This window comes from Streptomyces niveiscabiei, from assembly GCF_033794345.1.
Classification (GTDB): Bacteria; Actinomycetota; Actinomycetes; order Streptomycetales; family Streptomycetaceae; genus Streptomyces; species Streptomyces niveiscabiei.
In genome coordinates this window covers 54,877-112,547 of record NZ_JARAYJ010000019.1, presented here as the reverse complement: position 1 = coordinate 112,547, position 57,671 = coordinate 54,877, and the positions used below count along the sequence as shown (strand labels likewise).

47 protein-coding genes (2 of these 47 only partly in view) are annotated in these 57,671 nt (G+C 71.6%); 23 read left to right on the top strand and 24 right to left on the bottom strand.

Annotated features, from left to right (window positions below; translation table 11 throughout):
• Nucleotides 1-1,688, top strand: partial view of an alpha-galactosidase gene (locus PV682_RS25190; RefSeq protein ID WP_407705740.1) — the 3' portion only. The gene continues 418 nt to the left of window position 1, outside the view; the window shows 1,688 of its 2,106 coding nt (coding positions 419-2,106); its start codon lies beyond the left edge, outside the window; its stop codon occupies nucleotides 1,686-1,688.
• 45 nt (nucleotides 1,689-1,733) lie between these two features.
• Here PV682_RS25190 and PV682_RS25185 read toward each other — a convergent pair whose 3' ends face one another.
• The 4 genes from PV682_RS25185 to PV682_RS25170 form a co-directional block, all read right to left on the bottom strand.
• The gene (locus tag PV682_RS25185) at nucleotides 1,734-2,201 is read right to left on the bottom strand and encodes a peptidoglycan-binding domain-containing protein (RefSeq protein ID WP_319733607.1); all 468 of its coding nucleotides are present in this window, start codon (nucleotides 2,199-2,201) and stop codon (nucleotides 1,734-1,736) included.
• Nucleotides 2,202-2,344: 143 nt separating this feature from the next.
• Nucleotides 2,345-3,835 (bottom strand): family 43 glycosylhydrolase, encoded by a 1,491-nt coding sequence (locus PV682_RS25180; RefSeq protein WP_319733605.1) that lies wholly within the window; start codon nucleotides 3,833-3,835, stop codon nucleotides 2,345-2,347.
• Nucleotides 3,832-7,092: a discoidin domain-containing protein gene (locus PV682_RS25175; protein WP_319733603.1), complete on the bottom strand. Its 3,261-nt coding sequence runs from the start codon at nucleotides 7,090-7,092 to the stop codon at nucleotides 3,832-3,834. Before PV682_RS25175 ends, PV682_RS25180 begins: the two co-directional genes overlap by 4 nt.
• 149 nt (nucleotides 7,093-7,241) lie before the next feature.
• Nucleotides 7,242-8,270, bottom strand: coding sequence for a LacI family DNA-binding transcriptional regulator (locus PV682_RS25170; protein WP_319733601.1), 1,029 nt, complete (start codon nucleotides 8,268-8,270; stop codon nucleotides 7,242-7,244).
• 193 nt (nucleotides 8,271-8,463) lie between these two features.
• On the opposite strand from PV682_RS25170, the gene PV682_RS25165 reads away from it, so the two are divergent.
• The 4 genes from PV682_RS25165 to PV682_RS25150 are packed head-to-tail and all read left to right on the top strand — an operon-like array spanning nucleotide 8,464 to nucleotide 13,514.
• On the top strand, nucleotides 8,464-9,771 hold the full coding sequence (locus PV682_RS25165; protein ID WP_319733599.1) for an ABC transporter substrate-binding protein: 1,308 nt from the start codon (nucleotides 8,464-8,466) through the stop codon (nucleotides 9,769-9,771).
• 46 nt (nucleotides 9,772-9,817) lie between these two features.
• Nucleotides 9,818-10,765: a carbohydrate ABC transporter permease gene (locus PV682_RS25160; protein WP_319733597.1), complete on the top strand. Its 948-nt coding sequence runs from the start codon at nucleotides 9,818-9,820 to the stop codon at nucleotides 10,763-10,765.
• On the top strand, nucleotides 10,762-11,574 hold the full coding sequence (locus tag PV682_RS25155; protein ID WP_319733595.1) for a carbohydrate ABC transporter permease: 813 nt from the start codon (nucleotides 10,762-10,764) through the stop codon (nucleotides 11,572-11,574). The genes PV682_RS25160 and PV682_RS25155 overlap by 4 nt, the downstream gene beginning before the upstream one ends.
• A 56-nt stretch (nucleotides 11,575-11,630) precedes the next feature.
• Entirely contained in the window at nucleotides 11,631-13,514 is a 1,884-nt protein-coding gene (locus PV682_RS25150; protein WP_319733699.1) for a glycoside hydrolase family 127 protein, read from the top strand.
• Nucleotides 13,515-13,614: 100 nt separating this feature from the next.
• Here PV682_RS25150 and PV682_RS25145 read toward each other — a convergent pair whose 3' ends face one another.
• Both PV682_RS25145 and PV682_RS25140 read right to left on the bottom strand, forming a co-directional pair.
• Nucleotides 13,615-15,015 (bottom strand): four-carbon acid sugar kinase family protein, encoded by a 1,401-nt coding sequence (locus PV682_RS25145; RefSeq protein WP_319733593.1) that lies wholly within the window; start codon nucleotides 15,013-15,015, stop codon nucleotides 13,615-13,617.
• A 77-nt stretch (nucleotides 15,016-15,092) separates the two neighbouring features.
• Entirely contained in the window at nucleotides 15,093-15,785 is a 693-nt protein-coding gene (locus tag PV682_RS25140; protein WP_319733591.1) for a FadR/GntR family transcriptional regulator, read from the bottom strand.
• A gap of 214 nt (nucleotides 15,786-15,999) precedes the next feature.
• On the opposite strand from PV682_RS25140, the gene PV682_RS25135 reads away from it, so the two are divergent.
• Nucleotides 16,000-16,404: a hypothetical protein gene (locus PV682_RS25135; protein WP_319733589.1), complete on the top strand. Its 405-nt coding sequence runs from the start codon at nucleotides 16,000-16,002 to the stop codon at nucleotides 16,402-16,404.
• 39 nt (nucleotides 16,405-16,443) lie between these two features.
• Here the strand turns inward: PV682_RS25135 and PV682_RS25130 are convergent, their stop codons facing one another.
• The 4 genes from PV682_RS25130 to PV682_RS25115 form a co-directional block, all read right to left on the bottom strand.
• Entirely contained in the window at nucleotides 16,444-17,022 is a 579-nt protein-coding gene (locus PV682_RS25130) for a hypothetical protein (protein WP_319733587.1), read from the bottom strand.
• Between the two features lie 60 nt (nucleotides 17,023-17,082).
• Nucleotides 17,083-18,204 carry a PP2C family protein-serine/threonine phosphatase gene (locus PV682_RS25125; protein WP_319733585.1) on the bottom strand — a complete coding sequence of 374 codons (1,122 nt, stop codon included), beginning with the start codon at nucleotides 18,202-18,204 and terminating at the stop codon, nucleotides 17,083-17,085.
• Nucleotides 18,205-18,278: 74 nt separating this feature from the next.
• The gene (locus PV682_RS25120) at nucleotides 18,279-18,860 is read right to left on the bottom strand and encodes a hypothetical protein (protein ID WP_319733583.1); all 582 of its coding nucleotides are present in this window, start codon (nucleotides 18,858-18,860) and stop codon (nucleotides 18,279-18,281) included.
• A gap of 104 nt (nucleotides 18,861-18,964) precedes the next feature.
• Nucleotides 18,965-19,912: a methionyl-tRNA formyltransferase gene (locus PV682_RS25115; RefSeq protein WP_319733581.1), complete on the bottom strand. Its 948-nt coding sequence runs from the start codon at nucleotides 19,910-19,912 to the stop codon at nucleotides 18,965-18,967.
• Between the two features lie 232 nt (nucleotides 19,913-20,144).
• On the opposite strand from PV682_RS25115, the gene PV682_RS25110 reads away from it, so the two are divergent.
• The 8 genes from PV682_RS25110 (at nucleotide 20,145) to PV682_RS25075 (ending at nucleotide 40,170) form a co-directional block, all read left to right on the top strand.
• Complete coding sequence (locus PV682_RS25110; protein ID WP_319733579.1) at nucleotides 20,145-21,491, top strand: lysine N(6)-hydroxylase/L-ornithine N(5)-oxygenase family protein; 1,347 nt, start codon at nucleotides 20,145-20,147, stop codon at nucleotides 21,489-21,491.
• A gap of 79 nt (nucleotides 21,492-21,570) precedes the next feature.
• Nucleotides 21,571-22,629: a FecCD family ABC transporter permease gene (locus PV682_RS25105; RefSeq protein ID WP_319733577.1), complete on the top strand. Its 1,059-nt coding sequence runs from the start codon at nucleotides 21,571-21,573 to the stop codon at nucleotides 22,627-22,629.
• Nucleotides 22,626-23,687, top strand: coding sequence for a FecCD family ABC transporter permease (locus tag PV682_RS25100; RefSeq protein WP_319733576.1), 1,062 nt, complete (start codon nucleotides 22,626-22,628; stop codon nucleotides 23,685-23,687). The genes PV682_RS25105 and PV682_RS25100 overlap by 4 nt, the downstream gene beginning before the upstream one ends.
• Nucleotides 23,688-23,730: 43 nt before the next feature.
• Nucleotides 23,731-24,573 carry an ABC transporter ATP-binding protein gene (locus PV682_RS25095; RefSeq protein ID WP_319733575.1) on the top strand — a complete coding sequence of 281 codons (843 nt, stop codon included), beginning with the start codon at nucleotides 23,731-23,733 and terminating at the stop codon, nucleotides 24,571-24,573.
• Between the two features lie 134 nt (nucleotides 24,574-24,707).
• Entirely contained in the window at nucleotides 24,708-25,772 is a 1,065-nt protein-coding gene (locus PV682_RS25090) for an iron-siderophore ABC transporter substrate-binding protein (RefSeq protein WP_319733573.1), read from the top strand.
• Nucleotides 25,772-27,565 (top strand): ABC transporter ATP-binding protein, encoded by a 1,794-nt coding sequence (locus PV682_RS25085; protein WP_319733571.1) that lies wholly within the window; start codon nucleotides 25,772-25,774, stop codon nucleotides 27,563-27,565. Before PV682_RS25090 ends, PV682_RS25085 begins: the two co-directional genes overlap by 1 nt.
• Nucleotides 27,566-27,641: 76 nt before the next feature.
• Nucleotides 27,642-38,483, top strand: coding sequence for a non-ribosomal peptide synthetase (locus tag PV682_RS25080; RefSeq protein WP_319733569.1), 10,842 nt, complete (start codon nucleotides 27,642-27,644; stop codon nucleotides 38,481-38,483).
• Nucleotides 38,470-40,170: an ABC transporter ATP-binding protein gene (locus PV682_RS25075; RefSeq protein ID WP_319733567.1), complete on the top strand. Its 1,701-nt coding sequence runs from the start codon at nucleotides 38,470-38,472 to the stop codon at nucleotides 40,168-40,170. The genes PV682_RS25080 and PV682_RS25075 overlap by 14 nt, the downstream gene beginning before the upstream one ends.
• A gap of 54 nt (nucleotides 40,171-40,224) precedes the next feature.
• On the opposite strand, the gene PV682_RS25070 is transcribed toward PV682_RS25075, so the two are convergent.
• Entirely contained in the window at nucleotides 40,225-41,304 is a 1,080-nt protein-coding gene (locus PV682_RS25070) for an alpha/beta hydrolase-fold protein (RefSeq protein WP_319733565.1), read from the bottom strand.
• Nucleotides 41,305-41,405: 101 nt separating this feature from the next.
• On the opposite strand from PV682_RS25070, the gene PV682_RS25065 reads away from it, so the two are divergent.
• Together PV682_RS25065 and PV682_RS25060 are read left to right on the top strand one after the other, a co-directional pair.
• Nucleotides 41,406-41,606 (top strand): MbtH family protein, encoded by a 201-nt coding sequence (locus PV682_RS25065; protein ID WP_319733563.1) that lies wholly within the window; start codon nucleotides 41,406-41,408, stop codon nucleotides 41,604-41,606.
• Nucleotides 41,607-41,713: 107 nt separating this feature from the next.
• On the top strand, nucleotides 41,714-42,193 hold the full coding sequence (locus PV682_RS25060; protein WP_319733561.1) for a GNAT family N-acetyltransferase: 480 nt from the start codon (nucleotides 41,714-41,716) through the stop codon (nucleotides 42,191-42,193).
• 58 nt (nucleotides 42,194-42,251) lie between these two features.
• Here PV682_RS25060 and argB read toward each other — a convergent pair whose 3' ends face one another.
• Together argB and PV682_RS25050 are read right to left on the bottom strand one after the other, a co-directional pair.
• Nucleotides 42,252-43,127 (bottom strand): acetylglutamate kinase, encoded by an 876-nt coding sequence (gene argB / locus PV682_RS25055; RefSeq protein ID WP_407705739.1) that lies wholly within the window; start codon nucleotides 43,125-43,127, stop codon nucleotides 42,252-42,254.
• A gap of 107 nt (nucleotides 43,128-43,234) precedes the next feature.
• On the bottom strand, nucleotides 43,235-43,822 hold the full coding sequence (locus tag PV682_RS25050; protein ID WP_165854414.1) for an isochorismatase family protein: 588 nt from the start codon (nucleotides 43,820-43,822) through the stop codon (nucleotides 43,235-43,237).
• Between the two features lie 447 nt (nucleotides 43,823-44,269).
• Here PV682_RS25050 and PV682_RS25045 point away from each other — a divergent pair, with 447 nt between their 5' ends.
• Nucleotides 44,270-45,184 (top strand): XRE family transcriptional regulator, encoded by a 915-nt coding sequence (locus tag PV682_RS25045; protein ID WP_319733558.1) that lies wholly within the window; start codon nucleotides 44,270-44,272, stop codon nucleotides 45,182-45,184.
• Entirely contained in the window at nucleotides 45,181-45,969 is a 789-nt protein-coding gene (locus tag PV682_RS25040) for a hypothetical protein (protein ID WP_319733556.1), read from the top strand. The genes PV682_RS25045 and PV682_RS25040 overlap by 4 nt, the downstream gene beginning before the upstream one ends.
• Before the next feature lie 204 nt (nucleotides 45,970-46,173).
• Here PV682_RS25040 and PV682_RS25035 read toward each other — a convergent pair whose 3' ends face one another.
• The 7 genes from PV682_RS25035 to PV682_RS25005 form a co-directional block, all read right to left on the bottom strand.
• Nucleotides 46,174-47,184, bottom strand: coding sequence for a questin oxidase family protein (locus tag PV682_RS25035; protein ID WP_319733554.1), 1,011 nt, complete (start codon nucleotides 47,182-47,184; stop codon nucleotides 46,174-46,176).
• Nucleotides 47,185-47,306: 122 nt separating this feature from the next.
• Nucleotides 47,307-47,699, bottom strand: coding sequence for a hypothetical protein (locus tag PV682_RS25030; RefSeq protein WP_319733552.1), 393 nt, complete (start codon nucleotides 47,697-47,699; stop codon nucleotides 47,307-47,309).
• 117 nt (nucleotides 47,700-47,816) lie between these two features.
• Entirely contained in the window at nucleotides 47,817-47,942 is a 126-nt protein-coding gene (locus PV682_RS25025) for a hypothetical protein (protein ID WP_319733549.1), read from the bottom strand.
• Nucleotides 47,943-48,037: 95 nt separating this feature from the next.
• On the bottom strand, nucleotides 48,038-48,562 hold the full coding sequence (locus tag PV682_RS25020; RefSeq protein ID WP_319733548.1) for an RICIN domain-containing protein: 525 nt from the start codon (nucleotides 48,560-48,562) through the stop codon (nucleotides 48,038-48,040).
• 125 nt (nucleotides 48,563-48,687) lie between these two features.
• Nucleotides 48,688-49,338 (bottom strand): PaaI family thioesterase, encoded by a 651-nt coding sequence (locus tag PV682_RS25015; RefSeq protein WP_319733546.1) that lies wholly within the window; start codon nucleotides 49,336-49,338, stop codon nucleotides 48,688-48,690.
• A 54-nt stretch (nucleotides 49,339-49,392) separates the two neighbouring features.
• Nucleotides 49,393-50,403 (bottom strand): zinc-dependent alcohol dehydrogenase, encoded by a 1,011-nt coding sequence (locus PV682_RS25010; RefSeq protein ID WP_319733544.1) that lies wholly within the window; start codon nucleotides 50,401-50,403, stop codon nucleotides 49,393-49,395.
• Nucleotides 50,396-50,602 carry a hypothetical protein gene (locus tag PV682_RS25005; protein WP_407705738.1) on the bottom strand — a complete coding sequence of 69 codons (207 nt, stop codon included), beginning with the start codon at nucleotides 50,600-50,602 and terminating at the stop codon, nucleotides 50,396-50,398. The genes PV682_RS25010 and PV682_RS25005 overlap by 8 nt, the downstream gene beginning before the upstream one ends.
• A 108-nt stretch (nucleotides 50,603-50,710) precedes the next feature.
• Here PV682_RS25005 and PV682_RS25000 point away from each other — a divergent pair, with 108 nt between their 5' ends.
• Nucleotides 50,711-51,301: a TetR/AcrR family transcriptional regulator gene (locus PV682_RS25000; protein ID WP_319733542.1), complete on the top strand. Its 591-nt coding sequence runs from the start codon at nucleotides 50,711-50,713 to the stop codon at nucleotides 51,299-51,301.
• 35 nt (nucleotides 51,302-51,336) lie between these two features.
• On the opposite strand, the gene PV682_RS24995 is transcribed toward PV682_RS25000, so the two are convergent.
• A complete protein-coding gene (locus tag PV682_RS24995) occupies nucleotides 51,337-51,813 on the bottom strand; it encodes a tautomerase family protein (protein ID WP_319733540.1) in 477 nt (158 codons plus the stop codon).
• 176 nt (nucleotides 51,814-51,989) lie between these two features.
• Here PV682_RS24995 and PV682_RS24990 point away from each other — a divergent pair, with 176 nt between their 5' ends.
• Entirely contained in the window at nucleotides 51,990-52,346 is a 357-nt protein-coding gene (locus PV682_RS24990) for a hypothetical protein (RefSeq protein WP_319733538.1), read from the top strand.
• Nucleotides 52,347-52,361: 15 nt separating this feature from the next.
• Here the strand turns inward: PV682_RS24990 and PV682_RS24985 are convergent, their stop codons facing one another.
• Nucleotides 52,362-53,540 (bottom strand): acyl-CoA dehydrogenase family protein, encoded by a 1,179-nt coding sequence (locus PV682_RS24985; RefSeq protein ID WP_319733536.1) that lies wholly within the window; start codon nucleotides 53,538-53,540, stop codon nucleotides 52,362-52,364.
• A complete protein-coding gene (locus tag PV682_RS24980) occupies nucleotides 53,510-54,187 on the bottom strand; it encodes a peptidase inhibitor family I36 protein (RefSeq protein ID WP_319733534.1) in 678 nt (225 codons plus the stop codon). Before PV682_RS24980 ends, PV682_RS24985 begins: the two co-directional genes overlap by 31 nt.
• Before the next feature lie 109 nt (nucleotides 54,188-54,296).
• On the opposite strand from PV682_RS24980, the gene PV682_RS24975 reads away from it, so the two are divergent.
• A complete protein-coding gene (locus PV682_RS24975) occupies nucleotides 54,297-55,292 on the top strand; it encodes a helix-turn-helix domain-containing protein (protein ID WP_319733532.1) in 996 nt (331 codons plus the stop codon).
• A 27-nt stretch (nucleotides 55,293-55,319) separates the two neighbouring features.
• Here PV682_RS24975 and PV682_RS24970 read toward each other — a convergent pair whose 3' ends face one another.
• Complete coding sequence (locus tag PV682_RS24970) at nucleotides 55,320-56,114, bottom strand: IclR family transcriptional regulator (RefSeq protein WP_319733530.1); 795 nt, start codon at nucleotides 56,112-56,114, stop codon at nucleotides 55,320-55,322.
• 228 nt (nucleotides 56,115-56,342) lie between these two features.
• Between PV682_RS24970 and PV682_RS24965 the strand changes: the two genes are divergently transcribed.
• Both PV682_RS24965 and PV682_RS24960 read left to right on the top strand, forming a co-directional pair.
• Nucleotides 56,343-57,128: an ABC transporter substrate-binding protein gene (locus tag PV682_RS24965; protein ID WP_319733528.1), complete on the top strand. Its 786-nt coding sequence runs from the start codon at nucleotides 56,343-56,345 to the stop codon at nucleotides 57,126-57,128.
• Nucleotides 57,129-57,141: 13 nt separating this feature from the next.
• A protein-coding gene (locus PV682_RS24960) for an amino acid ABC transporter permease (protein ID WP_319733526.1) crosses the window boundary here: on the top strand, nucleotides 57,142-57,671 show its 5' portion. The gene runs 181 nt beyond the window's last position; 530 of the gene's 711 nt are visible here — the first part of the coding sequence; its start codon is at nucleotides 57,142-57,144; its stop codon lies beyond the right edge, outside the window.

The window sequence follows — 57,671 nt, the reverse complement described above, 5'->3', positions numbered from 1 at the left end:
TCCAGTCCGTCAGCAGTCTGCTCCTCGGGGCGCTGCCGCCTCCCCACCTGCTGGACGTGCACTGGGCCCGCAACGACTGGCTCGCGGAGTGCCGTTGGGAGAGCGCGCCGGTCCGGGACGTCGTCGCCGATATCGGGGCCGCCGTCCATCAGCACGACAGCCGTGCCGCGTTCCGCCTCACCGGGCGCGGGAGTTGGCCCACCGACGGGCACCTCGCCATGGGCGCGCTCACCGAAGCCGGCGGCGGGCGGGCCTGGTTGTGGCAGATCGAGTCGCCCGCCGGGTGGCGGTGGGACCTCGGGGAGCGCGACGGGCACACGTACCTCGCCCTCAACGGGCCCACCGACGCCGAGCATCAGTGGCGGGTGCGGCTCGGGGCGGGCGAGTCGTTCACGACCGTGCCCGTCGCGCTGGCGGTCGGTGCCGGGTTCGATGACGCGATGGGGGCGCTGACCTCGTACCGGCGTGCCGTCCGGCGGCCCCACGCCGACCATGTGACGCTGCCCGTCGTCTTCAACGACTACATGAACACCCTGATGGGGGACCCCACTTCGGAGAAGCTGTACCCGCTCGTCGACGCCGCCGCGCGGGCCGGGGCCGAGTACTTCTGCATCGACTCCGGGTGGTACGACGACGCGGACGGGTGGTGGGACAGCGTCGGCGCGTGGGAGCCGTCCGCCCGGCGGTTTCCCGACGGGGGCATCCAGCGGGTGCTGGAGCGCATCCGGGAGCGCGGGATGGTGCCGGGGCTGTGGCTGGAGCCGGAGGTGGTGGGGGTGCGCAGTCCCGTCGCGCGGGAGCTTCCCGACGACGCGTTCTTCCAGCGCGACGGCATCCGCCTCACCGAACAGGGCCGCCACCAGCTCGACTTGAGACACCCGGCCGCGCGCGCCCACCTCGACCGCACCGTCGACCGGATCGTCGGGGAGTGGGGGGTGGGGTACCTCAAACTCGACTACAACATCGTGGTGGACCCCGGGACGGTCGGGCCCGGGGACCTCGCGCCCGGAGCGGGGCTTCTCGGGCACGGCCACGCCTATCTGTCGTGGCTGTCTGGGGTGTTGGACCGCTACCCGGGGCTCGTCGTCGAGAGCTGCGCCTCCGGGGGGATGCGCATGGACGGCGCTACCCTCGCGGTCTCCCAACTCCAGTCCACCAGCGACCAACAGGACCCCCTGCGGTATCCGCCCATCGCGGCTTCCGCGCCTACGGCCGCGCCGCCTGAGCAGGGTGCCGTGTGGGCCTACCCCCAGCCGTCGTACTCCGACGAGTTGATCTCGTTCACGCTGGGCGGGGCGTTGTTGGGGCGGGTCCATCTGTCGGGGCATCTGGATCGGATGAGCGAGCGTCAGATGGCCCTGGTGCGGGGGGCGTTGGATACGTACAAGGCGATCCGGGGGGATCTGGCCCGGGGGTTGCCGTTCTGGCCCGTGGGGTTGCCGGGGTGGAGGGACGAGTGGGTGGTGCTGGGGGTGCGGGTGCCTGGCGGGGCGACGTATCTGTCGGTGTGGCGGCGGGGCGGGGGAGGTGAACTCCGGGTGCCTGTCGAGCATGTGGCGGGCGCGGGGGTGGGGGTCGAGGTGTTGCATCCGGGTGCTGCGGGGAGCGGCGTCGCGGTGTGGGACGGGGGTGGGGTGGTGGTGTCGGTGCCGTCTGTGCCGGGGGTGGTGCTGCTGCGGTTGAGCTGAGCGTGGCCGCGGGCGGTACGAGTCTCCCCGTACCGCCCGGTCGGGTCAGAGCAGGCAGCCGCCGGGGCAGTAGGAGGCCATCCGCTTGAACGCGGCCCGGGTGTTGGGGCCGGGGTCTCCGTCGATCGCGTCGTCGTAGTTGTAGTACCGCGCGAGGAAACGCTGGAGCGCCTTCACCGTGTTGGGGCCGACGATGCCGTCGATGTCGTCCGTGTAGCCGAAGTTCGCCTTGAGGAAGCGCTGCATCGCCTTCCAGCTCTCGGTGCCGAGCAGGCCGTCGATGTCGCCGTTGTAGCCCCAGCGGGCGTCGAGCGCGCCCTGGACCTTCCTGGCCTCCGCCTGGCTCAGGCCGAGGTTGACCGTCGCGAGTATGCGGGCTTCGGTGCTGGACGCTGCTTTCGTCTCCTGTGCGGGGGCCGCGAACCCCGCGCTCGCGCCTGCCAGACTGCCGACGGCGATCGCGGCGGCCGTGGCCGCGCCGACGAGGGTCCTGCTCAAGGTCTTGGGTCGCATTGCTGTCCCGTTCCGTCGCGGGGCGGCGCCCGTCGTGCCGGGGGCCGCCCCTGTTGTCAGGGCGTTGTGCTGCCCTGGAAATGCTGGCCGGGACGGGTGATGCGGGGTACCTCGAAGGTTCCAGGTACGTAATCGGGGGTTGGTCACTCTCCCGACGGCGCTGTCTGCGGGGCGCCCAGTGCGACCGGCGTGCCGAAGTTCGGTGTGCCGTCCGCGTTCCACGTGAATTTCTGGGCCCGCGTCGAGCGGTTCATGTCGCAGCCGCCGCCCGCCGAGTTGTTGGCGTGGTAGACCATCCAGTCCTCCGTGCCGTCCGGGGACTTGAAGAAGCCGTTGTGGCCGGGGCCGTAGACGCCGTTGGTGTTGGAGCGCTGGAAGACGGGGGTGGGGGACTTCGTCCAGGAGGACGAGTTGAGGGGGTCACCTCCGGTGTACGTGAGCATTCCCAGCTTGTAGTCCGGTGTTGAGCAGTGGCTCGCCGAGTAGACGATGAACGTCTTGCCGTTGCGCTGGAGGACTTCCGCGCCTTCGTTGACCGCGCCGCCGACCGTTTCCCAGCTGTAGGTCGGGGTGGAGAGGACGCGGCGGGTGCCGCTCGCTGTCCAGGGGTTGGCGAGGGGGCGGATGAACATGGGCTGGGAGCCGTTGTAGAAGGTGCCCAACAGATAGAGCTGGCCGTCGAGTTGGAGGATGCCGGGGTCCAGTTCCCAGGTGTTGTCCTGGGACGGGTCGAGGAGGTCGGCCTTGAAGGTGTACGGGCCCATGGGGTCGAGGCCCGCACTCTCCAGGACGTGGATGCGCTGGGTGCCGAGGTCGAACGGCTCACGTCCGGCCGTGTAGTAGAAGTACCAGCGCTGCCCGTTGGGCCCGTTGAGGAGATGGAACTCCGGCGCCCACATCGTCCCGGCGCCGTTGGGGCGGGTCAGGTTGAAGACGACCTGGTCGGACGCGGTCGCGAGCCCGGCGAGGGTCGGCGCCTTGCGCATGGTGATCGTGGAGTTCCATGTGGTCGTCGCCAGGTAGTAGTTGCCGTCGTAGTACGTCATCCAGGGGTCGGGCCCCTGCTGCTTCAGCGGATTCGTGAAGGTCCCCGGCGTGGACCCGCCCCCGTTGAACCCGGGCAGCCGCCACACCCTCCCGGCCGTCGAACTACACGGCAGCTGAACGAGGTTGGTGTTCGATGCCGACGAACCCCCGCTCGGTGCAACGCACTTGCCCGACCCCACCGACACCAGGTTGAACGTCTTGTCCGTCCCGCCCACCGCGACCGGCGCCAGCCGCCACTGCTGGTTGGTCCCGCCATGGCACGGCCACTGGATGACGGCCGCGTTGTCGGCGGTGGACGCGCCGTACACGTCCACGCACTGCCCGGACCACGCGGTCACGGTGTAGACGTCACTCGCCCCGGCGACCGGCGTGTAGGTGAAGCTCTGGTTGGCACCGGACGAGCAGGTGAACGCCCTGAGCTGCGTCCCGTTGGCCGTCGAACTTCCCGGCAGATCCAGGCAGTTGCCGCCGTTCTGGTTGACGCCCGTCGACGTGAACGCCACGGCGGCGGACGCGGACCGCTGCGGCACCACCAGGAAGGCGACCGCCAGGGCGAGCAGCGCGAGAAGGGCTCTGTATCTGGTCATGGCCCGTACACCTTCGCTTCGAGAAGGCCGACCGAACTCGTGCCGGTGCTGGTGAGCAGCACGCGCAGCCGGCTGGTGTTCGTGGCGGTGAACGTCACGTGGTTGTACTGGTTTCTGGCGAGTGTGTAGGCGCTCGCCCCCGGCACGTCGACGTACGAACTCCCGTTCCAGTACTGGAGTTTCCAGGCCGACGGCATGTCGATGCCCTGGTCGTCGTCGAAGAAGTACACGTCCGCCGCGTTCACGGAACGTGCCGTCGGCCACGTCAACTCGGCCCACTGCTGGCCGGTTTCGGGCCAGGTGCCCCAGCGGGGGTTCACCGTGTCGTTGGACGACGGCGGATCGATCCCGTCGTTGACGGCCGCGACGCTCTCCCACGACGACGTGTACGACGCCGAAGCGGTCGCCGACAGCGCCTGGTTGGACGGCGGCTGGACGCCACCCCGGTTGAACACCTTCACCTCGGTGAGCCCGGTCTTCGCGCCGGACGCGTTCGTCGCGAGCACCCGGACGCGCTGGGCGCTCACCGCCGGGAACGTCACGAGGTTGTAGTTGGCGCGCGGCACCGAGGGACTCTTCGTCTGACTCGGCACGTCCACCCACGAACTGCCGTTGTGGTACTGGATGGTGTACGCCGACGGCGCCCGGTACGTCGTACTGGCCGGGCGGCTGTCCTTGAAGTACAGGCGCACCTCGTTGAGCGTCCGGGACGTCCCGAGGTTCAGCTCGTACCAGTCCTGCGCGTTCGGGGAACCGCCCGCACCCCAGAAGGGTTCGTTGGTGGGATACCCGTCGACGGCACCGGACGTCGAGCTGCCGGACCCGGTGTAGGAGGCCGAAGTCGTGGCGCCCGAGGCGAGGTTGGTGAGGTCGGCGGTCAGATCGACGCCCGCCTTCGCGAGCATGTCGGTCATACGGGGGCTGCTCTGGACGACCTGGTTGGGTGCCTTGAGGCCCGCAACTGCCGTGTGATAGCTGACCGTTCCGCTGGTCGTGACGTCACCGGTCGCCGGGTCCCACGTGAACGGCACCAGCGAGTTCACGGTCGCCACCCGGCTCCCGTTGATGAAGATCGAGTACCCCTCGGGGACCCCGGGATAGCGCACGACACCGTCGGCCGGGTCGTCCCACACGATCGTCAAGTCGGCGCCCCGGTAACGGACGTTGTTGACCGTGAAGTGAGACCAGCCGATGTCGATCGGCGACAGCTCCACCTTCGCGTCGTTGCGGGGACGCAGCCCCGCCACGTCCTCGATGACGGTCCAGTTGCTGCTGCCGAGGATGTTGTGGTGGATCCAGGAGCGGTAGGTGATCGCGCTGCCGTTCCAGTCGGCCCAGAACTCGTTGGCGTCCGGCCACTGGGTGTTGCCGTTGACGTACTGCGCCCACGTGTTCCAGTACAGGAGCTTCTTGTAGTCCGTCGCGTTCATCCAGGAGTTGGGATAGTTGCGCAGGACGGACGAGTAGAGCCTGAACTGGACCGTGGAGTTGATGGTCGAGAAGTTGTTGGAGCCCGGCTGGCCCGCGTCGGCCGCCGCCTTCTTGTCGACCTGGTTCGCGGTGTAGAACGGGAACACCGGGTACTGCGCGGGGTCGTCGTACAGGCGCAGTGCCTGCCGGTAGGCCGCCGTGTTGGGGATGGCGCCGACCGAGAACGGGTAGTAGTTGTTGATCTCCTTCCACGGCACCCATTCGTTCGTGGACTTCAGCCGGTGCTCGAAGAGTTGGCGGTTCGGGTTCCACAGGACGTTGACGATGGCGTCCTTGATCTGGCCCGCCAACGTCCGCATCTCGGCCGCCTTGGCGGTGTTGCCGGCCGCGTCGTACGCCTGCGCCGCCGCGAGCGCCCCGCTGTACTGGTAGGCGGACTCGGCGCGGTCCATGGTGCCGGGCTTCCAGTGGAAGGAGACGGCGTCCGCGTCGTTGCCGGTCAGCGCGCCCCAGTCGTACTCGATCAGCTTGTTGTTGTCGTGGTCGTAGTAGGCGAGTTGGCCCTTCACGTCGCCCTCGGCGTAGTGCGCGAGGTTCGCCGCGATGCCGGGCTGGCCGCCGTGGAGCTGGTAACTGCGCCACGCCGCCTCGGCGATGTACTGCGTGTAGCTGTTGGACCAGTTCTCCGGGTCGCCCGGGTTGTCCAGGAACCGTCCGCCCTTGGATACTTGACCGACGCTCAGCCAGTCACCGTACGCATACGCCGGATCCCGCAGGTACTTGAGGTCGTCGATGTGCATCGGCTGGGTCAGCGCGATCGCGTTGTTGTAGCCGAGGACACCCTCGGTCGACGTGGGGAACTGGAAGGTCTGGCCCGGGATGTCGGCGTCCAGGCTGTTGAAGCGCATCAGCCACCAGCGGTAGTAGATGTTCTTCTTGATCGCCGGTTCGGGTACGTCGATGTAGGGCACGTTCTTCGCCCACCACTGGTTGTAGGCGCGCACGTGCGTCGCGAACGCGGTGTCCGGGGTGTATCCGGCGTACGCGGTGTACTCGCTCAGCGAGGCCGGGATCTCGTCGGTGACGAAGCCCATCACGACCTTCACGGTCGTCGTCGCGCCCGCCGCGATGGTCACCGAGCGGTTCAGGCCGCCGCCGGTCGCGGTGAACCCGTCGCCGGTCAGGCGGGGTCTGATCGTCGTGAGGTTGTTGTACGCGCCGACCTGGCCCGTGAGTTCGCTGCCGCTGCCGGTCGTCGCGTATGGGGAGGTCGCGCGGAGTTGGAGTGTCGTCGACGCGGTGCCGTTGTTCCTGATCGCGAGGTTCGTCACGGCGACGTTGTTGTCGGTGATGAACTTGGCCTGCGTGACCGTCGTCGAGCCGCTGGTGTGGACGCTGCGCCAGTGGCTGGGCACCTGGCGGCGCTGGGCGATCTGTTCGGTGAACGTGCCGGGGGTGATCGCGACCGTGTAGGCGTTGTTGTCGCTGATGCTCTCCCAGTAGGCGACCTGCCCGCCGAAACCGAGCGCGGCCGGGTTGTGGGTCTTCATGAACAGGGCCCGGCCCCGGCTCATCAGCCAGGGGCCCGCCGGGTCGTCGCCGGTACGGGCGAGGAGGCGGTCCATCCAGAAGTCGGTGCCCGAACTCTCCGCGTCGTACACGGACTTCATCATGTCGCCGGTCGTGTAGCCGACCGGCGGGCCGGGGATCGCGGGCCCGTTGAAGGTGGGGAAGCCGATCGTCTGCGACGCGTGGGCCGGGGGCGCGACGAGGAACGGACAGAGGGTGAGCAGTAACGCGAGAAGCAGGGCGTGCGGTCTTCTCATCGGGGGCTCCCTGGGTGGGGGTGACGAGAGGCACGGAAAGGGACCTGAAAGGTTTTCGCAACGTAGGAGCGAGCTGATGAGGTGTCAAGGCATCGCGGAGGAAGCGGAGTTCGGGAGCCGTCGAACTCCGGATCACCACCGCCCCGGCGTCACGACAGGGGCGCCGTCGAACCCCGGATGACGACCCGGCACCGTACCGTCTCCACCCCCGACCGCCGCGCCCCCGCGATAGCCCCCGACAGCGCGTGCGCCGCCGCCCTGCCCACCTGCTCCAGATTCATGTCCACGCTCGTCAGCGGCGGACGCGAAGCCGCCGTCAGCACCTGCCAGTTGTCGAACCCCATCACCGACACGTCCTCCGGCACCCGCCGCCCCCGCTCCCGCAGCACGTCGATGACGCCCCGCGCGATCTGGTCGCTTCCGCACAACACCGCGTCGACATCGGGGTGCCGGTCCAGCAGCAGTACGGTCGCCGCCCGCCCCCACCCCTCCGACCAGGCCCCGAACCGGGGTTCGCCGACCAGGTCGAGCCCGGCGTCCGCGAGCGCGGACCGCGCCCCCGTCACCCGGTCGTGCGCGGCGGCGTACCCGGGGTCGCCGGTGATGTGCGCGATCCGGGTCCGGCCGCAGGCCAGCAGATGGGCGACGGCGATCCGGCCGGCGTCCACGTTGTCCGGGACCAGCGACAGATCCCCCGGGTCCTCGGAGGGGGCGTACGCGTACACCACCGGCACCGGCAGGTCGCGCCCCAGCGAGGGGCGCGGATCGGTACGGCTCCCGACGACGATCAGCCCGTCCACCCGGCGCCCCAACAGGGCCCGTACGTGGTGCTGTTCACGGATCGCGTCGCCCCGCGCGTCGCATAGGAACACCGCGACCTCGCCCGCGCCGAACGCGTCCTCCGCGCCCATCAGGATCGGGATGCTGAACCGGCCCTCCAGGTCGCTGGTGAGCAGGCCGACCGTGCCGGAACGGCCCTCCAGCAGGCCCCGGGCGAGCTGGTTGGGCCGGAACGCGAGCCGCTCGGCCGCCTCGATGACCCGCTGCCGGGTCTCCGCGCGTACCTGGCTGCGGCCGTTGAGGGCCTTGGACGCGGTGGCGATGGACACCCCCGCCAGCCTGGCGACGTCACCGAGGGTCGCGGGCTGCGAACGAGCGGGGCCTGGGGCCGGGGTCATGGGGTTCTCCTTCTCGCGTCGCGTGCGTAAACGGTACGCGAGCCGGTTTCGGCAAGGCGGGCGCACCGGCGGATCCGGAGTTTTCGGCCTGCGGGCAAAAACCGTGTCGGACAAGGGGATTGACGAGCCATCAGGTCCGCCCTAGCTTTCTGAAAGCCTTTTCGGTTCGTTTCCGCGGGACTGGGGGATCGACATGAGGAGCACCACCGGACGGGTACGCCGGGCCGCCAGCGGGGTCGTGGCGCTCCTGGCCGCCGCGAGCCTCGCCACGGCCTGCGGATCGTCGGACGGCGGCGGCGGGGGAAGCGGCGGCAAGCCGTCCGGCGGCGTCGGCGGCGTCGACGACGGCGCGAAACTCACCATGTGGACGCGCGCCGCGACCCGCCCGCAGAGCGAGGCCCTGGTCAAGGCGTACAACGACAGCCACAGGAACAAGGTCGAGCTGACCGTCGTCCCCACCGACGACTACCAGGCCAAGGTCGGCGCGGCGGCCGGCTCGCGCGAACTGCCCGACCTGTTCGCCTCGGACGTCGTGTTCGTGCCCAACTACACTTCCAGCGGCCTCTTCGCCGACCTCACCTCCCGCATCGACGCCCTCCCCTTCGCGTCGAAGCTCGCGCAGTCGCACATCAAGGCCGGCACGCACGACGGCAAGAAGTACGCCGTCCCGCACACCCTCGACCTCTCCGTCCTCTTCTACAACAAGTCCCTGTACAGACAGGCCCAGTTGGACCCGGAGAAGCCGCCCACCACCCTCGCCGAATGGGACCGTCAGGCGCGCGCCGTCAACGCGTTGGGCGGCGGCGTCAACGGCACCTTCTTCGGCGGGAACTGCGGCGGCTGCGGCGTCTTCACCTGGTGGCCGTCCATCTGGGCGGCCGGACAGGAGGTGCTGAACGACGACGGCACCGCCGCCACCCTCGACTCGCCGACCGCGAAGAAGGTGTACGACGTCTACCGGGGCTGGGTGAAGGACGGCATCCTCGCGCCCGGCGCCAAGGAGGAGACCGGCACGACCTGGACCGGCGTCTTCCCCAAGGGCAAGGTCGGCGTCATGCCGATGCCCTCGACGACCCTCGGCCTGATGCCGAAGAACCTCGACCTCGGCGTCGCCCCCATCCCCGGGCCCGACGGCGGCAGGTCCACGTTCGTCGGCGGCGACGCCATCGGCATCGCCGCCACCAGCAAGCACGCCGACCAGGCGTGGAACTTCCTCGCCTGGTCCCTCGGCGACGAGGCGCAGGTGAACGTGGTCGCCGCGCACAAGGACGTCGTCGCGCGCACCGACCTCGCGTCCAACAAGCACTCGGCCACCGATCCGCGCCTCGTCACCGTCAACCAGCTCGTGGCGGACGGCCGCACGCCCTACGCCCTGAAGTTCGGGCAGACCTTCAACGACCCCAACGGGCCCTGGCTGAAGCTCATGCGGGACGCCGTGTTCGGGGACGGGTCCGGCATCGACAAGGACAACGAGGAGGTCTCCGCGTCGCTGGCCGACTGAGCCGATCGAGTCGTCGGCAGACCGGCCCGATCAGGGAGGACATCCCATGCAGGTCAAGGCAGTTGAGCGGACGGTGACCCCACCGCCGTCCGCCTCCCCCGGCCCACCCCGCACCCGCCGCTGGTGGCGCACCCGCACCGCGCAGGGCATCGCGTACGCCACCCCCACCGCTGTATTCGTCGCCGTCTTCTTTCTCTTCCCGCTCGTCCTCGTCGCTCAAATGTCCCTGAGCGACTGGCCGTTGCTCGCCGGGGACCGGGGCGGCAACGCGCCCGAGAACTACACCGACGTCACCGGCGGCCCGCTCTTCTGGCCCGCCGTCCGCTTCACCCTCCTCTACACGGCCGTCGTCACCGTCGTCCTCCTCGGACTCGCCCTGCTCCTCGCCCTGTTGGTGCAGGAGTCCCGCCCCGGCGCCGGGTTCTTCCGCACGGTCTACTTCCTGCCCGGCGCCCTCGGACTCACCTCGGCCTCTCTGCTGTTCTGGGGCCTCTACAGCCCCAACACCGGCCCCCTGAGCAAGACTCTGGAGAAACTCGGCCTCGTCGACGACCCCGTCTCCTTCCTCGGCTCGCCCACGGCCGCCCTCTGGTCGACGGTGTTCCTCGTCGTGTGGAAGTTCGCCGGGTTCTACATGCTGATCCTGCTCGTCGGACTCCAGCGCATCCCGCACGAGCTGTACGAGGCGGCCCGCATGGACGGCGCGAGCCGCGCCCAGATCTTCCGCTCGATCACCCTGCCGCTGCTCAGACCCTCCCTGGCGCTCTCCCTCCTCTTGTGCGTCACCGGATCGCTCCTCGCCTTCGACCAGTTCTTCGTCCTCACCAAGGGCGGACCCGACAACAGCACCGTCACCGTCGTCCAGTTGATCTACCGCGAGGCGTTCCAGAAGCTCGACCTCGGTACGGCGGCGGCCCTTTCGATCATCGTGCTGGCCGCGCTGCTCCTGCTGAACGCCCTCCAGTTCCGGGGGCTGCGAAGGGAGGACGCGTGAAAGGGACACGCACCCCGTACTACGTCGTCACCGGCGGCCTCGCCGTCATCTTCCTGTTCCCGCTGCTGTGGAACACCTGGGCGTCGGTCAGCCCCCAGCCCGGCACCGCCCAGGAGTCCGGGTACGGCCTCGGCAACTACCGCACCCTCCTCGACTACGACGCCGGGCTGTGGCGGTACTTCCTCAACAGCACCGTCGTCTCCGTCCTCACCGTCGCCCTCACCCTCGGCGTCTCCCTGCTCGGCGGATACGCCTTCGCCCGCTTCCGGTTCCCCGGCAAGGACCTGCTGTTCCTGGTGACGCTGGCGATCCTCATGGTGCCGTACGCGACCCTGCTCATCCCGCTCTACGTCCTCCTCGGCCGCCTCCACCTCCAGAACTCGCTCATCGGGCTGAGCCTGGTGCTCGCGATGTTCCAACTCCCGTTCGCCACCTTCATGATGAGGATCTCCTTCGAGTCGGTGCCGCGTGAGCTGGAGGAGTCGGCGCTGGTCGACGGGTGCGGGACGGCGGGGGCGCTGCGGCGCATCCTGCTGCCCGCCGTACGGCCGGGGCTCATCACCGTCGGACTCTTCGCGTTCCTCGCCGCCTGGAACGACTTCATCGCCCCGCTGATCCTCATCTCCGACAGCGCGAAGGCGCCGCTCCCGCTCGCCGTCGCCAATCTGCGCCAGCAGAGCATGGGCGCGGTCGACTACGGCGCCACCGAGGCGGGCGTCGTGGTGCTCGCGGTGCCGTGTCTGCTGCTGTTCCTGCTGCTGCAACGGCATTACGTGCGCGGGTTCATGTCGGGCGCGCTCAAGGGCTGAGCCCTGCTTTTCCACTGGTTTCGACGACCGGAAGGCTTGAACTGGTGACGGACAACATGGCGGGCCCCCTCGCGACACCGGTCCTGCCGAGCCGGGGCCGGCTGCGGCCCCTCGGGCTCGGAGAGGTCAGGATCACCGGCGGGTTCTGGGCCGGGCGCAGGCGGACCAACGCGACCGCCACACTCGACCACTGCCGGTACTGGATGGAACGCGTCGGCTGGATCGGCAACTTCCGCGCCGCCGCCGAGGGCCGCATCCGGCACGACCGCAGGGGCCGCGAGTTCGCCGACTCCGACGTCTACAAACTCCTGGAGGCCATGGCCTGGGACGGCGACCGCGACCCCGAGATCGCCGCGCTCACCGAGGCCGTCGCCCTCGCCCAGGAACCCGACGGCTACCTCGACACCGCGTACGGCCGCCCCGGCCAGCAGCCCCGCTACAGCGACCTCGCCTGGGGCCACGAGCTGTACTGCCACGGCCACCTGATCCAGGCCGGGATCGCCCAGACCCGGGCGCGCGGCGAGGGCGAACTCGCGAAGACCGCCCGCCGGGCCGCCGACCACGTCTGCACCGCCTTCGGCGCCGGAGCGAGCGACGGCATCTGCGGGCACCCCGAGATCGAGACCGCCCTCGTCGAACTCTTCCGCACGACCGGCGACCAGCGTTATCTGGACCAGGCCGCCCTGTTCGTCGAACGCCGGGGTCAACACGGCCTGGACGACGGCGAGTTCGGCCGCGCGTACTTCCAGGACGACGTACCTGTCCGCGCGGCGACCGTGTTCCGGGGCCACGCCGTGCGCGCCCTCTACCTCGCCGCCGGCGCCGTGGACGTCGCCGTGGAGACCGGCGACGATGAACTCCTCGCGGCCGTCGAACGCCAGTGGGAGACCACCGTCGCCCGCCGCACCTACCTCACCGGCGGCATGGGCTCCCACCACCGCGACGAGGCGTTCGGCGACGACTTCGTGCTGCCCCCCGACCGCGCCTACTCCGAGACCTGCGCCGGCGTCGCCTCCGTCATGCTCGCCTGGCGCCTCCTCCTCGCCACCGGCCACCCCCGCTACGCCGACCTCGCGGAGCGCACCCTCTTCAACGTCGTCGCCACCTCACCCTCCCCCGACGGCCGCTCCTTCTTCTACGCCAACACCCTCCACCGCCGCACCCGGGGCACGGTCCCCGCCCCCGACACCGAGAGCCCCCGCGCCGAGTCCAGCCTGCGCGCCCCCTGGTTCGCCGTCTCCTGCTGCCCCACCAACGTCGCCCGCACGCTTGCCGCCCTCCCCACCCAGCTCGCCACCACCGACGACCACGGCATCCAGCTCCACCAGTACGCCGACGCCGAGATCGCCACCGGCCCGTACGCCCTGCGCGTCCGCACCGACTACCCCCACGACGGCACGGTCACCGTCACCGTCGACCGCACCCCGCCCCGCCCCTGGACCCTCTCCCTGCGCGTCCCCGCCTGGACGCGGGGCGCAGCCGCCCGGCTCACCGACCCCACGGGAACCCGGCGCCCCGTCGAGCCGGGCACCACCACCGTGACCCGCGCCTTCCGCCCCGGCGACGAGATCACGCTGACCCTCCCGGTCGCCCCCCGCTGGATCGCCCCCGACCCCCGCATCGACGCCGTGCGCGGAACCGTCGCCGTGCAGCGCGGACCGGTCGTGTACTGCGCCGAGTCCACCGACCTGCCCGGCGACCGGGACGTGGACGCCGTCCGGGTCGACCCGAGCGGCCCCCTGGAGGACGGCCCCGGCGGGACCGTCGTGGCCCCCGGCTCGGTCACGACGGCGCCGGGCGAGGAGTGGCCCTACCACCCACTGGACGAGACGCCGTCCGCGCCCGGCTCCCAGCCGTCCGGCATCGCCCTGGTGCCGTACCACTCCTGGGCGAACCGGGGGCCGTCGACGATGAGGGTGTGGCTGCCGGCGGAAAGGTGACGCACACGACCGGCCATGCCGTGGCTCACCGCAGCGCCCCGTCCAAGGACGGCGACGAGGACCACGCCGGCGCCCTGTACGGCCTCGGCGGTACGGGGAGTCACCGCAGGAGTGCGACCACGTCGGCCAACGCCTCCTCGTCCCCGGCGTTCCCCGCGAACACGACGTACGGAATCCCGGCGGCGGGCCCCTCCACCGGCTCCCACAGCGAGACGATCCCCGGCAGCAGCGTCCCGCGTGCCCAGGCCCGGCGGATCCCGAGACCGTCGGTCGCCGTGTCGCTGGAGGTGATCCCGCCCTTGGCGACGACGAACCCCGGCCGGCGCAGGGAGGTGACCCGGCGGACGGTCTCGGCCAGCGCGGCCGAGACCCGGCGCGAGATCGCGAGGCCGGCGTCGGCGTCCGTACCGGTGACGAGGGTCCGGGACGTGCGGATCACGACGTCCGACGAGCCCAGCTCCACGGCGGCGGCCGAGGCGACGCCGGCGACATGCGCGGCCCGCCAGTCGTCGTCGAGCAGCGCGGCCACGTCGAGTTCGTACTCGGCGATCCCGCCCCGCTCCCGGAGCCGCTCCAACTGCCGTGCCGTCAGGGAGACATGGGAGCCGACGACGATCAGCCCGTGCCGCCCCGCCTGCCGCATCCCGCTCACCTCGTCCCGGGACAGCGGAGGCCGGCCCGCCTGTCCCGCGCGGGCGCGCACGAACGACGGCCCCGCCCGGTACAGCAGCCGCGTGTCCTTCGCCGCGGCAGCCGCGACCGCGAGGACGCGCAGGTCGTCGTCGCACACGGCGTCCACGACGGCCGTTCGGCCACCCCGCAGCGTGCCCAACAGCCGTGCGGTGTGGGCCGGTCCGCCGCCGCGCAGGTCGTCCAGGGTGATCCGGAGCACCTCGTCGGCGCGCACCCGGCCGCCCGTCTTCTCCTCGACCCAGTCGGGCAGGTAGGAGCTGCGGTAGCCGAACGTCGCGTCGCGCGCGAACTCGCTCTCCCCGACGGGGAGCAGACCGTCCGGCGTGCGCGTCCAGTGCCGGGAACCGACGGTCAGCCGCCCCGCCTCGACGCAGGCGGGAACCAGCACGACCCCGTCGACGTCCGCCGACTCCTGCGCGAGCACGTCGGTCTCGAGCGGGAAGTGACCCCGCAGCGTCGAGTCGCCCCGGCTCGCGAGGACGTACGCGATCCCCTCGGCCACCGACGCCTCGCGCAGCGCGCGCACCACCTCGCGGTTGCGCTCGGCCGCCGAACCGGCCGACAGGCCACGGGTGTTGGTGAGGACGAAGAACGCGGGCGTGTCCTGGCGCAGCGCCCAGCGCAGGTCCTCGACCGTCCAGGAGGTGAGGACGGGGATCCCGGCGACGGTCTGGGTGCCGGTCGGGTCGTCGTCGAGGACGACCAGGCGGGCCGCCCCGGACAGCCGGGCGGCGACTTCGGCGGCGGCGACCTCGCGGACCGGGGGGAGACCGGCGAGGACGGTGGCTTCGGGGGTGTACGAAGGCACGGGAGAACAGCCTCTCGTCAGATGAACATGCCTGCAAAGGAGGGTGAACACGCCTGCGAAGGAGGGCGGAACCCGGATCAGTCCCGCTTGATCACATGCGTCCGCAGATCGTCCGCCGTCTGATTCATGTGCCCGTCCATGGCCGCCCGAGCCGCCTCCGCGTTCCCCGACTCCAGTGCGGCCAGCACCCGTGCGTGATGCGCGAGCGCGTGCGTCCGGATCTCCGGCACGGCCGACGTCTCCCGCCGGCCCTCCACCAGCAGCGCCCCGAACGGCTCGAACAGCAGCGGCACGAAGAGGTTCCCCGAGGCCCGCATCACGATGTCGTGGAAGTCGATGTCCGCCTGCACGAACAACTCGGTGTCCGCGTTCTCGGCGGCCTCCCGCATCAGCTCCAACTGCCGCCGCAGATCCGCGAGATCGTCCTCCGTACGCCGCGTGGCGGCCAGCTCGCACGCGCCGTTCTCGATGAGGCGCCGCGCCTCGATCAGCCGCTCCGACAGCGCCCCGCTCGCCGACCGGGAGGCGGCCCGCACGACGGGTTCGAGCGCGGTCCACCGGTCCGGCGGGTTGACGTACGTACCGCGCCCGCGCACCACCCGGACGACGTTCTGCGCGCGCAGCGCCTTCACGGCCTCGCGCACGGTCAGCCGGCTCACCCCGCCGGTCTCGGCCAGCTCCCCTTCGGGCGGGAGGGCGCTGTCCGGCGGGTACTGCCCGTCGATGATCGCGGTCAGCACCTGCTCCGCGAGGTCGTCTGCGAGGGACATGGGCGTGTCCTTCCGCTCGACTCCTGCACCAGATGTCAGACGTCTGATGTCTCGGTGCCGGAAACGATGGCAGCAGGGCAGGGGGCCGTCAAGACAACGGCCCACACCCGTACGCCGGAGAGGTCCGACACCCGCGCGAGCGCGCCCCGAGTTTCGGTGGCGGGCACCGGGGAAGGGGGGAAACATCCCTCGTGTCTCATATGGGGAGGAATCCATGACCGACGATCAGAAGCCCGTGGACCCGGGTGACGTGATCCGCACCGGGAGCCCCGAGTCCACCGTCGACCGGGTGGCCGACTTCTACGGCGCGTACATCGACGCCGTGTACGACGGGACCGACGGCCTCGGCCGGGAACTGCGCGCGCACTACCTCACGGAGGAGCTGCGCCGGCGGCTCGCGGACTGGGAGGAGACCAACCACGCCGACGGGGTCCTGCGCGCCCAGAACGTGCCCCTCCAGTGGGAGGTCCGCTACAGCGACTCCGGCGCGGGGCACGCGTTCACGGTCGTCACCCTCACCTGGGGCGGCGGCACCGATCCCGAGCGGACGCGGCTGGCGATCCAGAGCGACCTCGCCACCCGGCTCATCTCGGACATCAAGGAGTCGACGGACGGGTGACGGGAGCCGGCCCCGCCCTGCCGCCCCTGAACACCCCCCTCACCTGCGGAAACTGAGCCGGAACAGCAGGGAGTGCGCGTCGTCCTCCGTCAGGCCGAGGGCCTTCGCGACGGTCTCCCAGGAGAGTTCGTCCGCCCGGACGTTGTAGGCGGCCTCGCGGCCCGCGTCCGAGGTGATGCGCTCCAGGGCGGTCACCGCGCGCAGCGCCGCCAAGGGGGCCTGGTCCGCCAGGTCGCCGAGTCTGCGGTCGAGTTCGTCGATCATCGCCTCGACGTCCGTGGGCAGCGGGACCGAGCGGGACTCCACCTCGCGGATGTGCCGGTCCCACTCCTCCTCCAGCGCCGAGGTGTCGTAGTCGTACGGGTGGTGGCGGGGGACCCGGGACCAGTCCAGGGGGTGGTGGGTCTCGCCGCGCCAGCCGCAGGAGCAGGCCGCGCGCAGGTGGCTCGCCTCGGGGGCGCGCAGCGTGCCGTCGTACACCCACCACTCCGTCGACTTCGGCATCTCGGCGCCGCTGCCGATGTCGAAGTACACCGGTCCCGGCTCGGTGCCGTCCGGGAGCAGGGCGCGCGGCCTGCCCTCGTGCGACGTACCGAAGTTCTCCGTCCGCCACTCCACGACCCCTCCAAAGTCCGTGCCGTCACTGGCATCTACCCCAGGCGGGAGCGGTCATGACTGTCAAGGGCGGCGCGGTGCGCGGCGGACGGTGAGGACGGCGACGTCGTCGTGCCGGCCGCCGTGCCCGGCGTACGCGCGCGCGTCGTCGTACAGCGCCTGCGGCAGGGCCGTGGGGGAGAGGTCCGAGAGGGCGGTGAGGCGTTCGTCGGCCGGGTAGAACGTGCCGTCCGCCGCGCGGGTCTCGGTGAGGCCGTCCGTGCTGAGGACGAGCGTCGCGTGCGCCGGGAAGTCGAACCAGCCGACCGTCGTCGGCTCGGCCGCGAGCGCGGACAGGCCGAGCGGGACGCCGGAGTCGAGGTGCGGGGTGGTGACCTTGCCGTCGAGCACGAGGTACGGCAGGACGTGGCCGCAGTTGACCGCCTGCGCCTCGTCGTCCAGGTCGATGCCGAGGATCAGCGCGGTGACGAAGCGCTCGTCCTCGCCGGTGTCGGCGGCGTAGGAGTTGTGGCGGACGACGGCCGCGTCCAGCGCGTCGACCAGGGCCGTCAGGGTCGGTTCGCGGTGGGCCGCCTCGCGGAACGCCCCTATCACCGCGAACGCCGCGCCGACCGCGGTGAGGCCCTTGCCCTGGACGTCGCCGATGAGGACGCGGGTGCCCCACGGGGTCGCCACGACGTCGTAGATGTCGCCGCCGACCAGGCGGTCCTCGTGCAGGGGCTCGTACACGCCGTTGACCAGGACGTCGTCCGTGACCAGGGGGAGGGGGTGCAGGACGTGGCGCTGCATCGCGGCGGCCGTCGAGCGCAGGCGGAGCATCTCGTGTTCACGCCGGATGCGGTAGCCGCAGGCGTACGTCGACGCGACGCCCAGCGCGATCGTGATCGCGATCAGCAGGATCCGGTCGAGCCAGTGCCCGCCCGGGCCGCGGGTCACCACGGTCGTCGTCACGACGACCGCGGTCCACGCGGCGACGAACGCGGTCTGCCGGACGGTGCACAGCGCGGCGGCGGCCCCCGGCAGGAACACCAGCAGCCCGAGCAGCAGCACCGCCGACCCGGACAGCTCCCCCAACGCCTCCACCGACACCGTCACCCCGACAACGGCCAGCGCCAGCTGAACGTTCCCGGGCGGCTCGATCGCCTCAATGGCCTCGACAGGTCTCGCACGACGGCTACCGGACATCCCAACTCCCGGGCAGGTGATGATCTGGTCATACCGTATGCAGTCACACCGCCCCGCGAAGAATCGCCCCGCCGCTACCCGCCGAGCTGGACCTCCACGCGGTGGCGGATGTAGGAGTCGGGGTGAGCCCGTGCGATGGCGATCACCCTCGCGACCAAGGGGTCCTCCGCCGGGGACAGACGCAGATCGGGGATCAGGCAGCGGCGTACGTCGAGATCCTCGTTGCCGATGAACTCCCGCAGCGTCGCCTCGTGCCAGGCCGCGTTCACGTCGGCGGTGTCCTCCCCGGCCGCCACGGGCAGCGCGGTCCAGTACCAGGCACGGACGGCTCCGGCGCGCTCCGGGTTCGTGCCGGTGCGCAGACGGTCGAGGAGCGCGGCGCGGACGCGGCGACGGCCGAAGGACAGGAGGGCCGGTTCGATGGAGAAACGGCTGAAGCTGGGGTCGGGGTCGGCCACCGCCGTCGCGATCAGGGGGACCAACAGCTTCTCGGGCAGTGGCTGATGCCTGGCCAACTCCGTTCGGAGCTGGGAACGGGGGTGCTGAGCGGGATCGGGTTCGACGCCGAGCCGTCGCAGCAGTTCGGCCACGTGGTGGCGGAACACCTCTTTGCCGCCCGGCACGGGACGGTCCGGGAGTGGCGGGAAACCTGTCATGGCGTCAACCGTAGGGCGCGTGAAGCCGACCGCCGCCGTCCCGACAGGGATCGGGTGCGGCGGCGGCCGGGCGTCGGCCCCGGGACCGTACCGGGGCCGACGGATCAGGGGTGGGTGGTGAGGTAGCCGCCCATGGAGGTGAAGTAGTCGGTGGCCGCGAGTTCGCGGCCGTCCTCCGTGCGGACGCGGGTGATCGCGAGGCCGTGGTTTCGGCCCGTGCGGGCGTCCGCGCCGGCGACGATGACGACGCCTTCGCCCTCGCGGTAGAAGATGCGGCCCGGGGTGCCGCCGTAGCGGGCCTCGGAGACGAAGGACGCGAGGATTTCGAGGCGCTTGCCCTTGTGGTACGTGAACGCGCTGGGGTACGGGGCGGACTGGGCTCGGACCAGGCGCTCCAGGACCTCCGCCGGCCAGTCCCAGTTGATGCGGATGTCGTCCTCGGCGCGCTTGTGGAAGAAGGTGGCCTGCGAGCGGTCCTGCTTGGTGAACTCCGTCTTGCCGGAGGCGATGTCGGCGAGCGCGGCGACCGTGACGGGGGCGATGAGGCCGACCGTCTTGTGGAAGAGGTCGGTGGTGGTGTCGGTGGGGCCGACGGGCACCGACTCCTGGCGGACGATGTCGCCCGCGTCCAGCTCGTCGTTCATCAGGTGCGCGGTGACCCCGACCTCGGGCTCCCCGTTGATGAGCGCCCAGATCAGCGGCGAGAACCCGGCGTACTTCGGCAGCAGCGAGTCGTGGATGTTGAGCGTGCCGTGCCGGGGCAGTCCGAAGACGCGCGGCGGGATCCACGTACGCCAGTTGTTGGCGACGATGATGTCCGGGTCGGCGTCCTTGAGGCGCTGGAAGAGCTCCTCGTCGTCGGGCCGGTTGCGGATGACGACCGGTACGCCGTGCTCCTCGGCGAGGTCGGCGACCGAGTCGCTCCAGATCTTCTCGTAGGCGTGGTCGCTCTTGGGGTGCGTGACGACCAGCACGACGTCGTGCTCGGAGTCCAGAAGGGCTTGGAGGGTGCGGTGCCCCCAGGTCTGGTAACCGAACATGACGACCCGCATGGGGTTCCTCCTCGAAGCAGGGCTGACCGGATCAAGCGACGTGCGGATCAAGTAAAGCAAGCCTTACCTTAGCTTTCAACGGGCAGCGCTCTCACCGCCGTTCCTATCGACAGCTCCACCGGATTAGCTTAGGCTCACCTAAGTTGCCGGTGTGCCGCTGTTCGGCATGCCCGTCATCCCGCACTTTCCCCCACGCCGACACATGGCGACTGCCCCGCACGATGGGAGAGACATGTCACAGGTGCTTCCTGCTGACTCACCACTGGTCCACGACCTCATTGGGATCGGCTTCGGCCCCTCCAATGTGGCCATGGCGATCGCACTGGAGGAGCACAACGCCCGTGTCGGCAGCGAGAAGGCGGTGAGCGCCCACTTCTTCGAGCAGCAGCCCCGCTTCGGCTGGCACCGGGGCATGCTCATCGACGACGCGACGATGCAGGTGTCCTTCCTGAAGGACCTGGTGACGCTCCGGAACCCGGCCAGCGAGTACAGCTTCCTGTGCTACTTGCAGAGCAAGGGCCGGATGATCGACTTCATCAACCACAAGAGCCTGTTCCCGCTGCGCGTCGAGTTCCACGACTACTTCGAGTGGGCCGCCGCGAAGGTCGACCACCTGGTCTCGTACGGCCATGAGGTCGTCGGCGTGGAACCGGTGTCGCACGACGGTGAGATCGACTGCTTCGACGTCACCGTCCGGTCCGCCGAGGGCCTCGCCGTCCACCGCGCCCGCAACCTGGTCATCGGCACCGGCCTGCGCCCCCTCATGCCCGAGGGCGTGGAGCGCGGCGAGCGCGTCTGGCACAACTCCGAACTCCTCGCGAAGGTCGACGAGCTGGAGGGCACCGACCCGGCCCGGTTCGTCGTCGTCGGCGCCGGCCAGTCCGCCGCCGAGAACGTCGCCTACCTGCACCGCAGATTCCCGGACGCCGAGGTGTGCGCGGTCTTCTCGCGCTACGGCTACAGCCCCGCCGACGACAGCGCGTTCGCCAACCGCATCTTCGACCCGCAGGCCGTCGACGAGTACTTCGAGGCGCCCGAGGCCGTCAAGAAGCGTCTGATGGACTACCACGGCAACACCAACTACTCCGTGGTGGACATCGACCTGATCGACGACCTGTACCGCCAGTCGTACCAGGAGAAGGTCCTCGGCACCGAGCGCCTGAAGTTCATCAACGTCTCCCGCCTCACCGGCGTCACCGAGACCGAGGACAAGGCCACGGCCACCGTGACCTCCCTGGTCACCGGCGAGGAGACGGACCTGGACGCGGACGTCGTCGTGTTCGCCACCGGCTACCGCCCCGCTGACCCGCTCGGCCTCCTCGGCGAGGTCGGCGGCCACTGCCTGCGCGACGACGAGGGCCGCGTGCGCGTCGAGCGCGACTACCGCATCGCCACCGGGCCCGGCGTCCGCGCCGGGATCTACCTCCAGGGCGGCACCGAGCACACCCACGGCATCACCTCCTCCCTGCTCTCCAACACGGCGATCAGGGTCGGCGAGATCCTCGACTCGCTCCTCGACCGGGGCCTCAAGTCCGCCTCGGACGCGGCCCGTTCGGTCGCCGACGGCACCACCCGCTGAGCCGCCGGCCCCGCGCCGGGGGGCGCGGGGCCCGACCGGCCGCGATCACCCACGGACCGAAGAGATAACGTACGACGACATGGGCACGACTACTGTTGCGCGCCCCGTGACCGGGGGGTCGAAGCACACCCGCCGACGACGGGTCGCGGGTCTGGGCACCCTCCTGGCGGTCCTGGTGATCGCCTCGGCACTCTCCCTCGCGGTCGGGGCGCGGGCGCTGAGCCTGAGCGAGGTGTGGCACGGCCTCCTCGGCGCGTCGGCCGACGACCAGCGGCTCACCGAGATCCGCCTCATCGTCCGCACGGTACGGGTGCCGCGCACGGTCCTCGCGGTCGTCGCCGGGATCGCGCTCGGCGTCGGCGGCTCCCTCATCCAGGGCTACACCCGCAACCCCATAGCCGACACAGGGCTGCTCGGCGTCAACGCGGGCGCGTCCTTCGCGGTCGTCACCGCGATCGCCGTGTTCGGGTTCACCAGCCCCTTCGCGTACGTGTGGTTCGCGTTCCTCGGCGCCGGGCTCGCCGGAGTCGTCGTGTTCGGGCTCGCCAGCATCGGCCGGGGCGCCGGGAACCCGCTCACCCTCGCCCTCGCCGGGCAGGGCATCACCGTCTTCCTCGCCGCCATGACCACCGCGATCTCCCTGGGCAACCAGACCGCGCTGAACGCGCTGCGGTTCTGGAACGCGGGATCGGTCGCCGGGGTCGGCTTCGACGTCATCTGGCCGATCACGGGCTTCGTCGCCGTCGGCCTGCTGCTGGCCGTCGCCACCCTGCCCGCGATGAACCTCCTCAACCTGGGCGACGACGTGGCGCGCGGACTCGGCGTCGACGTCACCCGCAGCCGGATCATCGGCATCACCGCCATCACGCTCCTCGCGGGCGCCGCCACCGCCGCCTGCGGGCCCATCGCGTTCCTCGGCCTGATGGTCGCCCACATCGCCCGCTCCCTCACCGGACCCGACTACCGCTGGCTCGTCCCGTACGCCGGACTGCTCGGCGCGGTCGTCCTGCTGGTCTGCGACATCGTGGGCCGACTCGTCGTCAGGCCGGGCGAGTTGGAGGCCGGAGTCGTCGTATCGCTGCTGGGGGCGCCGTTCTTCGCCGTCCTCGTCTACCGAGGAAAGTTCAAGAGCGCATGAACGGCACCGAGTTGAAGCCCCCGCTGGCGCCCGGCATCCGGCTGGGGAAGGTCTCGTTCGTGTGGCGGCCCTGGGTCGCCCTGGTCACCCTCGTGCTCGCGGCGGCGGCCTTCCTGCTGTTCTGCCTCTCCATCGGCACCGGCGACTTCCCGATCAGCCTCTCCCGGGTGATCTCCACGATCTTCGGCGGCGGCGAACAGGTCGACCGGTTCGTCATCATGGACCTGCGGATGCCGCGCGCGCTGGCCGGGCTCGTCGTCGGCATCGCGCTCGGCGTCTCCGGCGCGATCACCCAGTCCATCGCCCGCAACCCGCTGGCCAGCCCCGACATCCTCGGCATCACCAGCGGCGCCAGCGCGGTCGCCGTGTTCCTGGTCACGGTCTCCGGGGGAGCGGCCACCGCGATCGCCGACACCCTCGGCCTCTCCGCCGCCGCGCTGCTCGGCGGCCTCGGCACCGGGCTGCTCGTCTACTTCCTCGCCTGGCGGCGCGGCATCGACGGCTTCCGGCTCATCCTGATCGGCATCTCCGTCAGCGCCGTCATGCAGGCCATCACGACCTGGCTGCTCGTCGGGGCCGACATCAGGGACGTCGCCCGCGCCCAGGCGTGGCTGGTCGGCTCCCTGGACAACCGGTCCTGGAACGAGGTGTGGATCGCCCTGTGGTGCACGCTCGCCCTGCTCACCGTCGTGACCTGCGTCGCCTTCCAGTTCAAGCCCCTGCACTTCGGCGACGACGTGGCCGCCGGACTCGGCGTCCGCTACTCCGCCGTACGGTCCGTGCTGCTGCTGTGCGCGGTCCTGCTGGCCGGGGTCGCGGTGAGCGCGGCGGGCCCCGTGCCGTTCGTCGCGCTGGTCGCGCCGCAGGTGGCGATGCGTCTGGCGCGGTCCGCGACACCCCCGTTGGCCGCCTCCGGGCTCTTCGGCGCCGTCCTGCTGCTCGGCTCCGACCTCGTCGTGCGGGCCGTGCTGCCGGCCTCGCTGCCGGTCGGGGTGATCACGGCGGCGATCGGCGGGCCGTTCCTTGTCCATCTGTTGGTGCGGGCGAACATGAAGTAGCTGGTACAAAGGTTAGGCACACCTAAATAGGCAAGGGGGCCCTGTGGTCGCTCAGCACATCACCGAGATCGCGTCCCCGGCCGTCGCGACGACGCGGCTGGCCGCGCGAGGCGTCACGGTCGGGTACGGCAGCCGGACCGTCATCGACGACCTCGACGTGGCCGTGCCGCCGGGTGTCATCACCACGATCATCGGGCCCAACGGCTGCGGGAAATCAACCCTGTTGAGGACGTTGTCGCGGCTGCTGAAGCCCACGAAGGGCTCGGTCGTGCTGGACGGCGACGACATCGCGCGCCTCAAGACCCGGGACGTCGCCAAGAAGTTGGGGCTGCTCCCCCAAGCGCCGGTCGCGCCCGAGGGGTTGACCGTGTCCGACCTGGTCGCACGCGGCAGGCACCCGCACCAGAGCTGGCTTCGGCAGTGGTCCTCGGACGACGCCGAGGTCGTCGAGAAGGCGCTCGACATGACCGGCGTACTCGACCTCGCGGACCGGCCGGTGGACTCCCTGTCGGGCGGTCAGCGCCAGCGCGTATGGATCTCCATGACGCTGGCTCAGGGCACCGACCTGCTGCTGCTCGACGAGCCGACCACCTACCTCGACCTCGCGCACGCCGTCGACGTCCTCGACCTCGTGGACGACCTCCACGAGTCGGGGCGGACCGTCGTCATGGTGCTGCACGACCTCAACCTGGCGATCCGCTACAGCGACAACCTCGTGGTCATGCGGGACGGCGCGATCCTCGCGCAGGGGCACCCCCGGGACGTCGTCACCGCCGAACTCCTCGATGACGCCTTCGGGTTGAAGGCGCTGGTCATCGACGACCCGGTGGGGGACCGGCCGATGATCGTGCCGATCGGGCGCACCCATGCCCGACTCGGTGAATGATCCGGACGATTACGCTAGTTAGGCTAGGCTAACCTCAGTTTTCTGGGTAGGGTTTGCCTGCCCTTTGAACGAGGCGCGCGCTCGTCCACCGGGCGCCGGACCAGCTGGACAACGTGAAGGCAAGGGATTGCGGGATGCTGCTCCACAGAACGACGCTCAAGAACCCCCGGCGCCGGCTGGCGGCCACCCTGGCCGCCGCGACGCTCGGCGTCGGCCTGCTCGCGGGGTGCGGCTCCAGCGACTCCGGCGACTCCGGTGACAACGCCGCCGCTTCCACGTCCCCCAGCGCCTCCGGCGCCTTCCCCGTCACCGTCGACCACTTCTTCGGCTCGACGACGATCAAGAAGGCCCCCGAACGCGTCGTCACCGTCGGCTACACCGACGACCAGACCGTCCTCGCGCTCGGCACCAAGCCCGTCGGCATGGTCGACCAGTACCCGAACCCGGCCGGCAAGTCCCCCGACATCAACACGCAGTGGCCGTGGGTCAAGGACAAGTGGGGCGACGCGAAGCCCGAGGTCATCATGAACAACGGTGACTCCGGCCCCAACTTCGAGAAGATCGCCGCCCTGCGGCCCGACCTGATCATCGCGGTGTACTCCGAGATCGACAAGGCCGCCTACGACAAGCTCTCGCAGATAGCGCCCACCGTCGGCCGCACGAAGGCGGAGAAGGAACCCTTCAGCGCCCCCTGGCAGGACAACGCGCTCCAGATCTCCAAGGCCCTCGGCAAGGAGAAGGAGGGCGAGCGGATGATCCAGGGCGTCCAGGGGCAGCTGGACGCCGCGAAGAAGGCGCACCCCGAGTTCGCGCAGCAGACCGCCGTCGCGTTCTCCTGGTACAAGAACTCCATCGCCGCCTTCACCTCCACCGACGTCCGCGGCCAGCTCCTGACCGGCATGGGCTTCAAGTACCAGACCGGCATCGACAAGGTCGCCGGCGGCAGCTTCTCCACCCAGCTCTCGCCCGAGCGCGTCGACCTCGTCGACGTCGACCGCGTCGTCGTCATCAACGACAAGGCCGACACCGACGCGCTGAAGAAGTTCAAGCTCTACACCAACCTCGGCGCCGTCAAGAACAACAAGGTCACCTACCTCCTCGACAGCGAGGGCCCGGCCGTCGGCGCCGCCATGTCGCAGGCCACGCTCGCCTCGATGCCGTACGCGATCGACGAACTCGTCAAGGCGGTCACCCAGTAATGTCCGACGCCGGCGTGAGCACCGCCACGCGCCCCGCCCCGGCGGCGCTGCGCACGGCGACCGGCCGCGAGGCCGCGCGATGGGTCGCGGACCACTGCCGCGAGGTGCCCGGACTGACCGCGGCCACCGTGCTCACCACGGTGGCCGGGGCCGCCCTCCAGGTACTGCCCGTCCTCCTCCTCGGCCGCGTGGTCGACGGGGTCGTGGGCGGCGAGGACCGGTCGGTCCTGTTCACCATCGGCGTCACCATGGTGGTCGCCGCGCTGCTCGGCGCGGTGGCCACGGCCGTCTCCACCTATCTCATCGGGCGGCTCGGCGCCGACCTGCTCGCCCGGCTGCGCGAAGGCGCCGTCCGCGCCGTGCTCGGCATGCCCAGTTCCCGGGTCGAGCAGGTCGGGCGCGGCGACGTGCTCTCCCGGGTCGGCGACGACGTCGCCGTGATCTCCCGGGGGATCCGGACGGCCATTCCGACGGTCTTCTCCGCCGGGGTACTCGTCGCCATCGCCACCACCGGCATGTTCGGGCTCGACTGGCGGCTCGGGCTCGCGGGGGCGGGGGCGCTGCCCGCGTACGCGTTCGCGCTGCGCTGGTACCTGCCGCGCTCCGCCCCGCTGTACCGCAAGCAGCGCGCCGCGCAGGCCGACCGGGCGCAGGCCCTCATCAGCGGCCTCGACGGCATCGACACCGTCCGCGCCTACCGGCTGGAGGACACCTTCCGCGAGAAGGTCGACACCGAGTCCTGGCGCGTACGCAACTACGGCATCGAGGTCTTCCGGTTCTTCGGACGGTTCGTCGGAAGGGAGAACCGGGCCGAGTTCATCGGGCTGACCCTCATCCTCCTCGTGGGATACGCCCTGTTGGAGAACGACGCCGCGACACTCGGTGACGTCTCCGCCGCCCCGCTGCTCTTCCACCGGCTGTTCACACCGCTCGGCGCCATCATGTTCACCTTCGACGAGGCCCAGAAGTCCGGGGCCAGCCTCACGCGGCTCGTCGGTGTGCTGGGGGAGGGGACGTCGGGGCGGCTCGTCGGGGACGCGGATGTGGCTGACTCCGGTGCGTACGGGGTGAGCGTGCGGGGAGTCACCTTCAGCTATCCCGATACCGGGCAACCAGTGCTGCGGGACGTCGACTTGACCATTCCCGCCGGGGGTTCGCTCGCGCTCGTCGGGGCCACCGGGGCCGGGAAGACGACCCTTGCCGCGCTCATCGCCGGGATCGGGACGCCCGACGCGGGCTCGGTGCGGATCGGGGGGACCGACCTCGCCTCCGTCGACGAGGCCGGGGCCCGGGCGCTGGTCAGCATCCTCACCCAGGAGAGCCACGTGTTCTCCGGGCCCCTCGCGGACGACCTGCGGCTCGCCTCGCCCGCCGCCACCGACGAGGAACTCGCCGACGCGCTGCGGACCGTGGGCGCGTGGGAGTGGGCCTCAGCACTCCCCGAAGGACTGGACACGCCGGTCGGCGAAGGCGGCGAACGGCTCGATGTGACCAAGGTCGCCCAACTGGCGCTGGCGCGGCTCGTGTTGGCTCGTACGCCGGTGGTCGTGCTGGATGAGTCGACCGCCGAGGCGGGCAGTGAAGGGGCTGCCGAGCTGGAGCGAGCGGTGCTGGCGGCTTGCGCCGGGCGGACGACGCTGTTCGTCGCGCACCGGTTGACCCAGGCGATGTCGGCGGACCGGATCGCTGTGCTCGACGCCGGTCGGGTCGTCGAGCAGGGGACGCACGACGAGCTGGTGGCCCTGGGCGGACGGTACGCACGCCTGTGGCGAGCCTGGCGCGAAGGCAGTTAGCTCTTCCGCCGTCCGCCACCTCAACCCCCCACCCTGAAGCCGACGTTCATAACGTGAAAGGGACGCGGAGTCTTCGATGCTGGAATCTGGTACTCGATTTGTACGGCTTTCTCCCGAGCGGCTCGCCGGTGTGCGGCGGCGTACCGGGGGCGATCACTCCGACCGGGCCATCAGTGAAGCGTGCGCCGTCGGGCTGGAGTTCTGGGCCGGCGGGGTCAGCCCCGAGGGCATCGAGCTGACGTCGGCGACCCTCTTCACCGACGTACTCGCCTGGGTCGGGAACCCCGCAGGGGAGGCGTACGACATTCCCGTCCCCGACGGTGTCGAGCCCGGCGACGCGCAACTCGCCCTCGACGACCTCGCCGACTTCCCCGACCGCCCGCTGGGCACGATCGCGCCCTCCAGCGTGGCCGCGCGGCTCGCGCTCCTCGCGGAGTGGAACGACAACCGGGCCGACCGGGACCGTCCGACGATCGTCGAGATGTTCCGGGAGCAGGCGCGGACGCGGCCGGACGAGATCGCGGTCGTCGACGAGCACCGCACCCTGACGTACCGTCAAGCGGCCGAGCTGTCCAGCCAGTTGGCGCACCACCTGATCGAGCGCGGGCTCACCGATGAACAGGTCGTCGGCATCTCGCTGGGCCGCTCCGCCGAGATGGTCGTGGGCCTGCTCGCGGTCCTCCAGGCGGGCGGCGCCTTCGTTCCGCTGGACCCCCAGTGGCCGGCCGCGCGCCGGGCCGTGGTGATCGAGGACGCGCGGGCCGTCCTCCAGCTCAACCCGACGGGCGAGCACGAGGAGGCCGAACCCCCCGCCGTGGCGGTCGACTTGGGGCAGTGGGCGTACGCCGCGTACCCCGCCGACGGCACAGGCGTCACCCCGCCCGGTGACGGACTCGCGTACGTGATCTTCACCTCCGGCTCGACCGGCCGCCCCAAGGGCGCGATGATCCGGCACGAGGCGATCAGCGAGCGCCTGCTGTGGCAGGTGAACGAGATCCTGCACTTCGGCCACGACGACGCGTCCCTGTTCAAGGCGCCGCTGTCGTTCGACATCTCCATCAACGAGATCTTCCTCCCGCTGGTCAGCGGCGGACGCCTGGTCGTCCTGCGCCCCGGCGGCGAACGCGACCCGCACCACCTGCTGAGCGTCATCGCCGAACAGCGCGTCACCTTCACCTACTTGGTGTCGTCGATGCTGGACGTCCTGCTGGAGATGGCCGGCGACTCGGGGAAGCTGGACAGCCTGCGCCACGTGTGGTGCGGCGGCGAGGTCCTCACCCCGGAGCTGTACGAACGGTTCCGCACGAAGCTCGACATCCCGATGTACCACGGTTACGGCCCCGCCGAGACGACCATCGGCGTCTCCCACGTCATCTACCGGGGCCGGGCCGGACGCCTCACCACGTCCATCGGCAAGGCCAACCCGAACACGCAGCTCTACGTCCTGGACAACGAACTGCGGCCGGTCCCGGTCGGCGTCGGCGGCGAACTCTACGTCGGCGGCTTCCTGTTGGGGCGCGGCTACGTCAACGCGCCCGGCCTGACCGCCTCCCGCTTCGTCGCCAACCCCTTCGCGGACGACGGCTCCCGCCTCTACCGCACCGGGGACCTGGCCCGCTTCACCCCCGACGGCTCCCTCGACTTCCTCGGCCGCGTCGACAACCAGATCAAGATCCGGGGCATGCGCCTGGAGATCGAGGACGTCGAGGTCGGCCTCGCCGAACACCCCGGCGTCCGCTACACGTGCGTCGTCGCGAAGAAGAACTCGGCGGGCGGCACCTACCTCGACGGGTACGTCATCCCCGCCGCCGGACACGAGACGCTCACCGGCGACGAGATCAAGGCGTGGGCGGCCGAGCACATGGTCGAGTACATGGTCCCCACGCACGTCGTCGTGATGACCGAGTTCCCGCTCACCGCGAACGGCAAGCTGGACCGCAGGGCCCTGCCCGAACCCGAGGTCCGCACCGGCACCATCGTGCCGCCCGCCACCGACAACGAGCGGATCGTCTGCGCGGCCGTCGCGAAGGTGCTGCGCCTCGACGAGGTCGGCGTCAACCAGGACATCTTCCAGCTCGGCGGCGACAGCATCCTCGCCATCTCCCTGCTCGGCGCACTGCGCGAACAGGGCCTGCACGTCACCGCCCGCCAGATCTTCACGCACAGCGTCGTCGGCGCGCTCGCCGCCGTCGCGAGCCGCGAGGACGTGTCCGCGACGGACCACGCGGACGTCCCGACCGGCACCGTCAACGGCTCGCCCATCGTGCGCTGGCTCGGCGAGACCACGGACGCCGTCGACGGGTTCGTGCAGTCCGTCGTCCTCAACACCCAGGCCGAACTCACCGAGGACGCCCTGGAGTCGGCGTTCACCGCGCTCGCGGAGCGCCACGACATGCTGCGGGCCCGGCTGGTGCGCGGCGAGCAGTGGGGCTTCGAGGTCCCGCCCGCCCGCAGGGCTTCTGTGGACTGGCAGGAGAGCGACCTGGACCTGGCGGACTGCGTCGCCCTCGCCACCGCCGGGCTCGACCCCGACGACGGCGTGATGCTGCGCGCGGTCTGGCGCCGCACGGCACGCCAACTCGTCCTCGTCGCCCACCACGTGATCGTCGACGGCGTCTCCTGGCGCGTCCTGCGCGAAGACCTCGCGACCGCGTGGAACCAGTACAGCTCCGGCGCGAACATCGAACTCCCGCCCGTGGGCACGTCGTTCAGGCGCTGGACGCAGCTCCTGGAGCGCGCCGCCTTCGACGCCGATCGCGCGTACTACGAGCGGGAGCTGCCGGGCCCGGACCAACTCCTCGGCAGGCGGGCCCTGTCGGACACCGACACCGTGGCCGGCGAACGCGTCCGGGTCCTCACCACCGACCCGAAGACCACCGCCGCGCTCCTGGGCGAGATCCCCGCGAAGTTCCACGCGGGCGTCAACGACGTCCTGCTCACCGCCCTCGCCGTCGCGCTCTCCCGGTTCCGCGAGGAGCGCGGCCAGGAGCAGACGTTCGCGCACATCGAGCTGGAGGGGCACGGCCGCGAGGCCCGGTTCGTCGCGGACTCCGCCGGGTTCGAGCCCGAACTGTCCCGTACGGTCGGCTGGTTCACGACCCTGTTCCCGGTGACCGTCGACCCCGGCACCACCGAGGACCTCGCCGCCGCCCTCAAGGCAGTGAAGGAAGACCTCGCCGCCGTCCCCGGCAACGGCCTCTCCTACGGCGTCCTGCGCCACCTGCACGGCGCCGGCTTCACCGCCCCCGCGCCCCAGGTCCTCTTCAACTACCTGGGCCGCTTCGACGCGGGCGCCGACGGCGACTGGGAACTCGCCGGGGCCACCGACCAGTTGGGCGAGAAGCGCGACCCCGCCATGCGGCTGCCGCGCGCCCTGGAGTTCAACGCGATCGCCGAACCCGACGCCGACACGGGCGAGTTCCAGCTCGTGACCACTGTGTCCTGGCCGTCGGGCGTGTTCACCGAGGACGACATCACGGCCCTCGGCGACCACTTCCAATCCGCCCTCACCGGACTCGCCGCGCTGGAGACCGGCGGCCACACCCCCAGCGACTTCGACCTCGTCCCGCTCACCCAGGCCGACGTGGACGCCTACGACGGGCCCCGGTTGAGGGACATCCTGCCGCTCACGCCGTTGCAGGAAGGTCTCTACTTCCACTCGGTCTTCGACGACGACTCGTCCGGCGCCTACGTGGAACAGCAACTCCTCACCCTGGAAGGGGAGGTGGAACCCGACCGCCTCAAGGCGGCGGCCACCCGCCTCCTCGACCTCTACCCCAACCTCGCCGCCCGCTTCACCGCCCTCGCCGACGGCCGCGTGGTCTCCGTCCTGGAGAGCGGCGTCGAAGCGCCGTTCACCGTCCTGGACCGGCCCGGCATCACCGACGCCGAACTCCGCGACCTCGCCGAGCGCGACCGGCGCGCCGGATTCGACCTGGCGGCGGGCCCGTTGATGCGGTACACCCTGGTCCGCGCCACGGACCGCACGGTGCTCGTCCAGACCGTGCACCACATCATCGCCGACGGCTGGTCCGTCCCGCCGATGCTGCGCGCCCTCCTCGCGGAGTACCACGCGCCCGGCAGCGTCTACCCGATCGGCGGCTTCGCCGACTACGTCCGCGCCCTCGCCGGACGCGACGCCGCCGAGACCGACCGGGTCTGGCGCGCGGAACTCGACGGCTTCACCGGCGCCTCCCTGGTCGCCGAGGGCCACACGCCCTCCGACACCTTCGCCGAGGTCTCCGCGCCGGCCGCCGTCGAGACGCCCGGCGTACCCCTGAGTGTCGCCGTGCACAGCGCCTGGGCCGTCACCCTCGGCGGCGTCCTGCACAGCACGGACGTCGTCTTCGGCTCCACGGTCTCCGGCCGCGACGCCGACGTGCCCGGCATCGCGGACATGGTCGGCCTCTTCATCAACACCATTCCGGTACGCGCCCGTTGGGACGCCCGCACCACGGCCGGCGACCTGCTCGCCGCCGTCCGCGAACACCAGAGCGCGGTCCTCGCCCACCAGCACGTCTCCCTCTCCCGGATCGGCGCGGGCGCTCTCTTCGACACGCTCGTCGTGTTCGACATAGCGACCGACGTCACCGCCCTGCGCCGCCCCGGCGACACCCTCGCCGTCACGGAGATCGTCAACGAGGGCGCCCCGCACTACCCGTTGACCCTGGTCGTGGAACGCGACCGCTTCAACCTCATCTACGACGCCGAGGCGCTGGGGGAGCGCGACGCCCGCACCGTCCTCGACACCTTCACCTCCACGCTCACAGCGCTGCTCGCCGACCCGGACGCCCTGGTCGCCGGCGTGCGTTCCGCAGCGCCCTCGGTCGAACGGACCTCTCTCGGCGCCCTCTTCGACACCGCCGCCCGACGCGATCCGGACGCCACGGCCGTCACCCAGGTCGCACTGGACGGCACGACCCGCTCCCTCACGTACGGCGAACTCCTGGTCGCACAAGGCGAGTTGGCCCGCGCCCTGCGCGCCGCCGGCGTCGGCGCGGGCAAGCGGGTCGCCGTCGCCGTGCCCCGCTCGGTGGAACAGGTCGTCGCGCTGCTCGCGGTCGTCAGCGCGGGCGGGGCATACGTCCCGCTCGATCTCGCCTACCCGGACGAGCGGCTGGAGCACATCCTCACCGACTCCGCCCCGCAGGTCGTCCTCGTGGACGGCGAACACCGCGCCCGGTTCACGGAGTTGCTGGCACGGACCGGTGTCGACGCCCGGGTGATCGTCCAGGGTGACGAACTCCCGCTGGACAGCGAGCCGTTCGAGGTCGGCTGGCACGACCCGGCGTACGTCATCTACACGTCCGGCTCGACAGGACGGCCCAAGGGCGTCGTCGTCCCGCACTCCAGCGTCGTGACGCTGCTCGCCAACACGCGGCCCGCGATGGGCTTCAGGCCCGATGACGTGTGGGTGCAGTTCCACTCCTACTCCTTCGACTTCGCGGTCTGGGAGCTGTGGGGGGCGCTGCTGCACGGGGGTGAACTGCTGGTCCCCGAGTACGGGTTGACGCGCTCGCCGGTCGACTTCCACCGGATGGTGCGCGAGCGGGGAGTGACGGTGTTGAACCAGACGCCGTCCGCCTTCTACCAGTTCGTCGAGGCCGACCGGCAGGCCGGGGAGGCGTTGCCCGCTCTGCGCCGGGTGATCTTCGGCGGCGAGGCGCTCGACCTCGGGCGGCTTCGGGGGTGGGTCCAGCGGCACGGCGTTCAGTCGCCCGAGCTGGTCAACATGTACGGGATCACCGAGACGACCGTGCACGTCACCCACCGGGTGCTGACCGACGAGGACTTCGCAGCGGACGCCAGCCCGATCGGGGGGCCGATCCCGGGGCTCGTGACCTACCTCCTCGACGACCGGCTGAAGCCGGTGCCGCCGGGCCGGGTGGGGGCGATCTACGTCGCCGGGGACCAGGTGGCCCTGGGGTACCTCGGGCGGGCCGGGCTCACGGCGGGGCGGTTCGTCGCCGATCCGTTCGCCGGGGACGGGTCGCGGATGTACCACACCGGGGACCTCGCACGCCGGACGCTCGGCGGGGAGCTGGAGTTCGCCGGGCGAGCCGACGACCAGGTCCAACTCAAGGGGTTCCGGATCGAGTTGGGGGAGGTCGAGGCCGCCGTACGCGAGATCGACGGGGTGACCGATGTCGCCGTGACCGTCGCGGACAGCGGGGACCACCTCGTCGCGCACGTCGTCGGGCGGGCGCCCGGCGACCTGGCCGAGCGGCTCGCCGCGAAGCTGCCGGTGCACATGGTGCCGGGGCGGGTACTGGCCGTGGACGCGCTGCCGTTGACGGTGAACGGGAAGCTGGACCGGAAGGCGCTGGTGGCGCGGGCGGCCGAGGAGTCCGGGGGTGCCATCGGGAGTGCGGGTGCCTTCGAGGGCATCGGTTCCGCCGGATTCGAGGGCTCGGGTGTCGCTGTTGGCCTGGGCGCCCCCGACGGCACCGGCAATGCCCACGCCCTCGACGCCCTGATCCGCATCTTCGCCGACACGCTCCCCGGCACCGGCACCGGCACCGGCACCGGCATCGACGCCGACACCGACTTCTTCCGGGCCGGCGGTGACAGCATCGTCGCCATCACCGTCATCAACCGGGCGAGGGCGCTGGGCCTGGCCATCGCACCCCGGGACGTCTTCCTCCTGCGGACACCCCGTGCGCTGGCGGAGCGCGTGAGCGTCCCCGTAGCCCCGAAGGCGACGCCGGTCGTCGCGCAGGACGGCCCGCTCGTCCCGACCCCGATCATCCTCAGGCAGCGCCAACTCGGCGGCTCCCTCGCCAGGTTCGCCCAGGCGAGGACCCTCACGGCCCCCGATGGCACCGGATTCGCGGACGTCGAACGCGCGGTGAAGGCCGTCGTCGCGGCCCACCCCGCGCTCCGGCTCCGCCTGACCACCGAGCACGGAGTCTGGACGCTCACCACCGAACCCGACGCCGAACTCACCCTCATACGCGGCACATCGACCCCGACGGCCGCCGCCGCCGACCTCGCCGACCGCCTGGACCCCGAGGCCGGACGCGTCGCCGGGTTCGCCTGGCTGGCGGAGAGCCGAACCCTCGTCGCGGTCGTCCACCACCTCGCCGTGGACGCCGTGTCGTGGCTGATCCTCCTGGAGGACCTGGCAACGGCCCTGACCGGCAAGGCCCTTGCGCCGCCGACGACGCCGTACGCGCAGTACGCCGAAGCCCTCGCCACACGGCAGGACACCGCCACCCTCGGCCACTGGATCACCACCCTCGAAGCCTCCCAACTGGTCGACGAAACGGGCGAGTTGCGCGAGAGGACGGCTGTCCTCGACACGGACACCACCGACCGCCTCACCCGAACCGCCCCCACGGCCCTGGGAGTCGGCCTCACCGAACTCCTCGTCGGCGCCCTGCGCGCCGCGCTGACGGAGATCCAGCCCGAACCGACAGATCTGGCCGTCGAGTTGGAACGCCACGGCCGGGTGCCCGTCCACGCCGACCACGACTACACCCGAACCGTCGGCTGGTTCACCTCCATCGCCCCGGTCCGCCTCACCGCGCACACCGACCCCGTCCAAGCCGCCCGCGAGGTCGCCGAGCGGCAGCCGGACGAGGAAGGGCACGTCGCGTACGGCCGCCTGAGGTACCTCGACCCGCAGACGGCCCCGCTGCTCACCGCCCGCCCCCAGGTGCTGTTCAACTACCTGGGCCGGGGCAGCGAATCACAGGCACTCCACATCGCGGGCGCCGACCAGGGCAGCCCGTACGCGGTCGAGGTGAACGCCTGGGTCGAACAGGACGGCCTGCACGCGGAGTTCATCCTCGCCGAAGGTGTCCCGGACACGATCACCGACGCGTGGACGACGGCCCTCACCCGCATCGCCGACGCCTCGACGACCGCCGAACGCACCGCACCGGTCACCCCCCTCCAGCGCGGCCTGTACTTCCAGGCCCAGTTGGCGGGCCAGGCCGGGCACTACGTCGCCCAGAGCTGGTTCACCTTCGAACGGCGGCTCGACGCCGACCGGTTGGCGGACGCGATGGCCCAGGTCATCGACCGGCACCCGGTCGTGGGCGCGGGCTTCACCACCGACGACGACGGCAACCCGGTCCAAGTCCTCAAGGCGGGCAGGCGCGTCGACGTCCGGACGGTCCAACTGGCCTCCGAGGCAGAGGTGGACGCCTTCCGGGCGGCGGACCGCGACGCGGGCTTCGACCCCGGGGAACCCCCGCTGATCCGGCTCACGATCATCGAACTCCCCGACGGCCGCGACGGGTTGCTGTTCAGCTACCACCTCCTGCTGTGGGACGGCTGGTCCCGCGAGATCGTGCTGAGGGACCTGTTCGACGCGTACGCCGGTGACCTGACCCAGGTCCCCGCGCCCAGCTTCGAGGAGTACGCGCGGACCCTCGCCGCCCGCGACACCGCCGTCTCCGAGCGATTCTGGGCCGAGCAGCTGGCCGCCCTCCCCGGACCGACCCTCCTGGCCGGCCCGGCCCCCGAACTGTCGGCGGAGCTGCCCCCAACCCTCGTACACACCCTGTCCCTCGATGACTCCGACCTCCTGCGCGAGGCCGCCAAGGCGCACGGCGTCACCCTCAACTCCGTCCTCACCGGCGCCTTCGGGCTGCTGCTCGGCGCGCACACCGGCCGCAGTGACGCCGTGTTCGGCGTGACCGTGTCCGGGCGCGAGGGGGAGGGGCTGGACGAGATCGTGGGCGTCCTGCTCAACACCGTGCCGATGTGGACCCGGGCCCGCGCCCAGGACTCGGTGCGGGAGTACCTGGAGGGCGTGCAGTCGGCGCGGGTCGCGGCGATGGAGCACGAGCACCTCGGGCTCGGCGAGATCCAGCGGGCCAGCGGCCACGACACCCTGTTCGACAACCTGTTCGTGCTCCAGAACTTCCTGGACATGGACGCCTTCGCGGAGATGAACGCACGGCACGGCATCGTCGAGGTCAAGGCCGACGACTCGACGCACTACCCGTACACGTGGGTCGTGACGCCGGGCGACCGGCTGACGGTCAAGCTGGAGCACCGGTACGGGAGTTCGGACAGCGCCCGGCGGCTGCTGGACGGCTACCTGAGCGTCCTGCGCGACCTCGCCCGCGCGAGCGGACCCGTCGGCGCGCTGCCGGGACTCGGCGCCACGCCCGTACCCGGCGAGAAGACCGACATCACCACGGACACGGTCGTCGACCGCTTCGACCAGGCCGCCGCGCGCAATCCGGAACGGCTCGCCCTCGTCGCCGACGGCAAGACCCTCACCTTCGCGCAACTGCGGGACCGCAGCCGCGAGGTGGCCGGTGTGCTCGCCGGGCGCGGGATCGGCCCCGAGACGAACGTCGGGCTCGCGATCCCGCGTTCGCTGGACTCGATCGTCGCCCTGTTCGCCGTCCTGCGGGTCGGCGCGGCCTACGTGCCGCTGGAGCTGGACCACCCGGACGAGCGGATCGCGGCGATCGTGGCGGACGCGCGGCCGGACGTCATCCTGACCGTGTCCTCGGTGTCACCCCGCCTCAGCGGCGAACTCATCGAGCTGGACCGGCCGTTGCCGGACGCCGAGCCGTTCGTGACGTTCACGCCGGACGACCCGAACCGGCTGCGGCACCCGGCGTACACGATCTACACCTCCGGGTCGACCGGCAGGCCCAAGGGTGTGGTGACCGAGTACGCGGGTCTCACCAACATGCTGATCAACCATCAACGCCGCATCTTCGAGCCGGTGTTGGCGCAGCACGGGCACCGGGTGTTCCGGATCGCGCACACCGTGTCGTTCGCGTTCGACATGTCGTGGGAGGAGCTGCTGTGGCTCGCCGACGGGCATGAAGTCCACATCTGTGACGAGGAGTTGCGCCGGGACGCGCCCCGACTCGTCGCGTACTGCCAGGAGTTCGGGATCGACGTCGTCAACGTCACCCCGACCTACGCGCAACAGCTCGTCGCCGAGGGCCTGTTGGACGACCCGGACCGGCGGCCCCCGCTGGTCCTGCTCGGCGGGGAGGCGGTGACGCCGACGCTGTGGCAGCGGCTCGCCGAGACCGAGGGGACCGTCGGCTACAACCTGTACGGGCCGACCGAGTACACCATCAACACGCTCGGCGTCGGCACGTTCGAGTGCGCCGACCCGGTCGTGGGCGTCGCCATCGACAACACCGACGTCTACGTCCTGGACCCATGGCTGCGCCCCCTCCCGGACGGTGTCCCCGGCGAGTTGTACGTCTCCGGCGTCGGCATCGCGCGCGGCTACCTCGGCCGCCGGGGCGAGACCGCGCACCGGTTCGTGGCCTGCCCGTTCGGGGCGCCCGGCGAACGCATGTACCGCACCGGGGACCTGGTGGTGCGGCGGCCCGACGGCAACCTCATGTACCTCGGCCGCACCGACCAGCAGGTCAAGATCCGCGGCCACCGCGTCGAACTCGGTGAGGTGGAGGCCGTGTTCGCCGCGCACCCGGCCGTCCGGTTCGTGGCCGCCGTCGCGCAGCCCGACCCGCAGGTCGACGGCGCGTACCGGCTCGCCGCGTATCTCGTCCTGGACGGCGCCGAGTTGGCGGACGTCGCGGCCGAAGTCTGCGCCGGACTCCCGGACTTCCTGCGGCCCACGCACTACGCGCAGGTCGACGGCATCCCGCTGACCGTCAACGGGAAGGCTGACACGAAGGCGCTGCCCGAGGCCCGGCCGCTGGGCGCGCTGACGACGGCGGGGGAGCGCGGACCCGAGACCGAGACCGAGTCCCTGGTCTGCGAGTTCTTCGCCGAGGCCCTGGACCTGGACGACGACGAGGTGAGCGCGGTGAGCGACTTCGTGTCCCTCGGGGGACACTCGATGCTGGCGGTACGGCTGATCGGCCTGCTCCGCCGCGAGTTCGGCCCCGTCGTGACCATCCGAGACCTGTTCACCCTGCGCACCCCCGAAGCGATTGCCCGCCACCTCGATGACAACTCCTGACCTCCAGCAGCCCCGCACCGGGGCCGGCATCCTGCGCACCGCGCTGCGCCGCAACGTCGGCGCGATGGCCGGCGGCACCCTCCTCATGGGCCTCTACCAGGCCGGGGAGACCGCCTTCCCCATCGCGCTCGGCCTCATCGTCGAACACACGATGCGCGAGCGGAGCCTCGACAAGCTCGGCATCTCCATCGCCGCGCTCGCCGTGATCATCACGACGGTCTCGCTGTCGTGGCGGTTCGGGATGCGCATCCTCCAGAAGGCCAACACGACCGAGGCGCACCGCTGGCGCGTGGAGGTCGCCGCCTGCGGCCTTGAGCCCGTCGCCCGCGACGTCGACCTGAAGTCCGGCGAGGTCCTCACCGTCGCGACCGAGGACGCCGACCAGACCGCCGACATCATCGAGGTCGTCCCCCTCCTCATCAGCTCCGTCGTCTCCCTCCTCATCGCCGCCGTCGCGCTCGGCCTGGCCGACCTGCGGCTCGGGGCGCTGGTCATCGCCGGGTCCGCCGCGATCCTGACCGTCCTGTCGGTCATGTCGAAGCGGATCGGATCGAGTACGCAGGAGCAGCAGGCCCGCGTCGCCCGCGCGGGCGCGAAGGTCGCCGACCTCATCACCGGCCTGCGCCCCCTGCACGGCTTCGGCGGCAACCACGCGGCCTTCCGCTCCTACCGGGCGGTCAGCACGGAGGCCAGGCAGCAGGCGGTCACCGTCGCCCGCGTCAACGGCGTGTACGCGGGCACGGCCCTCGCCCTCAACGCGGTCCTCGCCGCCGCCGTCACCCTCACCGCCGGGTGGCTCGCCTTCGAAGGCCGCATCAACATCGGTGAGTTGGTGATGGCCGTCGGCCTCGCGCAGTTCATCATGGAGCCCCTGAAGCTCTTCTCCGAGATGCCGAAGTACGTGATGATCGCCCGCGCCTCGGCCGCCCGCATGTCCCTCGTCCTCTCGGCCCCGCCCGTGATGACCTCGGGCACCGAAACACCCTCCGCAGGCGGGGACTTGGAGATCGACTGCGTCCGCTACGGCACGCTGCGCGACCTCACGTTCCAGGTGAAGGCGGGGGAGTTCGTCGCCATCGCCGCGTACCAGCCGCGCGCGGCGGCCGACTTGGTGTCCCTGCTCGCGGTGAACGTCCCACCGGACGGGTACGAAGGGGAGGTTCGCGTCGACGGGTCCGCGCTGGGGGACCTGTCGGTGGCGGGGGTGCGCGAGCAACTGCTGGTGAACCCCTACGACGGCGAGATCTTCGCCGGGACCCTGCGCACCAACATCGACCCCTCGGGGACCAGCCGTACGGTCGACGAGGCGGTCGAGGCGTCGCTGCTCACCGACGTCGTCGCCCTGCACAAGGAGGGCCTCGACCATCCCGTCCGCGACCGGGGCGCCAACCTCTCCGGCGGCCAGCGTCAACGGCTGTCGCTGGCACGGGCGTTGGCCGCCGACACGGACGTACTTGTGCTGCACGACCCGACGACGGCGGTGGACGCGGTCACCGAACAGCTCATCGCCCGCCGGGTCGCGGATCTACGGAGGGGGCGTACGACGCTGGTGATCACCAGCAGCCCGGCACTGCTGGACGCCGCCGACCGGGTACTCGTCCTGAACGAGGGCACGGTCACGGCGGAGGACACACACCGGAACCTGCTGGCGACGGACGAGGAGTACTGCGCGGCCGTGGCGCGGTGAGGGAAGGGGAGCCGGGGTGAGGTCCCTGCCTCACCCCGATACCGACCCCCTCCCTCACCCCAACAGCCACCCCACGTCCCGCACCAGCGCCCCCCGCCACCCCGCCCGGTCGTGATCCGCCGCCGCCCGCGACACCCGTACCCGCGCCCCGGCCTCCGCCACCAGCCCCTCCACCAGCTCGCAGTGCGGCAGCATCGCCCGCTCGTGCTCGCCCACGTCGAACGCGACGCGCAGCCCGTCCAGCGGCCCCGCTTCCCGCACCCGTGCCGCCATCGAACCGCCGGCCACCCCGCCCAGCGGATCAGCGGCGCCCACAGCCTCCGGCGTCCACCAGAACGACCCCGACTGACATGCCACGCTGGACACCAACTCGGGGAACTCCAGGGCCGCGTAGAGCGCGCTGAGCCCGCCGAAGCTCTGGCCGACGGCCACGAGCCGCGAGAGGTCGGCCGGTACCCCCGACTCGGCCACCAGCGGCAGCAGTTCGTCCCGGACCGCCTCCCACAGCTCGGGGCGGCACGTGTACTCGGTCTCGCGGTCCTTGGCCGGGAGGAAGGCGAGGGTGACCGGCGGCAGCTCGCCGGCCTCGAAGGCGGCGTCGAACGCGGTGGTCGCGGGATGCAGGTACAGCCAGTCGTCGCCGTCCAGCAGCAGCACCAACGGCCCGCCCCCGCCCACGGGATGGAGCCGGACGGTACGCCGCCCCCCGAGCCGCTCGCTCGTCCACCGCACCCGGGCCCGCGGCACCGGCAGCACCGCGTCCGCGCCCACGGCGGGCCAGTACGGCTGCGCCGGGGCGTCCGGCGTCGAGGCGATCGACCGGTCGCCCCCGGCGCCGAAGGGGTTGAAGGGATCGGCGTGCGCGTCCTCGCCGACCAGGAACCGGTAGGTGACGCGCAGGCGTTCAGGCATCGGGACCTCGGCGTACCAGCAGTCCGTGTCGGCCCAGCGGGTCAGCGGGACCGGCCCCGACCAGCTCTCGAACTCGATGCGGGCCGCGTCGCCGCGCCACAGGAACAGGGTGCGCCAACCCCCCTCGGCAGGCGCCGACTTGGGCCCGTCGACGGCCGCCCAGAACGCGTCGGTGCCGACCTCGCCGTGGAGCCCGTACTCGGTGAAGGCGTTGTCGGCCACGGCAGGTGTCTCCTTGTGAGAGGGGAGGGGACAGACTAGGCTCAGCTTCGATTAGGCGAGCCTAACCTAACGTTGACGTCCGTTTCCAGGAGGCCCGGAACATGAGCACGAACCCGTTCGACGACACCGAAGGCCGCTTCCTGGTCCTGGCCAACGACGAGGGGCAGCACTCGCTGTGGCCGTCCTTCGCGGAGGTTCCCGGCGGCTGGACGGTCGCGTTCGGCGAGGACTCCCGGGAGGCGTGCCTGGCGTACGTCGAGGCCAACTGGACGGACCTGCGCCCGCGTTCACTGGCGGGATGAGGCGCGGGGGTCGGATTTGGCTGCGATCTTAGGTAAGGCTAACCTTACGTCGCTCGGCGAGACGGCAGTGCTCGTGCGACGCGACAGAGGAAGGACACGCCTTGACCATGGCCACCCCCCACCAGGCCCCCCTCGCCACCGCCTCGCCGGTCTCTCTCGTGCGTCCCGCGCACCGGGACGACGCCGAGCGACTCGCCGCGCTGTCCCGCCCGTTCGTCCTCTCCGGAGCGCTGCGCGAGCGTCCGGCGGACCTGTACGCCACCCATGCCGCCGAGTTCCTCGTCGTGGAGTCCCTCGCCGGTGAACTCGACGGCTGCGTAGGGCTGAAGGCGTACGACGGGGTCGGCGTGCTCTACAACTTCTGCGTGGCGCAGGGCCGTCAGGGCGCCGGGGTCGGCGGACGCCTGATGCGCGCCGCCCTGGAACGCGCTCAACTCCTTTGCCTGACCGCGCTGTTCACCGCGACGGCGGGCAGCGGCGCACTGTTCGCACGGCACGGCTTCACCCCGGCGCACCCGGACGCGAGCACCCCGCCCGGCTGGGAGCCGAGGCGGGGTTCGCGCGTCCTGGTCCACCCCATCCGGTGAGCCGTCCGGGCCCCCACCGCGTCCGGTGAGCCGTCAACCGCCGCCCCCGTAAAGGGACTTACGCGTCCGGCACCACCGTCGTACCCCCCTCGCCCTCCACCAGGCTCCGTACCACCGCGTGCGGCACCCGCCCGTCGATCACCTGGGCCTGCCGCACCCCGCCCCGCACCGCCCGCAGGCACCCTTCCATCTTCGGCAGCATCCCGCTCGCCAACTCCGGCAGCAGCGCCTGGAGTTCACCGGCCGTCAGCCGGGACACGACCTCCTCGCCGAGCGGCCAGTCCGCGTACAGCCCCGGCACGTCGGTGAGCACCACGAGGCGTTCGGCGTCGAGGGCCGAGGCGAGCGCGGAGGCCGCGAGGTCGGCGTTGACGTTGTAGACCTCGCCGCCGGCCCCGCGCGCGACCGGCGAGACGACGGGGATGCGGCCCTGGTCGAGGAGTGCGCGCACGGTGTCCGGGTTGACGTCGACGACGTCCCCGACGAGCCCGATGTCCACCGGGCGGCCGTCCACCCACGCGGGCCGCCGCTCGGCGGTCATCGTGTGGGCGTCCTCGCCGGTCAGGCCGACCGCCAGGGGGCCGTGCGCGTTGATGGAACCGACCAGTTCGCGCTGCACGCGCCCGGTGAGGACCATCCGGACGACCTCCATCGTCTCCGGCGTCGTCACCCTCAGTCCCGCCTCGAACCGGGTCTCCAGGCCGAGCCGGTCGAGCATCGCGCTGATCTGCGGTCCGCCGCCGTGCACGACGACCGGCCGCACCCCGGCCCGCCACAGCTCGACGACGTCCTCGGCGAAGGTGCGCCGGAGACCGTCGTCGACCATGGCGTTGCCGCCGAACTTGACGACGACCACACCGCCTCGCAGCCCCTGCGGCAGGGGTGCGAGGGTTTCCCGGGCAGCGGTCACACTCACGGGGGCCACTCCATTCATGGACGGGCCCGGCCTCGTGGGCCGGGCTGGGACGGTCGTACCACTCGGTGATGTCCGGATCGCGAACTCCGGAGGTCCGGCGGGCGGGGGTCTCCCGGGCGGGAGGCTCATGCCTCCCGCCGGCCGCGGCGCAGCAGCAGGTCCCGCAGCAGCGCGTCCGTCGTACGGACGACGCTCCCGCGTGCGCTCCAGCGCAGCGCGATGGTGTGCTCCTCGGCGGAGAACGCGGCGACGGCGTCGGCGACGACGAACGGTTCGAAGCCGTTCATCGCGGCGTCGGCGGCGGTCAGGAGGACGCCCTGGTGGGCGTACATCCCGCAGACCACGATCTGGTCGCGGCCGTCGTCGCGCAGGAGACGGCCCAGGTGGCTGCGGAGGAAGGCGTTGGGGCGGGCGCCGTCGAGGAGGTGTTCGCCGGGGCGCGGGGTGAGCGGCGCGAGGACGGGGCCGCCGGAGTCCTCGGCGCTGAACACGACCGGCATGCCGAGCGCCCCGGCGAGTTCGCGCAGGGCGGTGACGTTCTCGACGAGTTCGACGACGGGGGACTTCCCGGCGGGGAACGCCTCGGCGAACCGGTCCTGCATGCCGTGGACCAGGAGGGCGCCGCGCGCCGGATCGAGGGACCACGAGACGTGCGAGAGGGGGAGCGCGGAGGCGTCGGGCATCGGATAGGGGGCGATGCTCGGCTGGCCCATGGGCGGTTCCCTCCCCGTGCGACACGAACCCCGGCAGGGTGATTAGGTTAGCCTAAACTAACTATCGTCCGCATCGATGGAGAGCGCGGCCCCCTCCGGTTGTCCCTCAGCACGAGGGGACCGCGTGACCTCCCAGACAGGAAGGCGCGACGCCAAGAGCAGGCGTGCGTCTCCATGGTGGACGGCCCGGCGCGATCGGCGGCCGGAAGACGCCCGAAGTCCCCGAAAGTGTTCATCGCGGCCGATTCCCCCACACCGGACGCGCCGATACGGTACAAGCGAGCGCGCGCTCATTTGTTCCGGGCACCCCGGGCCGCGTTGAGCGGCGGGCGGCCGACACACCATGCTGGCGGGCGACTCCCTCGCGGCGCCTCAGCACCGCCGCGCGGGGGCCTTCCAGACCCGAGGTTTCCAGGAAGGTCCGATGACCAGCAAGCAGGTGACGTCATGACGTTATCCCCGACGTCCCCGAACCCCGAGGAACCCGCCGCCCGGCCCGTACGGCGGCGCGGCCGGCCCCCGGAGGCGATCGAACCGCAGATCGGCCCCACCCACCGCGCGTGGCTGGAACCCGTCCGCACCCGCCTGTTCGCCAGCGGCCTCACCCTGGACGAACTCGTCGGCCGCTCCGGCTACTCGAAGACCCGCATCTCCGAACTCCTGCGCGGCAAGGGCTACTACCCCGGCTGGGCCATCACCTACAGCGTGGTCCGCGCCCTCGACATCCCCGTCCGGCCCATGCGCCGCCTGTGGACGTCCGCCGCGCACGAGGCACACAAGAGCTCCGGCTGGATCGAGAACCGCGTGGACGACGCACGGCCCCCCGACAGCGAGATCCCGCCCGTCGCGCACCGCGGCTTCACCGAGGCGATGGCCCACCCGTACACCGCGTACGCGCACGCCTTCCTCCAGTCCGAGCAGCGCGCCCGCACCACCGTCGGCGAGGTCTTCGACATCCTCTGGCTCACCTGGGACCAGGCCGTCGCCGCCCCCGACACCCGCCGCCACGCCTGGCACCTGCTGCGCGCCAGAGTCCTGCACCGAGCCCACCGCAGGCCCGACGGCCGCCCCGACCTGCGCGCCGCCGCCTTCGCCACCGAGGCCCAGGCCCGCATCCACGACCTCGGCGAACGCTTCGCCCACATCGAGCGGTTCACCCGCTTCTTCGACGCCGTCGCCGCACTCCCCGAGGACCAGCGGGACGTCGTCGTCCTGCGCTACCTCTGCGGCATCGACCAGCACGCCGTCCCCGGCGTCCTCGGCCTGTCCCCGGCCATCACCCACACCCTGGACCACCACGCCCGAGGCGCACTGGAACTCCAGGGCCCCCACCTCGACGAACCGGGAGCGACCACCCCGTGACGACCGCCATCGACGACCTGCTCGTCCAGTCCCTGCTGCTGCGCCACCCCCGCGTCCCCGGCGACGTCGTCCCCTACGAGGAGGAGTACGACGACGAGGCGCCCACCGCCGGCGCCCCCGGCGACCCCTGCGCCGCCCGCTCCCTCGACGCCCTGTGCGAGGCCGCCCTCCTGCACTGCACCCCCGACCGGCTCGCCGACTTCGTCACCGACCAGCTCCCCGAGCCGCCCGTCGCCTGGACCCTCGGCTGCGCCCTGCACCTCGCCGGGCTCCAGAGCGGCGCCCGCTTCTGGTGGCAGTACGCGGCCGGCGCCGGGGACCGCGCCGCCGCCTACAGCCTCCACCTGCACCACCTCGCGCAGGGCGACCCGCACGCCGCCGCGCTCTGGCGCGCCCAGGCGAGCGCCGAGGACGACCTCATCGGGACCGACACCGACACGGCGACCGTGCTGCGGGTGCTGAGCCGGCTCACCGAACAGGCCCCGCCCCGCCCGCACACCCCGGCCGCGACCGCCGTCATGGACTTCGTCCGCACGGCCGTAGCCATCGGCTACGACCGCCACCCCGGCTTCGAGATCCCGCTGCCGGGACCGGACTTCGCGGTCCACCTGGAGATCATCGCCGCCGCGACCTCGGCCCCGCGCCGCCGCCCGCCCACCCGCCGGCGCCCCCTGCCCAACCGGCCCGCCCGCACCCGCCCCGCCCCCGAACCCACCCTGGAACGCCTCACGGTCGAGGTGACCTCCGAGGACGGCACCCGCCTGCGCTACCACCTCGTCCAGTGACCGGAGTTGGGACATCCCCACCGGCGCTGCTACAGTGGATCTTGAGCCGGTCACCCCAACTCGGGGCTCCGGACAGTGCGTTGGTGGTCCAAGGAAAGACACCCCGCTTCCTGCGGGGAAATGCAGGTGCAAGGCCTGCCCAGCGCTCCACACCGAGGAGCCCGTCCCTTCCGGGGGCGGGCTCCTCGTGTATCCCGGCGCTTCTCAGCCCAGTGGCTCGCTCAGCTCGACCGCGCGCAACGCCGCCGCGAGCGCCCCCTCGTCCCCGACGCCGAGCGCCGTGTCCGTCAGCTTGATGACGTGCTCGTCGCCGTGCGCCGCCGCGCGCTCGACGACCTCCTCGGGGGTGAGGGCGGTCGGGCGCAGCGGGACGGCCTCGGCCGGGGAGTACATCGCCGTGACCGCGGCCGAGGCCGTCCACGCCGCGTGGAGGCTGGGCGCCCACAGCGCGCGGGGCAGGGCGGGGAGGGTGCGCAGGACGGCGTTGGGCGCGGTCGCCGCGTGCACCAGCATCGTCTCCTCGCCGTGGCCGTGCGTGGCATAGCGGTGCGTGGCCGCGCGGACCAGCTCCGTGAGACGGAGGCGGGCCTCGTCCGGGTCGGTGACCGTCGACGCCCACACCGGGAGCGCCCGGACACGCGCGAGAAGCGTCGGGAAGCCGCCGCTCTGGTCCGCGACGACGGGTACGGCGTCCAGGGCCGCCGCCGCGCCGCCGGCCCCGGTCAGGGGCGTGAGGGCGGGGAGCGTGTGGTGGCGGGCGGCCCAGTAGCCCAGGCCGTGCGCCAGCTCCGTGCGGCGGGGCGCCGTCTCCTCGCCGGCCAGCAGAGTGCGTACCGCGTGCCCGACGCGGATCACGGGGTGCGTGGACCCGCCGTACAGCCCCGGCAGCAACCGGGGCCACCACTGCGCCAGCACGTCCCGCCAGGGCCGTACCGCCAGCTCGCCGTCGAAGTACCCGATCCAGTCGGCCGCCCGGCGCGGATCGCCCAGCGCCGTACGCCAGTTGTCCGCCGTCACCGCGGCGACGGCGGACGGGAACTCCTCCAGACGGGACGCGTACAGGTCGAGCCACCGGTGCACGGTCTTCGCCTGCCCGTGCGCGGCGAGTGCCTCCACCGCCATCGGCGCGTGATTCGTGAGCCGCCCCAGCCGCTCCGGTCCCGAGACGTGCAGCCGCTCCAGAGCCTCGTCGAGAATGCCGGTCGTGTCGTCCATGAACACGACGCTAGGCGGACGGCGGCGACGACGTAACGGCCACAAGACGTAGGACCGCCCCCGCCCGGCCTCGTCCGGGGGACGTAGGCCCCCGGACCGACGGATCGCGCTCCGCGCTTGACCTACGGCCGCTTGTACTCCAGGCACTTCAGGGGTGCCGCGTTGCCGTTGTCCAGGCAGACCATGACGGCTGCCGCGCCGCCCCGCACATCGGCCGGGACGGTCGTGTTGATCGCCCGGATCCCGTTGCACAGCGTGCCCGTGCTGCGGGCGTCGAGGAGGCGGCCGGAGCTGTCGAGAGTGCCGAACCAGGCGCGGCGGCAGTCGGTCGCGGACACGGAGCGGTAGGTGCCGGTGAAGCTGACCGAGCGGTTGTTGAAGGTGAGGTCGCCCCGGACGTAGGTCGCGCCGTACGTGACGTCGACGTGCCTGGGCGCGGCGGCGGCCGGGGAGGAGAGCGCGGCGGTCAGGCCGAGGGCGGCCAGGGCCAGGACGGAGTGGCGCAGCGGAAGCATGAGGAGAACCCCTCGGGTCGGAAAGGTGTGGACCAACGCGGTCCACCCTCTCGGCCGGCCCACCGCCGCCGCGACGGTTACGGCAGGTAGCGCCCCCAAATCGGTAGCGCCCGCACGTCAGTTCCCGATGCCCGCGTCCCCGATGAGCACCGGCAGCAGCAACAGCACCGGCTTTCCGTGGAGTTCCCCGGGCAGGGCCGACAGGTGGCACAGGGCGCCGCGGATGTCGGGGGGCGTGTTCAACGTCCGGCAGTTCCTCGACGCCGCCCGCACCCCCCGGAACGGCGAGTGGAAGCGCGTCCGGTGCGGGTGGCACTCGGTGGCTCGGGGCCAGGTCGTCAGAAGCCCGACTTCCAGAGCTGGTAGCCGCCGCCGTTGCAGCTGTGCATGTAGGCGTCACCGTTGCGGTTGCTGTCCAGGCAGGCGCCCTTGGAGGTGGACTTGAGCTGGACCTTGTCCCAGCTGGAGCCGATGCCCTCGAACGTGGGCTTGCCGTTGTTGACGCAGTCGAAGTCCACCAGGTGCTGGCCGTCGGGGTCGGCCAGGCACCGTCTGGTCCCCGCGTTCTGGATGTAGACCTCGTCATGGGTCCCGTGGGTGAAGTAGAAGATCTTCCAGGTCTGGTTCGTGTTCCCCACCTGGCACCGGCCCGTCCGGATGGAACCCGCGCTGTAGCTCTCCAGACAGAGCCCGGTCTCCCAGTTGCGCAGCAGGTTCGACGTGATGAGGTCGCCGGGCGACAGGGCGGACGCGGACCCCGCGTTCAGGGACACGAACCCCGTGGACATGGCCAGAGCGAGCAGTGCCGCCCGGGCACGGCGAGCGGAAACCCGGCTGACCTGCGGTTTTTCTGTAAGCACCATGCGTGGAATCGTGCCAGGCGCGAACCGCTCTTTCGGCCCGCGAGCCCGGCGAGCGGCTAATTACCGGGAAACCGGACGCGAAACCGCCCGGCCGCGCGCGGCGTCCGGATACAGCCGTACGGGAGTCACCGGTCCGCCCGCAGATGCGGGAACATGGCCCGCGCCCGGTCGGGGCCGGGCGTCACGAACACGGCCTCGCCGTCGGCCAGGGGCGTCGCCGGGTCCTCCGCCGTGCTGACCGTGCCGGTGACGAAGACCTTGCGGCCGTCCACGCCGGTGACCCGGGCGTGGACGCGCAACGGCGTCTCCAGCGGGACCGGACGGTGGTAGCGGGTGGTGAGGGAGACGGTCATCCCGGGATGCCCCGCCGCGACGCACGCGTGCCCCATCACCTCGTCCAGGAGCATCGCGGTGAACCCGCCGTGCCCGTACCCGGGCGGACCCTCGTGCACGAGCCCGAGCGTGCAGAGCCCCACGACGCCGTCGCCCTCCCGGGCGAGCCGTACGGGCGGTGCGAGCGGGTTGCCCTCGCCGATGACGGGGCTGAACATCCGTACGGTGCCGGGGAATTCGTCGACGGAGGGGATCTCGGCGGGGGCGCGGCGGGGGCCGGTGAAGCGGGCGGTGAGGTCGCGGACGGCCGCCGCGACGCGGTGCAGGGTCTCGGGCGGGGCGGTGGAAGCGACGGCGGCGTCGACGAGGGCGCGCAGGTCGCGGCCGAGGGTGGTGATGGCGGTGCGGTGGCGGGCGAGGTCGGGTTCCAGGGCGGCGGTCATCGTTCTTTTCGTGGTGGTGGGGGAGGGGAGGTTCTCGGGGAATTCTCAGGCGCGTCAGGTGTCCGCCCGGACGAACACCGGCTTCAGGTGCTTCTCCGGCAGAGCCTGCGGGAGTTGCTCCCAGTCCAGGACGTGGGAGACGACCCGGCGGGGGTCGACCTTGCCGGAGCGGGCGAGTTCGAGGGCGTCCGGGATGTGGCCCCGGACGTTGTCGCGGGCGACGCGCAGGGTCACGCCCGTGAGATACATGTCCAGGAGGGGCAGCTCGCCGGGGCGGAAATGGTTCCCGGCGGACTCGCAAATACCCTCGGGCGCAAGGGACTTGACCGCCAGCGCCAGCTGGTCGACCCGCCCCGTCGCCTCCACGGCGATGTCGAAGCCGTGCGGCACCGGTTCGAGCGCCTCGGCCGTCGCCGCCCCGAACTCCCGCGCGATCACCCGGTGTCCGGCGTCGGGGTCGACGTACAGCACCTCGGACGCGCCCAGCGCCCGCGCGATGTCGCACACATACAGCCCGATGCTGCCGCGCGCCACGACCAGCACCCGCGCGCCGGGCCGGCTCTTCAGATGCGGTGCCACCAGCCGCCAGGACAGGGACCAGTTGTCGCTCGCCGCCGCCATCGCGACCGGGTCGAGATCGCCGGGCAGCGGTACGAGCATGGCGTCCGCCCACGGCACCCGGACCAGGTCGGAGAAGAGCCCGCCCCACCTCCCGCCGATCGGCGCGCCGTACATCGCCATGTGCGGCACGGACGAGCAGTGCGCGGTCAGCCCGGCCGAACAGTTCGCGCAGGTACCGCAGTTGATCGACCAGGGGACGACGACGAGGTCCCCGGGCCGTACGGAGGCCACCGTGTCGCCGGTCTCGACGACCCGGGCGACGCATTCGTGCCCGAGCGCGAACGGCGGCTCGATGAAGCCGTGTCCGGCGAGGATCGCGGTGTCGACGTCGCACGAGGTCGCCGCGACCGGCGCGACGATCGCCTCCCGGTCCGAGCCGAGCTTCGGGTCCGGCGCCTCGCGCCACTCGACCGAGTTGCGGGCGACATAGGTCAGTTCACGCACCGGCCCGCTCCCTCCGCGCGAGGGCGACGAGATCGGCGCACCGGATCACGGAACCGCCCGCGCCCCACGTGCCCTCGGGCAGCTCGATCAGGTGACTCCACGCCTGCGCCCGGAAGAACGCGGTGCCGGGAGCGCCCTCCCGGCGCGGGAGCACACCGGCGAGGTCGCCTGCGGGAGTGGTGAGCCGGATCATCGGCACGGGGGCCTCCTCGAAACCGTACGGACGGTCTATGACAGTCGTTATAAGCGGGGTTCAGGCTAGACTATGACGGCCGTTATAGCCAGGGGTTCTGAAGGGGGTACGGCCGTGGCCGCACCGAACACGCCGTCGCGTGACCGCATCGTCGCGGGCGCCGCCGACCTGATCAGCAGGCGCGGGCTGAACGCGACGAGCATCCGCGAGCTGGCCAGACACGCCAAGGCGCCGCTCGGCTCGACGTACCACTACTTCCCCGAGGGCAAGCAGCAGCTCGCGACCGAGGCGGTGCGCTACGCGGGTACGACGGTCTCCCGCATCCTCCGCCAGGAACTGGCCGCCGGTCCGGCCGCCGGCCTGCGGGCCTTCCTCGCGCTGTGGCGGGGCGTCGTCCTCAAGAGCGACTACCACGCGGGCTGCCCGGTCCTCGCGGTCTCGGTCGAAGAGCCCCTGACGGACGAACTCCCCCCGTCCCTCACCGCCGCCGCCGAGGCGTTCGACGACTGGCAGCGCCTCCTGGCCGACTCCCTCCGCGCCCACGGCCTCGACGCCGACCGGGCCGAGGCGGTCGCCGCCCTGGTCGTCGCCTCCGTCGAGGGCGCGGTCGCGATGTGCCGGGCGAAACGCAGTATGGTCCCGCTGGACCTCGTCGCCCAGCAGTTGGAGACGGTGATCGAGGACGCGGTGCGGAAACCGGCCTGAGCGTCACCGCGTCCCCCCTCGGCTCCGCGTCCCCCTCAGCCCGCGATCGCCGCCCGGATCGCCTTCGCCTTCTCCTCCGTGAACACCCCCGTCGCCAGCAGCGACAGGATCGACGTCACCCCGCCGCCCGAGCCCCAGCTCCCCTCGTCGATCACCCGGAAGTTCACCCACCACCCGGGCGAGGGCTCCGCCAGGCCGCACGTCTCGGCGAGGGCGGCGAGGAGGCGGGCGATGACCTCCTCGCGGACCTCGCGGGGCCAGTCGCCGTCCATCACGGCGACGTCGAGGACCATCACGTCCAGCCCGGGACCGGCGTCGGACAGCAGGCGCCCGCCGATGGCCATCCGGTCGGTGGAGTGCTCGACGAAGCGGACCTGGAAACCGGGGCGCGCGGCGGGCTCGAAGTGCCCGACCTCGGGGACGAGCACCGCGTCCGTGAGGGTCCCGGCGAGGACACGGCGCTGGTCGAGGCTCAGGCGGCCCTCGGGGGTGTTGACGGTGATGATGGTCATGACGGGGCTCCTATGACAGTCGTTATAGAGTGACCTTACCCCAGCTCTATAGCGATCGTTATAGCCGCCCTGGAACGTTATAGGTGGGCCCCGGAGTCGATCGTCCGGAGACTGGTCCCGCGTCCGCACCGACGGGCGCGGGGACCAGTCGCAGGAACAGGAAACGGGGAGTACCAGTGAAGACCGCACGACGAGTTGCCGCCCTGCTGAGCACGACCGCCCTCGCGGCGGGGGGTGTCACCGCCCTGACGGCCACGTCCGCGTCGGCCGCCGCGACCTGCTCGTCGGCGAAGCCGACCAGTGTCGTCGGGGCGACGCTGTCCCACTCGGTCTGCCGGGACGGCACCACCACGACGGTCCGGGGAACCTTGCGGGACCCTCTGGAGGACGGCTGCTACGCGCGGGTCAGGATCACGCTCGCGCGGTCCGGCGCCGACGTCAAGGAGACGTACGAGACCGGGAGTTCCCTGGAGTTCGAGATGAAGACCAAGAACGTCACCAGCATCGACATCGACCTGGACCGGCGCTGCTGACTCACCCCGCGTCGATCAGACGTACCCCGGGAACGGGTCCACACCCGTCAGGACGGCGCCCGCTCCCTCGTACACCGACTCCTGGAGAAACGCGTGCTGGGGGACCACCGACGCGTCCCGCAGGCACCGCTCCAGGACGCCGCCTGCCGTGATCGCGGCGGTGCCGCCCAAGTGGTAGGCGGCGCGGGTCACGTCGAACGCCGTCTGCGCGAGGTGGGTGGACGCGAGGCGCATGGCGCTCGCCTGTTCCCTCGACGCGGGGTCGCCCGCCTCGACCGTGGCCCACACCTCGTGCGTGACCTCGTAGAAGTAGGCCCGCGCCGACCGGAGTCGGGCCTCGGACCGGGCTGTCGCGATACGGTACGTCGCCCGGTCGGCGGGCTTCGGGGCGCCGGTCCACGCGGGGCGGGCACCGTCGGCCGTGACGTGGTCGAGGGCGGCGCGGGCGACACCGAGCCCCACGACGGCCAGGACCTGCGCGGCGTACGGCACCGTCGGGTACCGGTACAGCGGCTCGTCCACCGTCGCCGGACCACCGCGCACGAACGTCCACTCCTCCGGCACCACGACCCCGGCCACGGCGAGGTCGTGACTCCCGGTCCCGCGCAGCCCGATGACGTCCCAGTTCTCGACGATCTCGACCTGCTCGGGCCGCAGCACGGCGGTGAGGGGCCGCCCGACGGAAGCGCCACCGCCACCGGCCCGACCGCCGTCACCCACCCCGTCGGCTCGACCGGCCTCGCCCACCCCACCCGCCGGGTCCGCCTTGATGCCCACGCCCAGTACATCCGCGCCCTGACACCCGCTCGCGAACTTCCACCGCCCGTCCACCAGATACCCGCCCGCGACCCGCGCCGCAGGCTGCACGGGGAACAACCCTCCCGCGAACACCACATCCGGACCGTCCGCGTACAGCTCCGCCTGCGTCTCCAGGGGCAGCCCCGCGAGATAGACGGTGGCCGACCCGAAGCTCGCGACCCACCCGGCCGAGCCGTCCACCTCCGAGATCCGCTCCACGACCCGCAGGAACTCGGCGGGCGCGAGCGCGTCCCCGCCGAACCGCCGGGGAACACCCGCCCGGTACACCCCGGCCCGCTTGAACTCCTCGATCACGTCCGCCGGTACGCGCCCCTTCGCCTCGAACTCCGCCCGCCGCTCGGCGATCACACCCAGCACGTGCTCCAACTGCCCCATCCCGCCATCTCCTTGAGCCGCCCCGACGCACGGTGAGCGTCACGGTACGGCACGGCCGGGGCCCGGACCGGGGCGGGTGGATCCACCACCCACCCCGGCCCGCTCCCCGCCACCTGCCGCCGAGTACGCTCCCCGTCACCCCGCCCGGGCGACCGGAGACGAGGGCCGGCGTAGTTGGGGCACCCGCTCGCGTTGTGCCGGCACAGGGAGCCGATCGTGTACGTGCCGGCGAGGTTCCCCTGGCCGCCGGAGAGGGTGCTGCCGATGCGGTCCTGGTAGGAGAAGGCCCTGTAGTAGTGGTAGCGGTAGCTCGTGCGGTTGTAGACGGACTTCGTCACCGTGCCGTTGTTCATCCACGAGCACTCCTCGCGTGCCCGGGGGTTGAGGGAGCTGCTCCACTGGCACCTCGACCCGGTCCCGTTCGAGCCGGACCAGAAGCAGATCCAGCCGCTCGGACAGTCCGAGTACGCGCGGAGGCCGGCCGCGTCGGGCGTCGCGCCGAAGCCGACGGCCTGGCCGGACTCGAGGGACACCGCGAGGGGCCGCGCCGGCGTGGACTCCTGGGCCTGCGCGGTCGGCGCGGCGGCGAGTGCCCCTCCCATGAGGAAGGCGGCGGCAAGGGTCGTGACGGTGGTACGCAGAGACACGTTTGTTCCCTTCGTCGTGGCGTTGAACCCGAGGGTCCCCTGACGGGAGCATGGTGCGCGAGGGTTTGTGACTCCGCCCGAAAAGCCCAGGCCGCAAGGGGGGAACGGAATGCTCCGTATCCATTTCACCGACCTCGACCTGACCCGCACCCGCGTCGCCGCCGCACCCGATCCGCTCTGGGAGACCTGCATGAGCCTGCACCGTCTCCAGACGCGCGAAGGACGGTGGGCGCACGCCGACTGGTTCCGCGCCACCCGCACCCGGCTGCACGCCACGGGGTTCGGCCGTACCGTCAGAACACTCCTGTTACCCCTGGTCCCGCGCGCCGCCTACTTCCCCGACTTCCTCACTCCCGCCGAGGCCGCCGAAGGGCTGGAGGCCGGACTCGAAGCCGTCCTGAGCACTCCCCGGCACCGGGTCCTGCACGAGGTGGGCCTCCTCCACCGCACCAGCGGCGCTCCCTCCTGGGCCGCGCGCCTGGCCGAACCGGACCTCCGCGAGGAGCTGGTCCGCGCGCTGCGCGCCTACCACGACCTCGTGATCGCTCCCTACGGGGACCGCATCCAGGCACGCATCGACGCCGAACGCGCGGCCCACGCGCGCTCCGTCCTCAGCACGGGCGCCGAAGGCATCCTCGGCAACCTGGGGCCGGCGCTGCGCTGGCGCCGGCCGGTCCTGTGCGCGCGCTACCCCGAGGACCGTGACCTGCGGCTCGGCGGCCGGGGGCTCCTGCTGGTCCCGTCCCACTTCTGCTGGGGGACCCCGGTGACCTTCCGCAGCGCCACACTCGACCCGGTCCTGATCTACCCCCTCCACCAGGAGCCCCACCCCGCCGCCCTCCCCGGAGACCTGTGCTCCGGCGCACCCCTCGCGGCTCTCCTGGGCCGCACCCGCTCCCGTGTCCTGCGCGCCGTCGCCACGGGCGCCACCACCGGTGAACTCGCCCGCGCCGCAGGGGTCTCGGCCTCCTCGGCCAGCCAGCACGCCACGGCTCTGCGCAGCGCCGGCCTCCTCACCACCCACCGCCAGGCGATGTCGGTCCTGCACACGCTCACCCCACTGGGAGCGGCGCTGCTACGGGCCAACACACCGGGCCCCGGCTGACACCGGACACGGAACCCGGGCACCCCCTCACCTCTCCCGGCCCCCCGCCCCGCCCAGCCGCTCCGTCAGTGCCCGAGCCGCCTCCATCACCTGTCCCGCCAGTTCCGGCAGCCGCTCGTGCGTCACCCGGGACGCCGGGCCGGAGACGCTGATCGCCGTGAGGACCGTGCCGTTGTGGCCGAACACCGGCGCGGCCACGCAGCGGATGTCCAGCTCGTTCTCGACGTCGTCGACGGCGTACCCCCGCTCCCGGACGGAGTCCAGCTCGGCGCGCAGCCCCGCCGGGGTGGTGAGGGTGGCCGGGGTGCGTCGCGGCAGGCCCGCCGCGAGGACCTCGTCGAGCACCGCGTCCGGCGCGTGCGCGAGGAACGCCTTGCCCGTGGCCGTGCAGTACGCCGGCTGCCGTCCCCCGACCCGGGAGTGCATGCGGACCGCCTGCGGGCTCTCGACCTTGTCGATGTACACGATCTCCGGCGGGTCGAAGCTCACCAGGTGGACGGCCTCGCGGGCGTCCTGGGCGAGCTGGTGGAGGAGCGGGGAGGCCGTGCGGCGGATGTCGAGGCGTTCCAGGTAGACCTGGCCGAGGAGGGCGTTCTGGGGGCCGAGGCGGTAGTGGCCGCTCTCGGGGTCCTGGTCGACGAGGCGGGTCTCGCGCAGGGGCGCGACGAGCCGCAGCACCGTGCTCTTGCTCATGCCGAGCCCGGTCGCGAGGTCGGTGAGGGTCGTGCCCTGGGGGTGGCTGTCGTCCTCGGCGAGGTACATGAGGAGGGCGAGCGCGCGGCGCAGGGACGAGGAGGAGTTGCGGGGGGTCTCGGAGGTCACGCGGCAGACCCTAACGTACTGCACTGCAAAACGGAATGTTACATATTGAAATCCGGCATTGACGCCGATCGGGGACGGGGCTAATTTCTCGGCAACGCCAAGCCGTGCAATGTGAAATCACATTCTGCACTGCAAAACACCCCGCCGCACCGCATCCCCTCCCGGAAGGGAGCCCCCGTGCCGAGATTCCGTCACCGTACCCGCCCACTCCTGATGATTTGTGCCGGTGTGACCACCGCCGCATCCCTCACCGCCTGCACCTCGGTCAGCGCGGCCACCGGCGGCGCCCAGTCCTCCACCCTCCAGGAGGTCATCCGGCGCGGCACCCTCAACGTCGCGAGCTGCCTGACCTTCCCGCCCTTCGGGTCCCTCGACAAGGACAACAAGCCCCAGGGCTACGACGTCGACGTGGCCACCGCGATGGCGAAGGCCCTCGGCGTCAAGGTCCACATCGTCGACACCACCTCCGCCAACCGCATCCCCAACCTCCAGACCAGGAAGGTCGACGCGGTTGTCTGCAACTTCACGACCACCGCCGAACGCGCCAAGCAGGTCAACTTCAGCGACCCGTACATCGTCGCGGGCGAGGTCCTCCTCGTGAAGAAGTCCAGCCACATCGCGACCCTCAAGGACCTGACCGGCAAGACGGTCGCCGTCACCAAGGGCTCCACCAACGGCGACGCGGTCAAGGCCGCCAACCCCAAGGCGAAGATCCAGGAGTACGACAGTTCCTCCTCGGCCGTCCTCGCGGTCAGGCAGGGCCAGGCGGACGCCATGGTCGAGGACTCCAACTTCCTCAACTTCCAGGCCAAGAAGGACAGTTCCCTCACCGTCACGAAGGACTCGGTCGTCCCCCTCGAATACAACGGCATCGGCCTCCCCCTCGGCGACGCCACCTGGACCCAGTGGGTCGACACCTGGCTGCGGGAGTTCAACACCTCCGGCGAGGCCGACGCCCTCTACGAGAAGTGGTTCGGCGTCCAGCGGGTCTTCCCGCTCAACCCGGCCTACTGACAAGGGGGTTCACATGTTCGTCGACTGGAGCTACGCCCTGCGCGACTGGTCCGCGTACCTGGACGCCGCCTGGCTGACCCTGCGCCTGTCCCTGGCCGCCTTCGCGCTGGCCTTCGCCCTCGGCCTCCTCGGCGCCCTCGCCCGCCGCTCCCGCCACCTCGCCCTGCGCGCCCCAGCGGCCGTGTACGTCGAGGTCCTGCGCAACACCCCGGTGCTGCTCCAGATGTTCGTGGCCTACTTCGTCCTGCCCTCGGCGGGCCTGCGCCTGACTCCCGTACAGGCCGGCGTACTCGCCCTCGGCGTCAACGTCGGCGCCTACCTCACCGAGATCTTCCGCGCCGGCATCGATGCCGTACCGGACGGCCAGCGCGAGGCCGCGAAAGTCCTGGCCCTCAGCCCCCTGCGGACCTTCGCGCACGTCGTCCTCCCGCAGGCCCTGCGCAACGTCTACCCGGCCGTCGTGGGCCAGCTCGTCCAGATCGTCCTCGGCTCCTCCCTGCTCTCGGCGATCTCCGTGCCCGAGCTGACCGGTACGGCGATGGT

Bases quoted from the DNA above. Each gene is read 5' to 3' on its own strand.
- PV682_RS25185 (WP_319733607.1), bottom strand. From the start codon at position 2,201: ATGCGACCCAAGACCTTGAGCAGGACCCTCGTCGGCGCGGCCACGGCC.
- argB (WP_407705739.1), bottom strand. From the start codon at position 43,127: ATGAATGGAGTGGCCCCCGTGAGTGTGACCGCTGCCCGGGAAACCCTC.
- PV682_RS25160 (WP_319733597.1), top strand. From the start codon at position 9,818: ATGCAGGTCAAGGCAGTTGAGCGGACGGTGACCCCACCGCCGTCCGCC.
- PV682_RS25150 (WP_319733699.1), top strand. From the start codon at position 11,631: ATGGCGGGCCCCCTCGCGACACCGGTCCTGCCGAGCCGGGGCCGGCTG.
- PV682_RS25030 (WP_319733552.1), bottom strand. From the start codon at position 47,699: ATGCTTCCGCTGCGCCACTCCGTCCTGGCCCTGGCCGCCCTCGGCCTG.
- PV682_RS25065 (WP_319733563.1), top strand. From the start codon at position 41,406: ATGAGCACGAACCCGTTCGACGACACCGAAGGCCGCTTCCTGGTCCTG.
- PV682_RS25110 (WP_319733579.1), top strand. From the start codon at position 20,145: ATGTCACAGGTGCTTCCTGCTGACTCACCACTGGTCCACGACCTCATT.
- PV682_RS25060 (WP_319733561.1), top strand. From the start codon at position 41,714: ATGGCCACCCCCCACCAGGCCCCCCTCGCCACCGCCTCGCCGGTCTCT.
- PV682_RS25175 (WP_319733603.1), bottom strand. From the start codon at position 7,092: ATGAGAAGACCGCACGCCCTGCTTCTCGCGTTACTGCTCACCCTCTGT.
- PV682_RS25020 (WP_319733548.1), bottom strand. From the start codon at position 48,562: ATGGTGCTTACAGAAAAACCGCAGGTCAGCCGGGTTTCCGCTCGCCGT.
- PV682_RS25140 (WP_319733591.1), bottom strand. From the start codon at position 15,785: ATGTCCCTCGCAGACGACCTCGCGGAGCAGGTGCTGACCGCGATCATC.
- PV682_RS25015 (WP_319733546.1), bottom strand. From the start codon at position 49,338: ATGACCGCCGCCCTGGAACCCGACCTCGCCCGCCACCGCACCGCCATC.
- PV682_RS24995 (WP_319733540.1), bottom strand. From the start codon at position 51,813: ATGACCATCATCACCGTCAACACCCCCGAGGGCCGCCTGAGCCTCGAC.
- PV682_RS25180 (WP_319733605.1), bottom strand. From the start codon at position 3,835: ATGACCAGATACAGAGCCCTTCTCGCGCTGCTCGCCCTGGCGGTCGCC.
- PV682_RS24985 (WP_319733536.1), bottom strand. From the start codon at position 53,540: ATGGGGCAGTTGGAGCACGTGCTGGGTGTGATCGCCGAGCGGCGGGCG.
- PV682_RS25085 (WP_319733571.1), top strand. From the start codon at position 25,772: ATGTCCGACGCCGGCGTGAGCACCGCCACGCGCCCCGCCCCGGCGGCG.
- PV682_RS25135 (WP_319733589.1), top strand. From the start codon at position 16,000: ATGACCGACGATCAGAAGCCCGTGGACCCGGGTGACGTGATCCGCACC.
- PV682_RS25035 (WP_319733554.1), bottom strand. From the start codon at position 47,184: ATGGACGACACGACCGGCATTCTCGACGAGGCTCTGGAGCGGCTGCAC.
- PV682_RS25165 (WP_319733599.1), top strand. From the start codon at position 8,464: ATGAGGAGCACCACCGGACGGGTACGCCGGGCCGCCAGCGGGGTCGTG.
- PV682_RS25075 (WP_319733567.1), top strand. From the start codon at position 38,470: ATGACAACTCCTGACCTCCAGCAGCCCCGCACCGGGGCCGGCATCCTG.
- PV682_RS25090 (WP_319733573.1), top strand. From the start codon at position 24,708: ATGCTGCTCCACAGAACGACGCTCAAGAACCCCCGGCGCCGGCTGGCG.
- PV682_RS25045 (WP_319733558.1), top strand. From the start codon at position 44,270: ATGACGTTATCCCCGACGTCCCCGAACCCCGAGGAACCCGCCGCCCGG.
- PV682_RS25170 (WP_319733601.1), bottom strand. From the start codon at position 8,270: ATGACCCCGGCCCCAGGCCCCGCTCGTTCGCAGCCCGCGACCCTCGGT.
- PV682_RS25080 (WP_319733569.1), top strand. From the start codon at position 27,642: ATGCTGGAATCTGGTACTCGATTTGTACGGCTTTCTCCCGAGCGGCTC.
- PV682_RS25125 (WP_319733585.1), bottom strand. From the start codon at position 18,204: ATGTCCGGTAGCCGTCGTGCGAGACCTGTCGAGGCCATTGAGGCGATC.
- PV682_RS25050 (WP_165854414.1), bottom strand. From the start codon at position 43,822: ATGGGCCAGCCGAGCATCGCCCCCTATCCGATGCCCGACGCCTCCGCG.
- PV682_RS25100 (WP_319733576.1), top strand. From the start codon at position 22,626: ATGAACGGCACCGAGTTGAAGCCCCCGCTGGCGCCCGGCATCCGGCTG.
- PV682_RS24975 (WP_319733532.1), top strand. From the start codon at position 54,297: ATGCTCCGTATCCATTTCACCGACCTCGACCTGACCCGCACCCGCGTC.
- PV682_RS25120 (WP_319733583.1), bottom strand. From the start codon at position 18,860: ATGACAGGTTTCCCGCCACTCCCGGACCGTCCCGTGCCGGGCGGCAAA.
- PV682_RS25115 (WP_319733581.1), bottom strand. From the start codon at position 19,912: ATGCGGGTCGTCATGTTCGGTTACCAGACCTGGGGGCACCGCACCCTC.
- PV682_RS25105 (WP_319733577.1), top strand. From the start codon at position 21,571: ATGGGCACGACTACTGTTGCGCGCCCCGTGACCGGGGGGTCGAAGCAC.